The organism is Mycobacterium simulans (assembly GCF_900232995.1).
Taxonomy (GTDB): domain Bacteria; phylum Actinomycetota; class Actinomycetes; order Mycobacteriales; family Mycobacteriaceae; genus Mycobacterium; species Mycobacterium simulans.
Genome location: NZ_OCVX01000003.1, coordinates 593,600 through 637,771, shown reverse-complemented (window position 1 = coordinate 637,771; position 44,172 = coordinate 593,600). Strand labels below are relative to the sequence as shown.

Sequence of the window (44,172 nt, the reverse complement as noted above, 5' to 3'; positions counted from 1 at the left end):
CCCCAGGCCCCGGCGCCGGTGCCCCAGGCTCCCGTCCCGGTGCCCCAGGCTCCTGTCCCGGTGCCGGAGGCTCCCGCACCGATACCTGTTCCGGCGCCTGCTGCACCCGCCCCCGGGCCGGCGCCCATTCCGGTTCCCGTTCCGATACCGGCGCCCCCGATCATCGGTCCTCAGTTGCCGTTTGACCCCCCCGGTAGGGGCGGGGGTCGCGGTGGCGGCAAGCCTCCTGGCATCGGCAAGTTCCCCGGTGGCGGCAAGCCTCCCGACATCGGCAAGTTCCCCGGCGGCGGAAAGTTCCCAGGCGGTAGGGGCGGCGGCGGTCGCGGTGGGTTCAACATCCCCGGGATCCCCGGCCTCTAAATTCGCCGAGTAGCCGTCACCTGCTGTTCAGCGTCGCGATGCAGTTCGCTCATCGCAGCCACCTACACACGGTGGTATGCGATGCACCGTATTTGGCACCGGCTACCTGGGTGCCACCCACGCCGTCGGCATGGCAGAGCTGGGACACGAGGTCGTCGGGGTCGATATCGATCCGGGTAAGGTAGCCAAGCTCGCGGGGGGTGATATCCCCTTCTATGAGCCCGGGTTACGAAAGCTGTTGACTGACAACCTCGCAGCGGGACGATTGCGGTTCACCACCGACTACGACATGGCGGCTGAATTCGCCGATGTGCATTTCCTTGGAGTTGGCACGCCGCAAAAGAAGGGCGAATATGGGGCTGATCTGCGCCACGTGCACGCCGTCATCGATGCGCTGGTGCCGCGTCTGACCAGGGCATCGGTCCTCGTAGGCAAGTCAACGGTCCCGGTAGGGACGGCAGCAGAGTTGGGGCGCCGAGCCAACGCGTTAGCGCCCCGCGGAATCGAGGTCGAAGTTGCCTGGAATCCGGAGTTCCTGCGCGAGGGCTTCGCGGTGCGCGACACCCTGAATCCCGATCGCATTGTGCTTGGGGTGCAAGATGATTCGGTTCGCGCCGAGGCGGCCGTGCGTGAACTGTACGGTCCGCTGCTGGACTCGGGTGTGCCGTTCCTTGTGACTGACCTGCAGACCGCGGAGTTGGTGAAGGTGTCCGCGAATGCCTTTCTGGCGACCAAGATCTCATTCATAAACGCGGTTTCGGAGGTATGCGAGGCGGCGGGTGCCGATGTTAGCCTGCTGGCCGACGCGCTCGGTTACGACACTCGAATCGGACGCCAATGTCTCAACGCGGGTTTGGGTTTCGGTGGCGGCTGCCTACCCAAGGACATCCGCGCGTTCATGGCCCGCGCCGGTGAACTGGGAGCCGATCAGGCGCTGACGTTCCTGCGTGAAGTCGACAGCATCAACATGCGCCGGCGCACCCGGATGGTCGAACTGGCCACAGCCGCATGCGGCGGTTCGCTGCTAGGCGCCAACATCGCAGTGCTGGGTGCGGCCTTTAAACCCGAATCCGATGATGTACGAGACTCTCCTGCGCTCAATGTTGCGGGCCAGCTGCAGCTCAACGGCGCCGCGGTTAACGTGTACGACCCGAAAGCCCTAGAGAACGCCAATCGCCTATTCCCCACGCTGAACTACGCGGTGTCGGTCGCAGAGGCCTGCGAGCGTGCGGATGCGGTGCTCGTGCTTACCGAATGGCGAGAATTCGTCGACCTCGACCCCGACGACTTGGCCGACCGGGTGCGGGCCCGCGTCATCGTCGACGGCCGCAATTGCTTGGATGTTGTTCGCTGGCAGCAGGCCGGGTGGCGGCTATTCCGGCTGGGTTCGCGCCGCCCTTAGCTGCCGCTTTGCCGTAGCGGTCCGCCGCATGTTGCGGGGTCGACCGTCGGCTGTCGGTGGGTGCCGTCGCCCAAGCCATCTCTAGCCTCGTGTTCATGGGTTCACCATCCGCCGCGTATTATGTAGTTCCAACGAACAGTGGAATTACATTCCAATGAATATTGGAGAAGCGAGATGAGCGGGCAACCCGATCGCAAAGCGGCACTATTGGAGCAGATCGCTCGGGTAGGCAAGGCGCTCGGTAACGGGCGGCGGTTGCAGATCCTCGACTTGCTTGCCCAGGGCGAGCGCACGGTCGAGGCTATCGCGACCGCGACGGGGATGAACCTGACTACGGCGTCGGCGAATCTGCAGGCGCTAAAGAGTGGCGGGCTGGTCAAGGCTCGCCGTGACGGGACCCGGCAGTATTACCGCCTTGCAGGGGAAGACGTGGCAAGGCTGTTTGCGCTGGTGCAAACCGTCGCCGACGAACATCTGGCCGACGTGGCGATTGCGGCGGCGGACGTGCTTGGCTCCCCAGAAGATGCGATCACGAGCGAGGAACTGCTGCGCCGGCGCGAGGCGGGCGAAGTCACGCTCGTCGATGTGCGTCCGCACGAGGAATACCAGGCGGGTCATATCCCGGGCGCGATCAACATCCCGTTAGCCGAGCTTGCCGAACGGCTCGCCGAACTCCCGGCCGACCGCGACATCGTCGCCTATTGCCGGGGCGCCGACTGCGTAATGGCGCCCGACGCCGTCCGTATCGCTCGCAAGGCGGGACGGGGAGTGAAACGACTCGACAACGGAATGCTCGAATGGCGTTTGGCCGGACTGCCGGTTGACGAGGGCGCGGCGTAAAGGAATGCGCCGCCAGGAAGACCAAGTCGCAGACCATGCCGTATCCGACTATGAGTGACCGTTTCATGTCGCTCTCCTGGTGCGGATCCCTATGGTCCATTAATCTATAATTCCATAGAATAATTGGAATAAGCCTGGCGGCCGGCCGGCCGGCCGCCGAGCAATCCGCGAGCAATCCGCGGGCGAGAAGGGAAGGCACCTGTTGTCCGACGGACGGTCGGAGCTAGCCGCAGCGCAGCGCGAACACTGGCAGGACACCTACCGGGTGCATCCGAAAATGTACGGGTCTGGCCCGTCAGAGCCGGCGCACTACGCGGCCGACGTGTTTGCGGCGGCGGGCGTCGGGCGGATATTGGAGTTGGCGGCAGGGCATGGCCGCGACACCCTGTTTTTCGCTCATCGGGGCTTCACGGTGGTAGCCACCGATTTCAGCGACGTGGCGGCCGCGCAGATAGGCCGAGTGGCCCAGGCCCAAGGCGTGGCCGCGCGGGTGGAAGCAACCGTGCATGACATGCGCAACCCGCTGCCGCTGGCGCCCGGCTCCATCGACGCCGTTTTTGCGCACATGGCGTTGTGTATGGCCCTGTCCACCAAGGAAATTCATGCGATCGTCGACGAGGTCGGTCGGGTGTTGAAGGCGGGCGGAAAGTTCATCTATACCGTCCGCCACACCGGCGATGCGCACTACGGCATCGGGCATTGCCACGGTGACGACATCTTCGAGTGCGGCGGGTTTGCGGTGCACTTCTTCGACCACGAATTAGTGGAGAGACTGGCTGCTGGCTGGATACTCGACGACGTGCACGCTTTCGAAGAAGGTGATCTCCCGCGGCGGCTATGGCGTGTCACCGCGACCAAACCCAACTAGACCAGGCTGCGCTGCGGGGTAAGCCGCAGGCGTGCACCATGTTTGGGGACGGTGGTGATGTTTCGTACCAAGGGTGTCTCGCCCTTCTGGGGTCCCGCCGCACTGACGGTGAATCGCCGAAAGATCTCTTGCAGGATGACTACGCCCTCGGTGAGCGCGAATCCGAAGCCGAGGCAGCGGCGCACGCCTCCACCAAATGGGAGCCAGGTGTTGGGCGCCACGCTGCCGTCGAGAAACCGGCCGGGACGAAACTCTGTCGGGTCTGGGTGTGATGCCGCGTTGGCATGGGCCAATAGGATCGACGTGTTGACCACCGTCCCAGTTGGCAATCTCCAGCCACCGATCTGTGTTGGCGCGGTGACTTTCCTTGCGGTAGAGGCGATTACCGTATGCCGACGCATGCCCTCTTTGAGGACCGCCTCCAGGAAGGCGTCATCACCGCCGACGGCCGCAGCTGCGACCTGGTCTTGGATGTCGGGCTCTTGAGCAAGTTCCCATAGCGTCCAGGACAGGGCCGCGGCGGTTGTTTCATGGCCGGCCAGTAGCAGGGTGATGAGTTGGTCGCGGAGTTCGGTATCGGTCAACGGCGCTGTGGAGGCGTCCTTGGTCTGCAGAAGTCGGGACAACACGTCTGTGCGGGTGTCGAGGTCGGAAGCATTGCGGCGGAAGGCGATTTCGCGGTAGAGGATGGTGTCGATTTTGCGCTGGCCGTCGAAGAAGCGCTTCCACGGGTTCACGCGTTTAAGCCACGGGTACCGAAGGCCAGCGAAGATCGCGGGATGGATGTTGATGATGTCCTGCAGGCGACTGGTCAACTCGGCCTTGACAATTGGATCGGTGACGCCGAAAACGACCCGCAGAATGACGTCGAGGGTAAGCGCGTTCATGCAGTCAAGGCTGTTGATGCTGGCATCGATCGGCCATTGCGTGATGTGCTCACGGGCAACTGAAGCGATCATGTCGCGGTATCCATGCAGCGCGGCCCGGGTGAATGCAGGCATCAGCAGCGAGCGCATTCGAGCATGCTCGGCTTCGTCGGTCGTCAGCACCGAGTGCTCGCCCATGACGAGACCCAGGATCTGGTTGCCCTCGCCCCCGTGGAGCAACTTCGGATCGGCCGCGAAGATCTCCCTGATGTGTTCGGGGCGGGTATAGACCACCAGGTTGTCGGCATAGGGGGGCACCTGTAACGAGAACACGTCTCCGTACTTGCGGTGCATCGCCGGCAGGAATCGTTCCCGAAACTTCAGATACAGCACGCTTTGCACATAACGGGGTAGCCGGGGCCCGGGTGGCAACGCCGCCGTCACCGTACTGCCTCGCCGAAGCGAACAACCTCGGTTGCCACAATCGCTCTCCCGATAAACAAATGTTTGATGTAAACAATTGTTTATCACGATAGGATTCATTCATGCAACAGCCACGTACCAACCGCGACAAGCTGCTGGATGGCGCCCTCGTTTGCCTACGGGAACGCGGTTATGGCAACACCAGCTCGCGCGACATCGCGCGTGTCGCAGGGGTAAACGTCGCCTCGATCAACTACCACTTCGGCAGCAAGGACGCGCTGCTCGACGATGCACTGGGCCGTTGCTTCGCAACCTGGAACCAGCGGGTTCAGGAGGCTTTCGATCGGTCAGCGGCTACCAGTCCCTTTGGGCAGATTCAGGCAGTGTTGGAAGCCACCGTGGATTCCTTCGAGCAGATTCGGCCCGCGGTCTACGCGTGTGTCGAGGCATACGCGCCAGCGCTGCGCTCAGATGCCCTACGGGAACGCCTCGCCGCCGGATATGCCGACGTACGGCAACATTCGGTCGAGCTCGTCAGCGCTGCCCTCGCGGGCACCGACATTGAGCCGCCCGAGAGTTTGCCGACCATCGTCTCGGTACTGATGGCAGTCATCGACGGCTTGATGATCCAGTGGATCGCCGACCCGTCCGCCACCCCGCGGTCGGCAGAGGTTCTCGACGCGCTCGCCGTCATCGGCGCAGTAGTCACGTCGCCGTCGCGGTGAACCACACGATCGACGGATGGTCCGACCTGCGCTCGATACGGACGTCGCCGAAGCCGGCGGCGGTAAGCCATGCCGCGGTGTCGTCGGTGGTGGGCACGCGGTAGATCGACGGGTCGAAACGCGCGGGGAGCGGCCGGTCATCGGTTATGGATGTAAGGACGAGGCGGCCCCCGGGCCGCAGTGCTCTAGCGATGTCATACAGGGTGACGCTGGGGTTCGGCCAGAAGTAGAAGTTGTACACGCTGAGGGCCTTGTCAATGCTGTCGTCGGCAATCGGCAAGGTTATTCCGTTGCCGTGATAGACCGAGATATCGCCGGATGCAATGGATTTCGCGTTGCGCCGGGCGGCGATTGCGATCATGGTCTCGGAGACTTCTACGCCGATCACTTCGGCACCGGCAGCGGCGAGTAGGCCAAGGGTTCGGCCGGGGCCGAAGCCGATTTCGCAGATTCGCTCGCCGGGCGCTGGCTCCAGAAGTTCGATAGCTATGCGGTTGACGCCGGCGGTTTCCGTTCGCCAAATCAGTCCCAGTAGTCGACCGAACGCGCCGCGCGGCCCGGCGGCCTGCCTCGACAGGTACCTCGGAATCGAGCGGCTAGTCTTCAACGGAAGGTCCGGTAGTGGCTCGAACGACAAACTCGGCGAGGGTCTGGGCCACCACATCGTCATCGGTCAGTCCGGGCCGGGCGATGGACGGCGGCCCTGGCGCCGGGTCGAAGTGACGGGGTATCGCCCACATTGCACAGAGCTCGACGATGGTCCGGGCCACCATCGGCGCTGGCCCGGGCAGGCTCAGCTGGCCGGGACTCTCCCGGCTCAACAGATATAACTGGAACGCATCCACTTGGGCGTCGCGCCCGGTGCCGAACCAAACCTCAGCAAGGTCGGGTAGCTCTGGGGCGCAGCGGTCGACAAGTTTGAGCGCGATCCGGTGCCGGGCAAGGCGACGGTAAAGATCGGTGACGATGCCCGCAGGTTCTGCTCGCCCGTGTGCTGGTGTCGCTGTGGCGGGCGATGCTTGTTGCAACGCCTGCGTCAACCTCATGTCGGCGACCTCGTCGGCAAGTCGCTGCGAGACCAACGCGGCAATCTCGCCGTCGTCAGGCGCGGCCACTGGAAGATCCGACGGTGGCGGCGCCGGTTCATGGGAGTCGCCATACCGCACAGCCGCCGCGAACAGCGCCGCCTTGCCCTGGGCGTAGCCGTACAGCGTGCCCTTGGCCAGGGCGAGTGCGTCGGCTACGTCCTGCATCTGGGTGCGCTGGTAACCGTGAGTGATGAACACCCGCGCCGAGGCAGCGATGACGGCCGGAAACCGATCTGCCGGGATCGTGCGGGCCACGACGGTAAACATATAACTGACCGACTTGGTCAGTCAACTCCATTCGGCTGCCTGTCGAACCTCCGCTCGCTTGCGCGACTTCCTCAACCATTCTACTATTCCATTGATCTATGGAAAATACTCCCTTACATGCCGCGTCTACTGCAGAAGGCAGCAGGCCATGAGCAAAACAATCGTCATCCTCGGCGCCGGTGTCGGCGGTCTCGCCACGGCCGACACTCTGCGCCAGCTATTACCGCCCGGGGATCGGATCGTATTGGTGGACAACAGCTTCGACGGGACGCTGGGCTTGTCGCTGCTGTGGGTGCTGCGCGGCTGGCGTCGGCCTGAGGAAGTCCGTGTCCGGGCCACTGCAGCGTCGCTGCCCGGTGTCGACTTGGTCACCGCGACCGTCGACCGCATCGACATCCCGGGCCAGGGGGTGCACACCGATCACGGCGTCATTGGCTACGACGCGTTGGTGATCGCGTTGGGCGCGACGCTGAACGCCGGGAGTGTTCCAGGCTTGGCGGACGCGCTCGACGCCGGCGTTGCGGGCCAGTTCTACACACTCGACGGTGCTGCCGAGCTGCGTGCAAAGGCCGAGGCGCTGGAACGCGGCCGGATCGCTGTGCTCGTCGCGGGTGTGCCGTTCAAATGCCCCGCTGCACCGTTCGAGGCGGCGTTCCTTATCGCTGCCCAACTCGGCGACCGCTTCGCAGATGGAACCGTACTGATCGACACCTTTACACCCGACCCGTTGCCGATGCCCGTCGCGGGACCCCAGGTCGGCGAGGCATTGGTTGCGATGCTCAAGGATCGGGGTATCGGATTCCATGCCCGCAAGGCCATCACTCGGATCGATTCCGCCGAAACGACGCTGCACTTCGACGACGGCACCTCCGAACCGTTCGACCTGCTCGCGGTGGTTCCGCCGCATGTGCCGTCGGCTGCGGCTCGGTCGACGGGCCTGGGCGAGGTCGGGTGGATTCCGGTGGACCCGCACACCCTGTCCACTACGGTCGACAGCGTGTGGGCTATCGGTGACGCGACCGTGCTGACCCTGGCGAATGGCAAACCACTGCCCAAGGCGGCAGTGTTCGCCGAGGCCCAGGCTGGAGTTGTCGCCCACGGCGTCGCTCGTTATCTCGGGTACGACGTGCCCGAGCGGTTGTTCACCGGAGAGGGTGCCTGCTACGTCGAGACCGGCGACCGCCAGGCCGCGAAGGGCGCCGGTAATTTCCTCAGCAGCCCGGCACCCTCGGTGACGTTGTACCCGCCGTCGCGGGAGTTCCACGAGGAGAAGGTCGCGCAGGAACGAGCTTGGCTGGATCGCTGGAACACTTGACGTATCGGAGCTAATCATCGACGACCAAGGCAGTTATCCACTGATTGCACCAAAAGACTTCGATGCGCCTTCGGTGTTTCGCGCCGAGAATCTGCTGCGCGAGGCACGCCGCCAAAAGTCGCTACCGGAGGAGTCCGTTCCGGCGGTGTGTGTCCTGGATCCCGACGGCGACATCGTCCGCCACCTGGCGCGAACCGGGACGGGACACCGCCACGCGGGCTGGGCTTGCTACCACACCGACATGTGGGTCACCCACGTCAACGACCGCGAACTCGGAGTTGTCGGAATGGCCGTCGGTGCGCCGTTCGCGGTGCTGGTGGCCGAGCAACTCGCCGCCTCGAACGCGGCGTTGGTTATCAGCATCACGTCCGCGGGGCGGATTAGTGGCGGCGAGACACCACCGTATTTCGTGCTCATCGAACGGGCCCTGCGTGACGAAGGAACCAGCGCTCACTATGTTGCGCCCAGTGAATGGAGCTATCTGGCTCCGGGACTCCAGGAGAAACTCCGAAATGCATTCGACGTCAATGGCATCCGGATAGTCGCGGGAAGCTCGTGGACCACCGATGCGCCCTACCGTGAAACCGCGATGGCCATCAAAGAAGCTCAGCGACGCGGGATCGCATGCGTCGAAATGGAAGCTGCGGCACTCTACGCCTATGCCTCCACCGCAGGCCGAGACGTCGTCTGTCTGGCGCATATCACCAACACGATGGCGGTCGATGGCGACGACTTTGAGAAGGGCATCGACAATGGGGTCCACGAATCGCTGGTGGTTGCCGCCGCGGTCGCCGCGGCGGTCATCGGCTCGTCCTAGCGACCTCATGGCTTCCACCAATCCCCTTGTGGAAAACACAATTTCGTTAAGCAATGCGGCGGCCCAGGTCCGCAACGCCACCGCTTTCCGGCAACCTCGCTATCGGTAGCTTCGGGTATCCCGGTGGTTCCCGGTGCAGTGCTACTTGGACCCAAAATACATGTGTTAACGAAAAGGAAAATATTTAATTCGGCATTGTGACGCTCGCGCGGTTGGTCGCCGCCGTGTTCTGGCGATCACTTCCTCTATCAGCGGTTTTTCGGGGCCGACGGCAATAGTGTGACGCGCTCCTCACACAGCAATATGACCGCGGTGTTAAGGCAATCGCACAAGCGCCCGCGCGGCTCCGTGCGAACTTTTGACCAGCCAAAAACGTCCCTTACCCTTCGGATGAATGGCCGCGATAGTCGTTGATCGAGAGGAGGCGCCGTGGTCGATCTGACGCACAATCAGCAGACCGCTGCTGACGCCTTGCTCCGATTCGGCAAGTATTTTCATCGCGGCGAGATCTCCCCGGATTACCGCGCGCTGCACAAGATCGGTGGCCGCTCGGCGGACGACTTTTACCGTGACCGCTGGGCGCACGACAAGGTGGTGCGCTCGACACACGGCGTCAACTGCACCGGATCATGCTCATGGAAGATCTATGTCAAGGACGGCGTCATCACCTGGGAGTCCCAGCAGACCGACTACCCGTCGGTCGGCGCCGACAAGCCCGAGTACGAGCCACGCGGCTGCCCGCGCGGCGCGTCGTTCTCCTGGTATACGTATTCGCCTGCGCGAGTGCGCTATCCGTACGTGCGCGGCGTCCTGCTCGAGTACTACCGCGAGGCCAAACAGCGATTGAACGACCCCGTGCTGGCTTGGGCCGACATCGTCGACGATCCGGTGAAGTCCCGCCGTTACAAGGCGGCGCGCGGCAAGGGCGGGTTCGTTCGTGCCGAGTGGTGGGAGGCCGCCGAAATCGCGGCGGCGGCGCACGTGCACACCATCAAGCGGTACGGCCCCGATCGGGTGGCCGGATTCTCGCCTATCCCGGCAATGTCGATGGTCAGCCATGCCGTTGGGGCCCGGTTCATTTCGCTGCTCGGCGGGTCGATGCTGTCGTTCTACGACTGGTATGCCGACCTTCCGGTGGCCTCGCCGCAGGTGTTCGGCGACCAGACCGACGTGCCCGAGTCCGCCGACTGGTTCGACGCCGGATACCTGATCATGTGGGGCTCCAACGTTCCGGTTACCCGGACGCCCGATGCGCATTACATGACCGAGGCGCGCTATCGCGGCCAGAAGGTGATCGTGGTCTCGCCCGACTACGCCGACAACACGAAGTTCGCCGACGAGTGGCTGCCGGCGCGCCCTGGCACCGACGCCGCACTGGCGATGTCGATGGGGCACGTCATCCTCAAGGAGTTCTTCGTCGACCGGACCACCCCGTACTTCACCGACTATGTGAAGAAGTACACGGATCTGCCGTTCCTGGTAACACTGGACCAGCGCGGCGATGACTGGCTGCCCGGAAAGTTCCTCACCGCAGCCGATCTCGGCGATACCGGCGAAGGTGCCTTGTCCAAGACGGTGCTGCTCGACGGGCAGGGCAATCCGGTGGTGCCGAACGGCTCGCTGGGACACCGGTTCACGGCTTCCGGCGAGGGCCACTGGAACCTCGACCTGAATGGTGTCGACCCGTTACTGACGCTGCACGGCACAGACAGCGACGTGACGGCGGTGAAACTGCCGCGATTCGACGGCGACCGGCCCGGCGTGCTGACGCGCGGAGTACCGACGAGAATTGTTGCCGGACAACGGGTCACAACCGTCTTCGATCTGCTGCTCGCCCAATACGGCGTGCACCGCGACGGCCTGCCCGGAGATTGGCCGACGTGCTATGACGACGCGACACAGCCGTACACCCCAGCGTGGCAGGAGCCGATCACCGGCGTGCCCGCCCAGGCGGTGGAACGGATCGCACGGGAATTCGCCGACAACGCCGAACGTTCGCGCGGCCGGTCAATGATCCTGATGGGCGCGGGAACCAACCACTGGTTTCACTCCGACCAGATCTACCGCTCGTTCCTCACGCTGGTGATGCTGACCGGCTGTCAAGGCGTCAACGGCGGCGGCTGGGCGCATTACGTCGGTCAGGAAAAGTGCCGGCCGGTCACGGGCTGGTCGACGCTGGCCTTCGCGTTGGATTGGCAGCGCCCGCCGCGGCAGATGCAGGGCACGGTGTTCTGGTACCTGTCGACCGACCAGTGGCGCTACGACCGGTTCACGTCGGAGGCTATGGCTTCCCCGCTGGCCGAGGGCCGGTTCGCCGGCCGAACGGCGGCCGACAATATCGCGCTGGCGAGCCGGCTGGGCTGGATGCCGAGTTATCCCACGTTCAACCGCAATCCGTTGGATCTGGCCGATGAGGCGGCGCGCCTGGGCAAGGATGCGTCGGCACACGTCGTGGATGGGTTGAAGTCCGGCCATCTGTCGTTTGCGTGCGAGGATCCTGATGCGCCGGACAACTTCCCGCGCTGCCTGACCGTCTGGCGGTCGAACCTGCTGGGCTCGTCGGCGAAGGGCAACGAATACTTCCTCAAACATCTGCTGGGCACCGATTCGAATGTCGCCGCGCGCGATGAAGACGCGGTGCGTCCCCAGGAGGTCCGCTGGCGCGACGAGGCTCCCGTCGGAAAGTTGGATCTGTTGTTGTCGCTGGACTTCCGAAACACCAGCACCACATTGTTTTCCGACATCGTGCTGCCCGCCGCCACCTGGTACGAAAAGCACGATCTGTCCAGCACCGACATGCACCCGTTCGTGCATGCGTTCTCGCCGGCGATCTCACCACCATGGGAGACCAAGACCGACTTCGAGGCGTTCCACCGGATCGCGCGCGGATTCTCCTGGCTCGCCGAAAAGCACCTGGGGAAGCGCAACGACATCGTCGCGGTGCCGCTGCAGCATGACAGCGCCGACGCCACCGCGCAACCCGGCGGACGGGTGCTGGACTGGAAAGCAGGTGAGTGCGAACCGATTCCCGGCAAGACGATGCCACGTCTGGTCGTCGTTGAGCGGGACTATCCCGCGGTCGGTGAAAAGATGGCGGCACTGGGACCGATGGTGGAAACCGTCGGCCTCACCACCAAGGGCGTGACGACGCATCCCGACGCCGAGGTGGAGTACCTGCGGGGCGTCAACGGTGCGGTGGTCAGCGGCATGGCCGTCGGGCGGCCGTCGCTGGCCAAGGACACCCACGCCGCCGAGGCCATTCTCGCTCTGTCCGGGACGACGAACGGGCGCCTCGCGGTCGAGGGGTTTGAGGCGCTGCAACGCCGCACCGGCACTGAGCTGGCTGATCTCGCGAAGGAGAATGAGGGACGGCGAATCACGTTCGCCGACACACAGTCTCGGCCGGTGCCGGTGAACACGTCGCCGGAGTGGTCCGGTTCGGAGACCGGCGGCCGTCGCTACTCGCCGTTCACGATCAACACCGAGCGGCTCAAGCCCTGGCCCCCCCTGACGGGTCGCCAGCACTTCTATCTCGATCACGACTGGATGAACGAGCTTGGGGAGCAGTTGCCGATCTTCCGTCCGCCACTGGACATGACGGCGCTGTTCGACGAACCCGTTGTGGGTAACAGGGCCGGCGATTCCGTCACGGTGCGGTACCTGACGCCCCACTCCAAGTGGTCCATCCACTCCGCATACCAGGACAACCTGTACATGCTCACGCTTTCCCGTGGTGGGCAGGCGATTTGGATGTCAGACGTCGATGCGGCGAAGATCGGCGTCAAGGACAACGACTGGATCGAATGCACGAACCGCAACGGTGTGGTGAATGCGCGTGCGATCGTCAGCCACCGGATGCCCGAAGGCTTGGTCTTCATGTATCACGCGCAGGACAAAGCGGTGGACGTTCCGCGTACCGAGAAGACCGGCAAGCGCGGCGGCATCCATAACGCGCTGACCCGGATCATGATCAAGCCGTCACACCTGATCGGGGGCTACGCCCAGCAATCCTTCGCCCTGAATTACCACGGGCCCACCGGAAACCAGCGCGACGAAGTCACCACGATCAGGCGGCGTTCGCAAGAAGTGGAGTACTGACATGAAAGTCATGGCTCAGCTCGCGATGGTGATGAACCTCGACAAATGCATTGGCTGCCACACCTGCAGCGTCACCTGCAAGCAGGCCTGGACCAACCGTGGCGGCATGGAATACGCCTGGTTCAACAACGTGGAAACCCGTCCTGGACAAGGATATCCGCGGGGGTACCAAGACCAGGAAAAGTGGAAGGGCGGGTGGACGCTCAACAAGCGCGGGAAGCTGACGCTCAAGTCGGGATCCAAGCTGCGCAGGCTGCTCAATATCTTCGCCAACCCGGATCTACCCACGGTGTCGGACTATTACGACCCGTGGACCTATGACTACGAGAACCTGCTGTCTGCGCCGGCGATGGACACCACCCCGGTGGCGCGCCCCAAGTCGCTGATCACCGGCCAGGACACCAAGGTGACCTGGGGTGCGAACTGGGATGACGACCTCGGCGGCGGCCCCGAGCAAATTGGCCGGGATCCGCTGCTGGCCAAGGTATCAGACGAGGTAAAGCTCGAATTCGAGCAGACCTTCATGTTCTACCTGCCCCGGATTTGCGAACACTGCCTCAACCCCGCGTGCGCTGCATCGTGCCCGTCGGGCGCGATCTACAAGCGCAGCGAGGACGGCATCGTGCTAGTCGACCAGGACCGGTGCCGCGGTTGGCGGCAGTGCGTCACCGGCTGTCCCTACAAGAAGATCTACTTCAACCACAAGACCGGCAAGGCTGAGAAGTGCACGTTCTGTTACCCGCGCGTCGAAGTGGGCATTCCGACAGTGTGCTCGGAGACGTGCGTCGGCCGGCTGCGCTACATCGGAGTACTGCTCTACGACGCCGATGCGGTTGCGGCCGCGGCGTCGGTGCAGGACGAGAAGAACCTGTATCCGGCCCAGCTCGGCGTCTTCCTCAACCCGCACGACCCGCGGGTGGTCGCGGAGGCGGAGCGCGCCGGCATCTCGGGGGAATGGATTGAGGCAGCGCAGAATTCGCCGGTGTACCGGCTCATTGTCGACTACCAACTGGCGCTTCCGCTGCACCCGGAGTACCGCACCATGCCAATGGTCTGGTACATACCGCCACTGTCGCCGGTCGTCGACATCCTCGCCAAGACCGGTCACGACGGCGAGAACAAGAACAACTTGTTCGGCGCCATCGACGCGCTGCGCGTCCCGATCGAGTACCTGGCCGAGCTGTTCACCGCGGGCGATGTCGGCCCGGTTCGCCTTGCGTTGCAACGGCTTGCGGCGATGCGCTCGTACATGCGGGCCGCGAACCTGGGCGAGGAATTCGACGACACGATCCCGGCATCGGTACGGCTGACAGGCGAAGAAATTGAATCGATGTACCGGCTGCTGGCGATCGCCAAATACGCCGACCGTTACGTGATCCCCAGCGGCGCAGGTTCAGACGCGCACCGCCTCGACGCGCTGGCCACCGGGTGCAGCCTCGACGGTGACGGTGGTCCGGGAATGACGGCGTTCGACGCCATGGCCGACAAGTTCCACCTCACGAACGGCAACGGCAATGGCAATGGCACCAGGCCGCGTACGGTCAACCTGCTCAATTGGGATGGCAAGAGTACCGATGGGCTGGTGCCAACAAAATGAAGATGCTCATGCTGCAGCGGCGGCCCGAACGAAGCGTCGCGCTCTCCGAGCGTGACGCACGGCTGGTGTGGCGCGTCGCCGCGCTGCTACTGGATTACCCCAGCCCGCAGACGCTGGCAATGCTGGATCAATTGACTGCTGCTGCAAGCGAATTGCCCGATGCGGTGGGTACGCCAATACTCGACTTCCTCCTGCATGAGTTTGCCCCGGGCGATCCTATGCGGTTGGCCGAGCAGTATGTCGAGACGTTCGATATGCGTCGGCGCGCCAGCTTGCACCTGACCTACTATGCCTATGGCGATACCCGCAAGCGTGGCATGGCGTTGCTCCGCTTCAAGCACGCCTACCGGCAAGCTGGGATGCAGGTGGGTGACGAAGAATTGCCCGATTACCTGCCGCTGGTGCTCGAGTTCGCTGCGACGGTTGACACCCTGCAGGGCGAACGGTTGCTCGCGGAACATGTCCCGGTTCTGGAATTGCTCCGATTGTCGTTGCGGGATAGCGGTTCTAGCTACGCTGGCATTCTGGCCGCCGTCCTGGCGACGCTGCCGCCGATTAGCACGGCCGACCGACGTCGGATCGCCGAGTTGGCGGCACAGGGTCCCCCGGACGAGGACGTCGGACTGGAACCATTTGCAATGGATCCGCTCATGGTAGAAGGCCGCCGATGAACGGGTTGCTCTGGATGATCGCGCCGTATGTCGCGTTCACATCGTTTGTGCTGGGCCATATCTGGCGCTACCGCACCGATCAGTTCGGCTGGACCACGCGCTCTTCGCAAATCTATGAGCGCCGGCTGCTGCGACTAGGCAGTCCGCTGTTCCACTTTGGCCTGCTCGGCGTGTTCGGCGGGCACGTCGTTGGTCTGATGATCCCGGAATCCTGGACATCAGCGGCCGGCATCCCCGAGTGGGTGTACCACCTGATGGCGGTCACAATGGGCTCCCTTGCGGGATTCGCAGTCGTTGCGGGACTGGGAATCCTGCTTTACCGGCGCATTACGGTTCCGGCGGTGCGTAAGGCGACGACCCGAAGCGACAAGTTGATGTACCTGCTGCTGGCGGGTGCGCTGGTGACCGGGATGCTCAACACGCTGACCAACGTGTTCGCCAGCTACAACTATCGCGAGACGGTATCGCCGTGGTTCCGCAGCCTGTTTTCACTGCACCCGTCGGTAGACCTGATGGCCGATGCGCCGTGGACCTTTCAGGTGCACGCGCTGATCGTCCTTGTACTGCTCGGTATTTGGCCATACACACGGTTGGTGCATATGTTCAGCGCGCCGATCGGATACCTGGTACGCCCGGACCTCGTCTACCGCAGCCGCGACCCGCAGAAAGCGTCCAGCAACCGGTATGCAAAGGCATGGGTAGCGCCCGAAGCGCCACCGGCGCGTAGCCGCTGGGTGTAACGCCGTGGTTACCTCACCGTCGGCATCGACCGGTATGTGAGCAACTTGTAGCAAGCAGGTCATCGCGGGCAGCGTTGCCGCAACAACACTTTCGTACGGTGGTCGCATGCCGTTACAGACGCGCCAACACACCATCGATGACTGGGACGCCGAAGACATCGACGCCTGGAACAACGGCGGCGCAAAGATCGCGCGCCGCAACCTGATTTGGTCCATCTTCGCTGAGCACGTCGGGTTCTCGGTCTGGTCAATCTGGTCGGTGATGGTTCTGTTCATGCCGCAGAACGTCTACCACATCGATGTCGCGGGAAAATTCTTCCTCGTCGCGATGCCGACCCTGGTCGGATCGGTGCTGCGGCTGCCCTACACGTTTGCGACCGCGAGATTCGGCGGGCGCAACTGGACAGTGTTCGCCGCGCTGGTGTTGTTGGTTCCAGCGGTGTTAACGCTCTATTTCATGGCCCATCCCGGCACGTCCTACACAACGTTCATGATCGTGGCTGCGATCGCCGGGTTCGGCGGGGGCAACTTTGCGTCGTCGATGACCAACATCAATGCGTTCTATCCGCAGCGGCTCAAGGGTTGGGCGCTGGGTCTCAACGCCGGTGGCGGAAACATCGGCGTCGCAACGATCCAGATCGTCGGGCTACTGGTTATCGCTACGGCGGGTAACCGCTCCCCGCATTGGATCTGCGCGGTGTATCTGGTACTCCTGTCGATCGCCGCGGTTGGCGCAGCGCTGTTCATGGACAATCTGACCAACCAGCGCACCAATGGCCGGTCAATGATCGACGTGATGGGCTACCGCGACTCGTGGCTGATCGCGTTGCTGTACATCGGCACGTTCGGATCGTTCATCGGCTTTTCGTTCGCGTTCGGCCAGGTGCTTCAGATTAGCTTCGTGGCCAACCTCAGTCACGGCGCGCAGGTGACCCCGGCGATGACGGCACAGGCGGCACTGCACGCCGCGCAGATCGCGTTCATCGGACCGCTGCTGGGCTCGATCACGCGGCCGGTCGGCGGCTGGCTATCCGACCGCATCGGCGGCAGCAGGGTCACGCTGTACACGTTCGCAGCGATGATCGCCGCGGCTGGCTGGCTCGTGGTCTGTGGTGGTGTCGGCGACGACCGGCATGGCGGCCCATCGGGCGGCATTCTGGCTGCCTACGTCGCCGGCTTCGTCGTGCTGTTCATCTTGACGGGCATCGGAAATGGGTCCGTTTACAAGATGATCCCGTCGATATTCGACGCGAAGGCGCAGAGCATGGAAGGTCTTAGCCAGGCCGAGAAGGCCGACTGGTCGCGTCGGATGTCCGGTGCGCTGATTGGCATCGCCGGTGCTATCGGCGCGCTCGGTGGCGTCGGCATCAACGTGGTGCTGCGGGCGTCGTACCTGTCGCCAGCGAAGTCGGCCACGATGGCGTTCTGGGTCTTCCTCGGCTTCTACGTGTTGTGCGCGGTGATCACCTGGTTCGCGTACGTGCGCACGCCGAGTAGGGCGCCGGCCCGGACCACCGCAGCGGTCGCGCAAGCCGTCGCACCCGCTTAGACGTGAGGAGCAAGCCATGACCGTACTCGTTGAACGGCCCAGTATCGCAACGGATGCTCGCGTCTGGACAAGGGCATGCCGGCTGGACTCATTGCTCCCGGGACGTGGGGTGTGCGTATTGCTTCCGGGCGACGAACAGGTGGCGCTCTTCTTGCTCACCGACCAGACATTGGCCGCGGTCGGCAACATCGATCCGTTCTGCGGGGCGGCGGTGATGTCGCGCGGAATCACCGGCGACCGCCACGGCGAACCCACCGTCGCCTCGCCGCTGCTGAAACAGGTCTTCTCTGTGCGTGATGGACGGTGCCTGGATGACCAGTCGCGCTCGCTAACGGTCTACGACGTGCGGGTGACCGATGGAATCGTTGAAATCGCCTGCAAGTGAACCCCTAGCAGGATTCACCATTGGTGTGACGGCGGCACGCCGATCCGAAGAACTGATCACCCTGCTGGAGCGCCGCGGCGCTACCGTGATCCACGCCCCGGCCATCCGCATCATGCCGCTCATCGATGACATCGAATTGCGGCGCGTCACAACACTACTCGTCGAGAACGCGCCCGATGTGGTGATCGTGACCACCGGCATCGGTTTTCGCGGCTGGATCGAGGCTGCGCACGGCTGGAATGTGGCCGACGAACTGGTCGCCTCACTCGCGTCGGCGCGCATCCTCGCTCGGGGACCCAAGGCATGTGGCGCCATTCGCCAGGCCGGGCTGTGCGAGGAGTGGAGTCCGGAATCGGAGGCGTCGCAGGAGGTACTGGATCGGCTGCTCGCCGACGGGGCAGCCGGCCTGCGGATCGCGGTGCAGCTGCATGGTGCGGCCTCGGAATGGGAGCCCAACGGCGACATTTGCGATCCGCTGAGTTTGGCGGGCGCACAAGTCATCAAGGTGCCGGTATATCGGTGGGAGGCGCCCGCGGACAGCAAACCGATGGATCAGCTGATCGCGATGACCGTTCAAGGCCGAGTCGACGCAGTGAGCTTCACCAGCGCCCCGGCGGTTGCGTCAATGTTGCAGCGCGCCAAGACGCTTGGATGTGTGACCGAGCTGATTGCCGCGCTGACTAATCATGTTGCGGCGATTTGCGTGGGTCCGGTCACGTCCGCGCCGCTGCGTCGACTGGGAATCCCGGCAGTGCACCCCGACCGCTACCGGCTGGGCGCGCTCGCCCGGCTGATCACCGACGAGGTCCCGCGCCGCGCCCGCCAGTGCACGGCGGGAGGGCATGACATCAGCGTGCGCAGCGCAACGGTGGCGGTCGACGGCGCCATCCGCGCCATGCCACCGGCTGCGATGGCTCTGTTGCGGCGGTTGATGGACAACCCTGGCCGGGTGGTGTCGCGCGACGAACTCCTCGCACTGTTGCCCGGGGGTGGGGGTGACACGCACGCGGTCGATACCGCGATGACCAGACTGCGATCGGCACTCAGGGCGCCGCACGCCGTGCAGACCGTCGTCAAGCGCGGCTACCGGTTGGCCATCGACCCGGCGTAGCGGTGCAGTCGTGCCGCGCATGGCATGAGGCGTTCGCTTCGGCTCTGAGCAAACCGGATCCGCGCGCCGCGATGCCGTACACACCCGTTGCTGAAAGCAGAGCTTAATTGTGGTTCCGCCCGCCCGGCGGCTGCGGTGTTGTTGCCAACCCAGTTGCCAAATCAGATGCACGGCGCGTCCCTGGGATCGTTCGCCTCGGTTGCCTCAGCAGCGTGTGGTTGCCGAGCCGGTAGGGTCTTTGCTCAGTACGCTGCTGGTGAGGAGGCCGCATGAACAGCAAGAACCTGGATGTAGTTCCGGCTGCGTTGCGGGCTGCGTCGGGGGTTGTCGCGGGACATGCACAGCTAGCGTCGTCAGCGGGGAGTGGTGAGACGTCGACGGAGACGGCGGGTGTGGCCGCGGCCGGCTTTGGCAGTGCGTTCGGTGGATACTGTGATCAGTTTTCGTACCGCCTGTCGGTGGCGTCGGCTGCGCTGGTCGGAGCGGCCGGCGCGTTCACCGCGATGGAGGACGCTAACAGGGCGGCGCTGGCATCCATTGCGTCGAAGGCATAGCCCATGGCGGCTGTGGCCGGCGTCGGGGGGCTGACGCGCTCGCGTATCGAGGCGTTCGATCAGACCGCGGCCACGCTGAGTAGTTTGGCTGCTCAATGGCGTGGCCAGGCAGAGCGGCTGCAACAGGCCGCCGATGTCTACGTCGATCAGGTCAACAGCCCCAACGGCGCCGAATGGACGGGGCAGACCGCGGTGTCGTACTTCAACGCCGCGTACGCTGACCGGCTGGCGGTCGTACAGGCCGTCACGCACGCACACACCATCGCCGAGGTCGCCGAACGCGGCGGCGACACTCTGCTAGGGAGCCCGAGAGGCAGCGTTGGCGGCCATCGCTGAGGCTGAGGCCGACGATTTCAGTGTGGGAGAGGATCTGTCGGTCACCGACAACTACGTCCGGGGATCGGCGGACGAACGAGCGGCTCGCCAGGCCGCTGCGATGGGCCACCGCAATTACATTGCCCACCACGCGGCGCTATTGCACGCCGAAAACCAGCGCATCGCCGCACAGCTGAACACCGGCGCTGTGCAGATGGCGGGCATGGCTCCAGCGCATTGGCGCCAACCCGTCTCCGAGTTCGGCCAGCCTGTCCCGCGCAGCAGCGGTGTTGCCACGTCTGGTAGCGCCATCATGGAAAACCGCAAGGGTGCGATCCACGCTGTCGACAACCACACGTGGAGAAGGGAACCAGCGCCGCCCGAACCACCGCTGGAGCCAGCAAATATGTCAGCAGCGCAGGCGCTGAAAGCCTACGAGGACCTTAAGCGCGATATGGCTCGGTATAGCGACCGATGCCTACGCCGCCCTTTCGTGTTGCCGCAAGAGCGGGCAGCCTTTGACGCTTGCGTTGCTGATTCCGGGGTGCTCAATGCGAGAAAGGCTGCGCTCGAAGCCAGACTGCGGTCGTTGGGCGTGCAGGTAGAGCCTGCGCTGTCACCTGCGCATGGACCACCTGAGACAACGGACACACCGCCATTTCCGCCGCCTACGCGAATCTCCGGATTTACCAGTCATGGAGCGGAGCAAGTTAACGGCCGCGACGGTCACGGCGTCAACGACAGAGCATTGCAGGATGCTGTTGCGAATCCGATCGGACCGCCGAAATTTGAGCCGGACCAGTACGGTGGGACTTACAAATACGTTGGCAAAGACGCAACAGTCGCCTTGAATAAGGACGGACAGGTGGTAACCGCCTGGGCGAACAGTCGTAATGGATGGAGAAATCCGTGAGTGATGTTTTTGATGCCATTTCACCAGAGTTTCGTACCGTTATTGTGGAAGAACTGACGCGTCGTAACCCCGCCCTCCTCGCCGAACTTCGCGACACGCAGACGCCGACCAGCGAGCAGAGCGACGCCGTTGTGGATGTGCTCTACCATGCACTGAGTGCCAATTTTGGGCCGGGCCATATTCCGAATGAGTATGGAAAAATAATCGATAACGCAATCGGTGCTTACCTTCTGGCCTGGCCGATATATCGGTAACCTAATGAAGAGTTAAGAGATGCCCGGCGACTGCCGTCACTGCGGCGGTGTATCGGCCCGGGCATCCTTCCTGCGAGGATGGAGATGGCGAACCTACTAACAATGAATTCTATAGTAAATACTGCAAATAATTCATGCTGTTGCCTCGTCGTCTTCATCATCTAGCCGATCATCACTATCAATTATTTGGTACCGTTCAAAGTAGGCATTAACTCGACGACCGAACAGCCATGTGGCAATAGCTGCTGGCCAGATGCTGACGAACGCGCCGAGGCCAAGGAATACCAGAACTATTGCACTATAGGCGCTGATACCAGAGCACGGAGCGGGGACATTTTGGCAAACACGCACCCGTGGTCTTTGAATAAGGACGGCCAAATGGTAACTGCCTGGGCGAACAGTCGGAATGGATGGGGAAAACCATGAGTAATGTTCTCGACGCTATTCCATCCGAACCTCGCGCTATTATCGTGAAAGAATTGACGCATCACAATCCAGCTCTTTTGGTGGAGCTTCGCGGCTCACAGAAGCCGACCAATGACCGGAGCGACGCCGTTGTGGATGTACTTTCCGACGCGTTGGTAAAGACGTTCGGGCCGGACTGGGCTCCCAGTGAGTATGGATTGTCGATTGAACGCGCGATTAACGCATACTTGGAGGCCTGGCCGATATATCGGTAGCGTTGACAACGCCAGTAACTGCGGCTGCTGCACTGTCATACCGCAAATCTGTCGCCCGGGAAGGCGTATTCGTTATGTGCGAAGACGTGGTGTTGTTCGGTCACGGACACAGCCGGGCTGTATGTCTTCGCTCGCACGCTCGATCGCAAATCGACGGGGATCATCACAGCAGGGCTATGGTGGAATGTTCACGATTTCATAAGGCACGTACGGCCGACACTGCAATGAGAAAACCACTGCCGAGGCGAGTAGCGTGACCCGGGTGGACTACGCGTCGGCCTTCCTCGAGCAGAACCGCGCCTTTTCGGATCTGATTGGCAACGCCGACGAGTCCCAGCCGGTGCCCACCTGCCCGGGCTGGAGCCTCAGCCAACTGATCCGCCACGTCGGTCGTGGCGACCGCTGGGCGGCGCAGATCGTTCGCGACAAACTCGACCACTTCCAGGATCCTCGCAGCGTCGAGGATGGCAAACCCCCACCGGGGCGCGACGGCATGATCTCGTGGTTGCTGGGAGGCGCCCAGCTCCTGGTCGACGCCGTCGAGCAGGCAGGCGGGGAAACGCCGGTGTGGACGTTTCTGGGGAATCGCCCAGCGAATTGGTGGATTCGTCGCCGGTTGCACGAGACGGCGGTACACCGGGCTGATGTCGCGATCGCGCTTGGCCGCGAATTCTCTCTCGCTGCCGACGTAGCGGCCGACGGAATCACCGAATGGCTTGAGCGCATTGCGATTCAAGCGGGAAGCGGCGGCGTGGCGCTGCCGCTCGATGGCAACGAAACCATCCATGTACACGCCACGGATCCCGGGTTGGGTGACACTGGCGAATGGACGGCCGTTGCGCACCAGGGCCGGATCGCTTGGTCGCACGAGCACGGCAAGGGCACTGTGGCGCTGCGTGGCGGTGCCACCGAGTTGCTGTTGGCGCTGGTGCGCAGAGTCTCGATCGCCGACACCGGCATTGAGCTGTTCGGCGACGACTCGGTATGGCAAAAATGGCTGGATCGCACGCCTCTTTAAACTTGCACACCATGACCACATCGGAGATCGCCACCGTTCTGGCTTGGCATGACGCTCTCAACGACTCCGACCTCGACACCTTGGTCGCTCTGTCCAGTGACGACATCGATATCGGCGACGCGCACGGAGCCGCCCAGGGCCACCAGGCGCTACGTCGGTGGGCTGCGACCCTCACCGCGACGGGTGAGCTTGGCCGGATGTACGTGCACGACGGGGTAGTGGTCGTCGAACAGGAAATCAGCAACCCGGACCGACCCGGCGACGTCACCGGCGCGACGGCGTTCCGGGTGGTCCGTGATCGCGTCACCTCGGTATTTCGTCATCAAGACTTGGCTTCGGCGTTGGCGGCCACCGATCTCACCGAGGACGACTGTGTCGATTGAGGTCGACTGAGGCGTTAGGAGCCATTTATGCGCGGGATCATCTTGGCCGGGGGCTCGGGCACGCGCCTGCATCCGATCACCATTGGCATCAGCAAGCAGTTGCTGCCGGTGTACGACAAACCGATGGTTTACTACCCGTTGTCCACCCTGATGATGGCGGGCATCCGCGACATTTTGGTAATTACCACGCCCCACGACGCGGCCGGCTTCCAGCGACTTCTGCGCGACGGCGCACAATTCGGCATCGACATCAGTTACGTGACGCAGGATAGACCCGACGGTCTGGCGCAAGCATTCGTTCTCGGCGCCAACCACATTGGCAACGACTCGGTGGCTTTGGTGTTGGGAGACAACATCTTCTACGGCCCCGGATTGGGTACCAGCCTGAGCCGCTTCCAAACCATCAGCGGCGGAGCTATTTTCGCCTATTGGGTGGCGAACCCATCAGCCTACGGCGTCGTTGAATTCGGTTCTGATGGCATGGCGCTGTCGCTGGAGGAGAAGCCCGAGACGCCGAAGTCCAACTACGCGGTACCAGGCTTGTACTTCTACGACAACGACGTGATCGAGATCGCCAAGGGCCTAAGGAAATCGGCGCGCGGCGAGTACGAGATTACCGAGGTCAACCAGATCTATCTCAACCGGGGCCGGTTGGCGGTCGAGGTGATGGCCCGTGGGACGGCTTGGCTGGACACCGGCACCTTCGACTCGCTACTGGACGCCAGCGACTTCGTCCGCACGCTCGAACTGAGGCAGGGCCTGAAAGTGAGCGTTCCCGAAGAAGTCGCCTGGCGGCGTGGCTGGATCGACGACGAGCAGTTGGCGCAGCGCGCTCGCACCCTGGTCAAGTCCGGATACGGTGGCTACTTGCTGGAGTTGTTGGAACGCAGCTGATTTCGCTGCTACCGCGACCCTGTCATCCCGTCCAAACCGAGCAGCAGACCACCGATGCCGCCGCCACCGCCGATTCCGTTGATCAGTACGCCTCTGCCGCCGTTGCCGCCATTACCGCCGTTGCCGATCAGCACGGCGTCGCCACCCCTACCGCCGGGCCCACCGACACCGTTTAGGAAGGCAAAGCCTTCCTAAACGGTGTCGGTGGGCCCGGCGGCAAGGGCGGCCAAGGCGGCGACGCGGTGCGCCGACCAGCGGGCGCCCGGTCAGCGTCAGGAAGGGCGCATTGATCACGTTAAGCAACTCCTGCAGAGGCGTGGCAGCGGCGGCCTCGGCGCTGGCATACGAGCCCGCACCCGCGGCCAATGCCTGCTCAAATGCTGCGTGAAACGCTGCCGCCTGCGTGCTGAGCGCCTGATACCCCTGGCCCTGCGCGGAAAATACCGCCGCGATGGCCGCCGACACTTCATCGGCGCCCGCCGCCAGCAGCGACGTCGTCTGGGCTACCGCGGCCGCGTTGGCCGCGCTGAGTGTCGACTCGATTCTGGCCAGATCCGATGCCGCCGCTGAGAGGGCTTCCGGGGCCACAACTAAATGCGACATCCGACACCTCCAACAATCACCAGAAAAAGCATCGTCAGCTGGGGTTTGCGAGCTTCATATTATCTGGCGACATTCATGTATTTCGTATTTTTCGCTGGCGACGGTAGCGACGGCCGATCAATCCATCTCGCTGGGGTCCGCGGTCCCGCCGATGCCGCCGTCTTCCCCGTTGCCCGACGGGACGCCCGCGGTCTTGCCGGTCCCGCCCAGCGCGCCGCCGGTCCCGCCAGTTCCGACTGGTCAGGATGTCGCTCGGTCGCTCGATCGTGCGTGCAGGGTCATGGCTGATTTCGGTGGGGTGATCTACGGCAACCCTTTTATCCCGTCCTGGCCGAGCAGCAGACCGCCCGTGCCGCCGATGCCGGCCATGCCGGTGTTCGGGCCGGTCCCGCCGTTACCGCCGTTACCGCCGTTACCGATCAGCACCGCGTCGCCGCCTTGGCCGCCCTTGCCGCCGACCGTTCCTCCAGTGGCGGCGCCGCCGCATTGCCGCGATGGCCGCCGCACGTCGTCGGCGCCGGCGGCCAGCACCGCCGTCGTCGGGGCCGCCGCGGCGGCGTTTGCCGCATGAAGCGCCGACCCCATACCGGCCAATCCGAGGCTGCGGTGGAGAGCACCTCCGGCATCGCGATCACAAACGACATTTGCGACCTCCCAGTCAGATCACATCGACCACTCTGCAGGAATGCATCGTCGCATTCCACGGCACGACATCGCGGGTGTTTTGCCGAGAATGTCACCGCTATCGCCGGCCCCGCGGCGCGGATGCTGCCGTTACTGCCGGTAACTCGTCAAGAAGTTGCCGAGCCGTTCGATCGCTGCGACGAGATCACGGGACCACGGCAGCGTCACGATGCGCAGATGATCCGGTGTCGGCCAGTTGAATCCGGTTCCTTGAGTGACCAAAATCTTCTCCGACAGCAGCAGGTCGAGGACCAGTTGCTCGTCGTCGGCGATGTCGTAGACCTCGGGATCCAGCCGGGGAAACACATACAGCGCGCCCTCCGGTTTGACGCACGAAACTCCTGGAATCTCATTGAGTTTGGCCCAGGCGACATCGCGCTGCTCGAGCAGCCGACCGCCCGGAAGCACCAGATCCTCAATGCTCTGATGACCGCCGAGGGCTACCTGAATTGCATGCTGCGCCGGGACATTTGGGCACAACCGCATATTGGCCAGCAGGCTAATGCCCTCGATGAAGCTGCTCGCGTGTTCCTTGGGTCCGGTAATTGCCAGCCAGCCGGCACGGTACCCCGCGACCCGGTAGGCCTTGGACAGGCCGTTGAACGTCAGGCATAGCAGGTCGGGCGCAACCGAGGCCATGCTGATGTGCTTGGCGTCGTCGTAAAGGATTTTGTCGTAGATTTCGTCGGCAAGTAGCAGGAGTTGGTGCTTGCGCGCCAAATGCGCTATCTGGGTGAGGATTTCGCGAGTGTAGACCGCGCCCGTCGGATTATTCGGGTTGATCACGACCAGCGCCTTGGTGCGCTCGGTGATCTTCGATTCCAAGTCGGCGATGTCGGGCTGCCAACCCTCGGTCTCGTCACACAGGTAGTGCACCGGTGTGCCACCTGCCAGGGAGGTGGACGCGGTCCACAGCGGGTAGTCCGGCGAGGGGATCAACACCTGATCGCCGTTGTCCAACAACGCCTGCAGCGTCATCGTGATGAGCTCGGAGACCCCGTTGCCCAGATAGACGTCGTCGACATCGAAGCGTGGGAAGCCGTCGACGAGTTCGTAGCGGGTGACCACAGCACGCCGAGCCGGGAGGATGCCCTTCGAATCGGAGTACCCCTGCGCGTACGGCAGCGCCTGGATGATGTCGCGCATGATCACGTCGGGTGCCTCGAAGCCGAACGGCGCGGGGTTTCCGATATTGAGCTTGAGGATGCGGTGCCCTTCGGCTTCTAGCCGCGCGGCATGTTGGTGCACCGGGCCGCGGATTTCGTACAGGACGTCCTGCAGTTTGGACGACTGCGCGAAGGCTCGCTGCCGGTGCTGGGCGGAGGCGTGCACGGGCAGCTGGTGAGTAGTCACGCCAACAATGGTGCCATCGCTGTCCACTGAAATTTGCTGACTCGTGTCAAACCGTGATCAGCGCTTGCCTGGCGGACGGGCCCCGCGTGCGATGCCGAGCCCCTTAACGGGCGGTGCGGGCGGGGCCGGGGCAGCCGGTTCCCCGTCCGTTTGCGACGGCTGCTCCGGTTCCGGCTCGGGTTCGGGCTTTGCGGGTGCTGCGGGTGCCGCCTCTGTCGGAGCTTGGGTTTGCGCGGGGCTCTTCTTTGCTCCCGGACGCTTGGCGCCGGCAGCGATACCCAGACCCTTAGCGGGAGCGGCCGGCGCTTCAGCGGCTTCAGCGGCAGGCGCTTCAGCCGCAGCGGCTTGGGGCGCTGCCGCCTTCTTGGCGCCGGGTCGCTTGGCGCCGGCGGCCAGGCCTAGACCCTTTGCCGGCGCAGCGGGAGCCTTGGCCTCCGGGGCTGCTTCCGGGGCCTTCGGGGGCTGCGCGCCCGCTTTCTTGGCACCCGGGCGCTTGGCACCGCCGGCGATACCCAGACCGGTAACGGCCTTAGTAGCCTTCTCGGGTTGTGCGGCCGCCGGCTCTTCGGCCGCTTTTTCGATTTCCTCGGCGGGGGCACTCGGTGCGGCGGCCTTCGGCTTGGCTTGTTCCGCCTTGGCCGCCCGTTTTTCGGCTTCTTTTGCCGCGGTGCCCTTCGGCGGCAGCAGCGACTTGTCATGGTCCAAAGACCCGAGCAGCACCTGGGCCACATCGAGCACCTCAGGAACAGGCCGGTCGCTGCCGGCCTCCTCCTGCCGGTCATTGACACCGTCGGTAACCATCACTCGGCAGAACGGGCACGCGACGGCAACAGTCTCGGCCCCCGTGGCCAGCGCCTCGTCGACCCGTTCGTGGTTGATGCGTTTGCCGATGTGCTCTTCCATCCACATCCGGGCACCGCCGGCGCCGCAGCAGAAACTGCGCTCGGCGTGGCGAGGCATTTCGGTGAGGTTGGCTCCCGCGGCGCCAATCAGCTCACGCGGCGCCTCGTACACCTTGTTGTGCCGGCCCAGATAGCACGGATCGTGATACGTGATGTCCTGCGAGACCGAGGTAACCGGGACCAGCTTCCTGTCCCTCACCAACCGGTTGAGCAGCTGAGTGTGGTGCAACACGGTGTAGTTGGCACCCAGCTGCCGGTATTCCTTGCCGATGGTGTTGAAGCAGTGCGGGCAGGTGACGACGATCTTGCGATCGACGGTCTCCACACCCTCGAACAGGCCGTCCAGGGTCTCAACGGCCTGCTGGGCCAATTGCTGGAACAGGAACTCGTTGCCGGACCGGCGCGCGGAGTCGCCGTTGCACGTTTCTCCGGTACCCAGCACCAGGTACTTCACCCCGGCGACGGCAAGCAATTCGGCGACCGCCTTGGTGGTCTTCTTCGCCTTGTCGTCGTAGGCGCCGGCGCATCCCACCCAGAACAAGTATTCGTAACCGTCGAAGCTGTCGACATCCTCGCCATAGACCGGGACGTCGAAGTCGACCTCGTCGATCCAGTTGGTCCGGTCGGAGGCATTCTGCCCCCACGGGTTGCCCTTGTTCTCGAGGTTCTTGAACAGCACGGACAGCTCGGAGGGAAACTCAGACTCCATCATCACTTGGTAGCGGCGCATATCGACGATGTGGTCGACGTGTTCGATGTCCACTGGGCACTGCTCGACGCAGGCACCGCAGGTGACGCAGGACCACAGCACATCGGGATCGATGACGCCACCCTGTTCGGCGGTGCCGACCAGAGGCCGGGTCGCCTGCTCAGGCCCGTGTCCCGGTACCCGGCCGAAGCCGGATTCCGGCACATGGTGTCCCTCATCCTTGACGGTCTCGAGGTCGAGACCCTCGAGCGCCTCGGCGCTCTTGTCGCCCAGGATGTAGGGTGCTTTGGCCATCCAATGGTCGCGCAGGTCCATGATGACGAGCTTGGGAGACAGGGGTTTTCCGGTGTTCCAGGCGGGACATTGGGACTGGCAACGCCCACACTCGGTGCACGTGGCGAAGTCGAGCATGGCCTTCCAGGTGAAATCTTCGACCTTGCCGCGGCCGAATTCGGCGTCGTCGGGCGGGTTTTCGAAGTCGATCGGCTTGCCGTGGGATTCGACCGGCAGCAGCGGGCCGAGCCCGTCCGGCAAGCGTTTGAACACGACATTGATCGGCGCCAGGAAGATATGAAGGTGCTTGGAATGCAGCACGATCAGCAGGAAGGCCAGCATGACGCCGATGTGCAGCAGCAGCGCGACGGTCTCGACTACTTCGTTGGTGTTCTGGCCCAACGGATGCAGCAGTGAACCCATGGCGTGGGAGAAGAATGCGCCCTTGCCGTAAGGAAATTCGTCGCCTAGGGCGTTGACCGACGCCCCGCGGAAGATGGCATACGTCCAGATGACGTTGAAGATCATGAACAGGATCAGCCAAGCACCGCCGGTGTGTGAGCCGTAGAAGCGGGACTGGCGACCATATTCTTTCGGCTCGCTGCGCATTCGGATGATGGCGAACGTGACGATGCCCGTCAGCACGGCCAGAGCGAAGAAGTCTTGTAGTGCGCCAAGGGCGTCCCAGCGCCCGATGATCGGCAGGTGGAAGTTGGGCTGGAATAGCACCCCGTAGGCCTCGATGTACACCGTGAGCAGGATGAAGAAGCCCCACATGGTGAAGAAGTGCGCCAGCCCCGGCAGCGACCACTGCAGCAGCTTGCGCTGCCCGAGCACCTCGGCGATCTGGGCCCAGATGCGAGCACCCAAGTTGTCGGTGCGGCCACTTGCCTGCTGGCCTGACATGACCAGCTTGTACAGCCACCACACGCGCTTCAGTGCCAACGCGGCCACGACCGTGGTCATGCCCATGCCCAGCACCAATCTGATGAGCGTCTGCGTGGTCACGGAAGTTCACCCCAATGCTTAGTTACTCCGGCGTCAGTACGCCGTACCCTGCTTAACCTGCCCATACTGACATCCGTGCGGTTTTCACCGGGAGAAAGGCTGCCCTAAGTGCCTTGCTGGCTATACATGCAGTGTGGCTCAGCGAAACAAATCTCAGCGAACATGGGGCGGCGGTTTCGATGACCGCACCAACATGACTCCTGACTGCCACCACGTGGATAGCGCACGTGGAGGATGCTCGACCTTTGCAGTGATTGAGTCGCACGCGAGCCGTTGGCTCCGAGTTCGGTCGCTGTCTGCATGACCACGGCGTCCTGAACATTACCAAGTACAACCCGTCTGCGACGCGTCCATGAGTCCTACGGCTAGGCATGCGTTCCGCCATGGATGGCGTGGGTTCGATGCGCCGGCCAAGCCGCCATTTGGAGTGCTTCCTGGTCGGAGGAGACATCGTGCCGCAACGGCTTGCGGTTCTACGCGGGCGCCACAGGTGTTTAGTCCCACCTGTTAGTCCCACCGGTGCCTGGCTGCGAGTATGACCGTTGCGGCGTCGTAGTCGTGATTGTAGGCAATGCGACCGTCCAGGAGCGGACCTGTAGCGGCAAACTCGGCGAACACGTGCTCACACAAAGGGGTTGAGCAGATTTTGGTTGAGGCCAACCCACCGAGACACTGCGTTTACGGTGTCCGTCCGTAGTGGTGCCTTTCTCGGCAGATCCATTCGTAGGAACTGGCACCAGCCGGCATCGGCGATCACCCGTACGAGCCGATGGTTGAGCGCCGGACAGCTAAGGCTGATTCAGCGGCCAGCGAGCACACGACCCAGATAGCGGGTCACGTCCCCCGGTGGGCCATATATTCGGCTACTCTCCAACCGTCAGGTAAGTTCACCAACCGATCAGCTTTCAGCAAAGCCGCAGGTAGCCGTGCGCAATCAGGCTAGTGTGGATAGGTAGGCTGAGGCTTCTTTGTTGTACAGATTCTATGATTTTGAGGGGTGACGGACTCTGCCAAACCTTCGGATTCCTGATCGAGATCGCGATCTTCTTGTCAGCCTGCTGAAACTTGAGAGTGACGAAGCTCAGAAACTGCCGAAGGAGATCGACGAGTCTGATGGCAAGTTCGCCACAATAGCGGATCTCCTCAGTAAGCGAGGAGTCGACGGTCGAGCCGCCTTTGCCGCCGTTATGTCCTTAATGGCGGCCGGTCGCCGATACAGAATCTCGCCACAGGTGTTGGTCGCCAGCTTGAAGGAATCTTTTGACGTTGAGGGGGCGGGAACAGGTCTTTTCGCTCTGCTTCAGAGCGCGACAGTACGACGGTTTGCGAAGGCACTAACTTTGCATAACGAGTACGAACGCATCGTCACTGATACCCGCATACTTTCAGATATTAGGCCTGTTTTCGACGACGACGAAGGTGATCCCGCTATCGAGGCAGTAATTGTCAATCACACGTTGCGCTTTTCTTATACCGCTGGCGACGGGGATCATGAACTCCACTTTGCGCTTGATGCCTCTGACTTGAAAAAGCTCAAAGCCCAAATTGAGAGAGCTTTGGAGAAAGATAAGGCCTCGCAGGCCCTAGCTGAGACCGCTAATGTAGTCGTCCTACAACCGATGGAGGACTCCGAGTGAGCACTAGGTGCTGGCCAGCGGATGACTGGACAACCACGGATGTAAACATCTCGCCAGGCAGCGTGATCTTCGACGAGGTTGCCGCTTCGGATGATCAGCTGGTTGTCTTCGATGACGCCGATCAGCCCGGCGGCGTGTACTTCATCAGTTCGGGCGTCGGCGCGGCGGAGCTCGACCGGTTTGCGTCGGTGGCCGCTGGCCATAGCTGGAGCAGGAACCGGGCAACCAACCGAAGGATCCGCTCCGCAGTAATCAAATTTGTCGCACCAACTGCGGCGAACGTTATCCAATCGGTGGGTGTCGTTTCAGGGGCTATAACACAGCATCAAATTGAGCCTCAGCGGTTGATCTCGTACGTATTGGGGCGCCACCTGCCTCGGAATGAGCCCTTGGATGTTGCAGATCCGGATCTCTCAAATCGCCTGATAAATGCGTTGGACGCGGCGACTTCCGATTTTCGTACCGTCGCATCTCTTGCTGACGAACTAGGTGCACCCGAGAATGTTATCAGGCACGAACTTGAGCGCCTTGGAGATCGAGTTCGACGTCCTCTCGGGCAGGAGAATCGCTATCCCGATTGGTATCGGCTTACGCAAAGGGGGCCGACGCGTCAGGAGCGGCTAGGGCGCCTGAAAGCTATTCTGGGATTCGCCGCAATGGACGACGACTTCTGACAGTGTTTGGTATTACCGGCACGGCCTCCGTCTTTCTATGGGGCGCGCTTGGAGGGTTGGCTACACAACTCATCGCCAATGTGGCTCTGATACTGCAACGCCAATTTGCAGGACACCACTCGACACCAAAGCGGTTCAAGTCATCCATGTTCTGGGTGGGCGTGGTAGGAAGCGCCATGCTCGGTGGGCTCATCGCGTGGTCGCAAGGCGATGTGCTCGTCAACACGCACCAGATCGCTGTGCAGATTGGCCTGGCATGGCCTGCGCTACTGGGTGTCGTTATCAACAAGCAGGATAACCCAACCCCGGGCTCGGCCGACTAGTCGTTTGGCCTTCAATTGAGGCGGCCGCCTAGCCGCCGGCCAGGCGCACGAGCCGAGTTCATCGCGAGAGCGCTCAACATGCCGTGTCATCGCCCTTGAGGCATTCGCAGCGTTGATCCATCTGGCCAGCAGGCTGATTGATTGACGCCAGCCTCTCAGCTGCTTTCTGGCGGAGGATCGGTTGTGTCGTGAATCGCCGGGTTGCGGAGCGCCGTCTGCCGCGTCCCGTTTGTGTCGTTCGATCCCTTAGTGTCGTTGGGACAGCGAGTTCAGTGCCGCAACTTGCCGAGCTTGCGGCTCAGAACTTTTGGGTATGCGATGTCAGCTCGCAGTCCATCTTCGGCCCCTATCGATCATCAAGCAGTCGATCAACGGCCAGGCGCGCCAACTTTACAAACGCTGGACTACGCCGACGAGGCGGTCCGACGTTTGCCAGCTAGAAAATACCGGTCAGTGGCGGCTCAGGTCTGCGGAGCCAACATCGCGCGCAGCATGGACAACATCTCCGTGCGGGAGTTGGCGCCCAGACGGCGCCGGATCCGGGCGACGTGGTGCTCGACCGTTTTCGCAGAGATGAACAATTGGGCGCCGATGTCGCGGTAGGGCATGCCGAGCAGCAGCAACTCGGCGACTTCGCGTTCGCGGTCGGACAGCGGAGAACCGGTCGGGGGGTGGCGCACACGAGCTGGAGCGCCCGCAGACTGCTCCGCAACGCTTTCGCTGGGCACCTCGCCGGGGGTCTCACTGACCGCGGAGCCCAGCTTGAGGTCGCGGGCCAACTGCAGCATGGCCCCCGACACCCGGGCGTCGGGAGTTTGCAACGCTGCCTGACCGGCCAGCCGCGTCGCCTCAGATGTCAAACCGACATGGGATAGCGACCGGGCCGCCGCGGTGACCTCGTCTGCATCGACCTGATCGGCCAAGACCCGCAGCCAGCTTCGTCCGGCAATCGATAGCGCCCGGGCAAGGGCGCTATCGGCGCCGCTGAGCGCCTGTCCGTGCGGGGCCACCGACTCCGGTGAGTTGGCGAGGATGCCGGCGTGTACTCCGGCCCAATGCAGCGGGACCGACCACAACGCCGGATTGCCCAGCGAATCCAGCACAGTAAACGCTTCGGCCAACGGGTGTTGCAGCCGATCCACGTGGCGCATTCGGGCGGCCGTGACCCACAGTTCCCCCAACGGCAGCAGCGAGAACAGGTCGATCGAGTACTCCGCAAGTACCTCCATGGCTGCGTACCAATGCTTTTGCAGCGCACCGGTATCGCCGCTGCGACGGGCTATCGCCGTCTGCAGAGCCGCCGCCCACAAGGCGTCGCGTCGGTGCAGGTTCGTCGCGGAGCCGGCCTGGGAGCCGGCCTCAGCGGCGTCCGCGCTGGCCGACGGCAGTTGTCCCTCTTGCATTTTGATCCAGCCGGACAACAGGAGATGCCGAGGTCCGAACGCCGTTTCGCTGCCAGCCCGCACAGCTCGCCCAATCACACTGCGGGCCCGGACCGGATCTCCTGCGTGTATCGCCACCAGGGTCACCAGCGCCGCTGGGCTGTCCGGAAGGATTTCGGCGAGCGGTGATTCGGGCGCCAGGGCCTGGCCCAGACGGGCCATGGCGATCGGATATGGCTGATCCATGGTCAGCAACAGGCCTTCGGCGAGGCTGCGTGAGGCACGCGCCGCCATCGTGGGCGGACCGGCGTCGTTGAGACGCAAGGCCTCGCGCGCCGTCGCCAACTCACCGGTCGCCGTGAGCACGAGTGCGGCGGCCGCGCCGACTACCGCATCCGGATACGGGCCTAACCAGCCGAACAGGTCCGCCGCTTGACCCGCGCTTCCGTCATGTGCGGCGACGCTGGCCGAAATCCGCACCGCCGCCGCGCGTTCGGCGGAGTCCGTCGAGCCGAGCAGATCGTCGGCCAGTAACGCCGCGGCCGCGCAGTCACCCGAGAGGGCCAGCGCGTCAGCCAGGCGCGAGGTCAGTCCGGTGGCGCCGGCGTCGATCGCCGCCCGGTACAACCGGGCTGCCCGCAGCGGGTCGCCGCGGACCTCCGCGGCCTGGCGCGTAAGAATGCCCGCGAGCCGATCGTCGTGCAGTCCGTGTCCGGATAGTCTCAGCGCGAGATTCGGTGACACCGTCGAAATGTCGAGTTGTGAACGCAAAAGCGAAGTTTCGACCTCGTGGTGGCGCGTGTTGCCGACGATCTGGGCGATTGCGTCGTGCACCGACTGCAGGAATGCCGGGGTGTGCGACGGGTCAATCAGTCCGCTGGCGCGCGCACGATCCACCAACCTGCCGGCATCCGTTGTCGAAACCTTAAGCGCGGCGGCAACATCCACGCTCCCCAACTCATCGGTCAGCGACATGATGAGCAGGGTGTCCAGGGTGGGATCATCGAGGCGGCGCAACCGCTCGATGAGCGCGATCCGTGCCGCCTGCGTCGGTGGCGGCGGGCCGTCGGATACCGCATGAACCAGGAATGGCAGCCCCGCCGTGCAGTCCAGTAGCTGCTCGGCGACCGGCAGCGGGCCGAGTGATATTCGCGGTCGGTCCCGTTCGATCGCCATCGTTAGGGCCCGCAGTGCGGGGTGCCGTTCTTGGGGCTCGGTGGCTGCCACGATCGTGGTGCGGGGGTCGACGGCGTAGTCGGCGAGGCGTCGCAGTTCGGTGTCGGTGAGCAAGTGGGCATCGTCGACCACCAGGGCCGCATCGAGGGGGCCGTCGTCGCCAGGCGAAAGCGCTAGCACCTTAAGCCCGGCGCCACGCAGCGCGGTGCGGGCGGCGGCCAGAACCGAGGTCTTGCCGGTTCCGATGCCGCCAGTGATCAGAACCTTCACCGGAACCGTCTCCGCGTTGGCGAGGTCACGGAGGGTGCTGTGCACAGCCGGAGGAGTCTGGTTAGACGAAACGGTCACCGCTTATGCTCCCTACCCCGTAACCCCAATTTCCCCTAATGAGGCAATCCCCTAATGGTGCCGTACGCCAAGTGGGTTTCGCACCGATCACGGCGGCGCGTTAACCAATTAGCATCGTGGTGAACGCTTGCAAGGTGGGTGAGGAGGTGCAGGATGGCAAACTCGTTGCTCGACTTCGTGATCTCACTCGTGCGCGACCCCGACGCCGCCGCGCGCTATGCCGCGAATCCCGCGCAGGCGATCGCCGAAGCCCACCTTACTAACGTGACCAGTGCTGACGTGAACAATCTGATCCCCGTGGTGGCGGATTCGCTATCCATGGTGGCACCCGCCGGGGCCGCCACCGCTGGGGCACAGGCGGCCGATCATGGCAACGTATGGGCAAGCGGTGCGGCAACTGCCGCGCTCGACGCGTTCACGCCACACACCCCGGCCGTTGTTCACCAGCACGGTCCGGCAAGCGGCGTGATCAGTCATCCGGCCGATTCTGGACCCGGCGAAGCGGCCCGTGATCCGCAACCGACGGGGATTGATTCACATGAACCGTCGGTACTGCTCGCTGGGGCGGAAGTGCCGCAAGACCCGGTTGACCACGGAGTTTTCGGCGAAGACGCGGTAGCTGCCTGGGACGACTCGGTCGTTCACCCGCACTCGGTCGACCCTGATCACCACGGCTTCGGTCTTCCCTTTGAGCATTGACCCCGCATCGGGCTCGAGTGTGAACTCACGGCTTTCAGCGGGTATCCAGGGCGCGATCCGGCCGGTTTTCGCGCCCAGAATTCCCTCTCAAAGGCCAGGATTCACACTCGAACCGCCACGGCTTTTGCCTCCACAGTGGGTCCCCCGATTTCCCCTAATCCCCTAACGAGATGGGCCCGTCGACCCCTGTCGGTACTCGACGGGCTGGGGGATCAGACCCCGATTCCGGACGGGGTCGGAATCCATAGCGTTTATGGCACAGCGCCGGTCCAATCCGGCTAAGCGCTTCACACATCCGATTGAAGGGGAACGAAGATGACCTCGCTTGTCGACTACATCCTGAGCCTGTTTCGCAGCGAAGAGGCGGCGCGGTCTTTCGTCGCGTCTCCAGGGCAAGCCATGACGAGTGCCGGGCTGATCAACATCTCGCCGGCGCAACTCTCGTCGGTGGCGGCCAGCACGGTGCCCGGGCTGACTCTCCCGGCCGACGACCCGGTCGCTGGTCTGCAGCAAGCGGTTTCCGACCAGTTCGGCTTCGCTTCCGCATCGGATACGGTTCTCGTTTCCGACCCGGTCGACGCCGACCCGAGCTACATGGCCGCCGGTGGCGCCGGTCTTGTTGCGAGCGACGCCGGACTCGTGGCGGCCGACATGGGCGCTGGCATAGGGGGTGGCCTGAGCGCCGGTGTGGGCGGGTTCATGCCTGGCTTTGCTTTCGTTGCGCCAACCGGTGGCTTCGGTACTCAGGTGGGTCTGGGTGCTCAGGCGGGCCTAGGCTTCAGTGTCGGCTTTGAGGCTGAAATTGGTGCTCAGATCGGTGCTGGCCTGGGTGTTGGCGTTGGTGGTCAGACGGGTCTGGGCGCTGGTTTGGGCTTTGGTCTTGGCGGGCAGGCCGGCATCGGCGCCGCGGTCGGCGGCCAAGCTGGTATTGGCCTAGGCGGTTTCGCGGGAATCGGTGGTGGCATCGATGGTCAAGTCGGTCTCGGTGTCGGTGGCCAGGTCGGCGCCGCAATCGATGGTAGTGCGGGCGCTCAGGCAGGCATCGTTGGTCGTGCGGTTGGCAACGGCCAAATCGGTGTCGGTGCTCAAGCCGGCATTGGCGCGGCTGGTCAGGCCGGCGGCGCTATTGGTGGTCAGGCCGGGATCGCAGGCCAAGCGGGTCTCGCAGGCCAAGCGGGTCTCGCAGGCCAAGCGGGCCTGGCAGGCCAAGCCGGTCTCGCCGGCCAGGCCGGCGTTGCCGCCGGTGGGTCGGCCGGTATCGCTAGCCAGGCGAGCCTTGGTGTTAGCGGGCAGGCGGCCTTAGGTGGTCAGGCCGGTGTTGCGGCCGGCGGTGGACTGGCCGGTGTCGGCAATGTCAGCGGCCTGACGGGTGTCGGCGCCAACGCGGCAGTGAGCGCCGGCGCAAGCGGCCAAGCCGGTTTGATCGCCAGCGAGGGCGCTGCCTTGAACGGCGCTGCTGCTCCGCACGTGGGCGGACCGCTAGGCGGCGTCGGCGTGGGGGGTCAGGCCGGTGCAGCCGGCGGCGCGGGGCTGGGCATCGGAGGCAACGCGCTAGGTAGCCACCCGACCCCGACACCTCAACCGGCAACCATTGCCACTGCAGGCGGAGCTGGCGTGGGAGCCCAGACGGGTGCCGGTGGCGTTGCGGCCGCGGGCCCCGGAACCCAGGCGGGCATTGGCGCCACTGGCGCCGGTGGAGCCGGCGCCGGGACGCACGGCGACATCCTCGGCCACGAGGGCGCCTCGCTAGGCGGTGGCGGTGGCGTCGCAGTCGGCGGTGGTGTCCCAGCCGGTGGTATCCCCGCGACGGGCGCTCCTCCGGTTGAGCATGGCCCGACCGTCCCAGTCGGCCAGGGTCCGGTCATCCAAACCGGAGCTGGTGCCGGCGGCCAGGTGACTCCTCCGTCGGGCGGTCCCGTCATCCAGACGCCTGACGGCGCTGCGGGTCATGGTGGCGCCAACCCGCCGGTGATCAATGCTCCGGCGCCACACGTCCCGGCACCGGCTCACCCGGCTCCTGCCCCGGCCGAGCATGCACCCGTGTTTACGCCACAGCCGCACGTGCCGGTCGAGCAGCCAACCCATCACGAGCCGCCGAGCCCCTCGGTGTTTGGACATGAGCCGCCGGTGACATACACACCGCCAGCGCACACCGAACCGCCGTCGCACGGCCCGGCCGACCACCACGGGTTCTGATTCGACCGACCCAATGTCACACCCGGCGGGGGCCTCGATGGTCCCCGCCGGTTCGTCCGCATACCGTGATCCGAAGTGCAAGCGATCGAGAAAGTGGGGTAAGACGGTGACTCGACCGGATGACCCGCGACGGGTCGGCGTGATCGTGGAATTGATCGATCACACCAGCGCGATCGCCGAACTCAACGATCGCGATGATCTGGTGAAGCGGTTGGCCAGGGCCCGCGAGCGAATCACCGACCCGCACATCCGGGTCGTGATCGCCGGGCAGCTCAAACAGGGCAAGAGCCAATTGATCAACTCGTTGCTGAATCTGCCGGTGGCCCGAGTGGGCGACGACGAGGCCACCGTGGTGATCACCCTCGTTAGCTATGGCACTCAGCCGTCGGCCCGGATCGTGTTGGCTGCCGGGCCCAACGGCGAAACGGCAACGGTTGACATTCCGGTCGATGACCTCAGCACCGACCTGCGCCGCGCACCGCAGGCTCGCGGCCACGAAGTGCTGCGTCTCGAGGTCAGCGCACCAAGCCCACTGCTGCAGGGCGGATTAACGTTCATCGATACCCCCGGTGTGGGTGGCCACGGGCAACCTCACCTGTCGGCGACGCTGGGACTGTTGCCCGATGCCGACGCCGTATTGATGGTCAGCGACACCAGCCAGGAATTCACCGAACCGGAGATGTGGTTCCTCCGCAAAGCACACCAGATCTGTCCGGTCGGCGTGGTCGTCGCCACCAAAACCGACCTCTATCCGCACTGGCGCGAAATCGTCAACGCAAATGCCGCACACCTGCAGCGCGCCCGGGTATCGATGCCGATCATCGGAGTGTCATCGCTGTTGCGCAGTCACGCCGTCACACTCAACGACACAGAGCTCAACGAGGAGTCCAACTTCCCGGCGATCGTCAAGTTTCTCAGCGAGAAGGTACTGTCACGCGAAACGGACCGAGTACGTGACGACGTGCTCAACGAAATCCGCTCGGCGACAGAGCAATTAGCGTTATCGGTAGGTTCGGAGCTTTCGGTCGTCAACGATCCGGGGCTGCGTGAGCGGCTCACCGACGATTTGGAGCGGCGTAAGCAGGAGGCCCAGGATGCGCTGCAGCAGACCGCGCTCTGGCAGCAGGTGCTCAACGACGGTTTCACCGACGTGAGTACCGATGTGGATCACGACCTGCGCGCGCGCTTTCGCGCCGTAACCGAAGACGCTGAGCGCCAAATTGATTCGTGCGATCCGACGCAGCATTGGGCTGAGATCGGCGCCGACGTGGAAGATGCCATCGCCACCGCCGTCGGGGACAACTTCGTGTGGGCCTACCAACGCGCCGAGGCATTGGCTGACGACGTTGCCCGCAGCTTCGCCGACGTGGGCCTGGACTCGGTGATGTCTCCCAAGCTGAGCGCACGCGACATGGGAGGCGATTTCGGCCGTCTCAAGGCGCTGGCCCGGCTGGAGTCCAAGCCGCAGGGTAAGGGCCAGAAGGTGGTCACCGGCATGCGGGGTTCGTACGGCGGCGTCGTGATGATCGGCATGTTGTCGTCAGTGGCCGGGCTGGGCCTGTTCAACCCACTGTCGGTGGGGGCCGGGCTGATACTCGGTCGCATGGCGTACAAGGAGGAAAAGCAGCATCGGCTGCTGCGGGTGCGCGCCGAGGCCAAGACGAACGTGCGCCGCTTCGTCGACGACATCTTGTTCGTGGTCGGCAAGGAATCTCGCGACCGGCTCAAGACGCTACAGCGCACGATACGCGACCACTACCGCGATCTCGCCAACGAGATCACTCGGTCGCTCAACGAGTCATTGCAGTCCATGCTCACCGCCGCGCATTTGGAAGAAGCGGAGCGCGACAACAGGATTCGTGAACTGGAGCGACAGTTGAACATTCTGAACCAGGTCACGGACAACCTGAACAAGTTGGGGCCGTGAGTACCAGCGACCGGGTCCGCGCGATTCTGGGTGGGACCATCGAGGCTTACCGGGGCGAGCCGGCTTACCGGCAGCGCCGGGACGTCTTCTACGAACTGGACCGTATCGGTGCGCGCCTGACCGAACCGATCCGCATCGCACTGGCCGGCACGCTCAAGGCCGGAAAGTCCACGTTGCTCAATGCGCTGGTCGGCGACGACATCGCCCCCACCGACGCCACCGAGGCCACCCGGATCGTGACCTGGTACCGCCTCGGCCCCACCCCAAAGGTGACCGCCAACCACCGCGGCGGCCGGCGATCCAACGTGCCGATCACCCATGACCGTGGGCTGTCGTTCGACTTGCGCGCGATCCACCCAGCCGACGTGGTGGACCTCGACGTCGAGTGGCCCGCCGAAGAGTTGGCCAATGCCACCATCATCGACACCCCGGGGACCTCGTCGTTGACGCGCGATGCCTCCGAGCGCACGTTGCGACTGTTAGTGCCCGACGACGGGGTGCCGCGGGTGGATGCGGTGGTGTTCCTGTTGCGCACCCTCAACGCCGCCGACATCGCGCTGCTCAAACAGGTCGGCGAGCTGGTGGGCGGTTCAGCGGGAGCGCTGGGCATCATCGGGGTGGCGTCGCGCGCCGACGAGATTGGCGCTGGCCGCATCGACGCGATGCTGTCGGCCAAGGACGTGGCCACGCGTTTCACCAGCGAGATGAACCAGATCGGCATCTGTCAGGCGGTGCTGCCGGTGTCCTGCTTGCTCGCATTGACCGCACGCACGCTGCGTCAGAGCGAGTTCGTCGCATTGCGCAAACTCGCCGGGGTCGACAATGCCGAACTCAACAAGGCGTTGCTGAGCGTGGACCGTTTCGTCCGGCCGGACAGCCCGTTGCCAGTGGACGCCGGCACCCGCGCGCAACTGCTGGAGCGGTTCGGCATGTTCGGCATCCGAATCTCGATCGCAGTGCTGGCCGCGGGTGTCAGCGACTCGGCGGGGCTGTCCGCCGAACTGCTGGAGCGCAGCGGGCTGACGGCGCTGCGCGACGTGATCGACCAACAGTTTGCGCAGCGCGCCGACATGCTCAAGGCGCACACCGCACTGGTGTCGCTGCGACGGTTTGTGGAGGCGCACCCGGTCATGGCCACGCCCTACGTCATCGCCGATATCGATCCCCTCCTGGCCGACACCCACGCCTTCGTAGAACTTCGGCTGCTGAGTCAGTTGCATTCGAGGACAACGACTTTCAACGAGGACGAAATCGCGTCGCTGCGCCGTATCCTCGGCGGATCGGGGACGAATCCGGCTGCCCGGCTCGGCCTGACGACCCAGGATCCCCGAGAGGGTCCGCGAGCAGCTTTCGCGGCGGCGCAACGCTGGCGCCGTCGCGCCGAGCATCCGATCAACGACCCGTTCACCACCAGGGCCTGCCATGCGGCGGTGCGCAGCGCCGAAGCGATGGTGGCGGAGTTCGCCGCGCGGCGTTAGCGCGGTTGAGCCTCCAGCGGCCTGTCTAGCGAGGTTCCCCTGGTCTCCGGTAGGCGGTACGTACAGACAAAGCTGGCCACGACCAGCACGGCCATCACGAGTTGAATGGTCCAGCTGCCATAGTGAGTTCGCAACGGGCCGGCAATTACCGGCGGTAGAGCACCCCCAATAATGCCGGCGAGGTTGAGTGCTAGTGCAGAGCCGGTGTAGCGATGCCGCGTAGCGAACAGCTCGGGCACAAATGATGTCATGGGCGCGTAGGCGAGCGCTGCGATCGCATAGATGCCGACAATGGCCAGCGCAAACAGGACAGGATCGCCGGTGTTGATCATTGGAATGACCGCAACGGACCAGGGCAAGCCTAATGCCCAGGCGCACAGTATGATTGGGCGGCGTCCGAGTTGGTCGCACATGCTGGCCGAAAGCGCCACCACTGCCGTCCACACCACGCCGCCAAGCACCCCTGCAAACAAGATCATGTCCTGCGAGAACCTGAGGTGGTCGTGGGCATAGCTTGTCAGATAGGTGCTACCCATGAAGACGAAAGCGTAGACGGCCACGAAGCTGCCTGAAGCGAGAGCTACGGTGCCCGGCTGCCTGCGGATCACTTCGGCGATCGGCGCCCGAGGTGGCTTGCTATGTGCGAGTTGCGCAGTGAACACCGGGGTTTCGTTGATGTTGATTCGTACGTATAAGGCAAAGGCAATCAGCAGTGCACTCAGTAGGAATGGCACGCGCCATCCCCACTGGGTGAACGCCGCACTTGTGCCACCGATGGTGAGATTCACGCCCAGAAAGGTCAGGCTGGTCAGGACCAGGGCGATGCCGACGCCAATCGGTGTGAACATCCCATACCGGCCGCGTTTGATCGCTGGAGCGAATTCGGCGCCCAGCAGTGCTGATCCTGCCCATTCGCCGCCGACGGCGAACCCTTGCAACAGCCGCAAGGTGAGTACGATCAATGGCGCGGCTACGCCGATCGTTGCTGCACCGGGCGTCAGCCCCACCGCCAATGTGGACAGTCCCATAATCAGCATCGTGGCCACCAAGGTTGCCTTGCGGCCCAGGCGATCACCGAAATGGCCAAAAACGGCCCCTCCCAGAGGCCGCGATACAAAGGCCGCGGCAAACGTTCCCATCGACGCGATCGCTGCCATCGGCGGGCTCAAGTTCGGGAAAAACACGGCGGGAAACGTCAAAGCCGCCGCCGTGCCATAGATATAGAAATCGTAGAACTCGACGGTGCTGCCCATCATGCACGCGACTGCGACTCGCTTGCCGGGGTTGCAGCTTGGTGAAGCTACTACAACGTCGTGAGCGGGCTGGCTAAGCATCGGCCGATGCTACAAACCGGCGTGTCGACGCTCAAATCGACTCGCGGGCATAAGATCTGGGTCACAGCTTGCAATCGGCGGGTGCAGCGGAATCGTATCCGGGATGAGAGCAGGTTGTAGCCCTAGCTGAGTCGATCTCAGGTCCCGGAACGGCACCGGACCCTATTTAACAGCAACACGATTCGAAGCCAGGCAGCGTTAGGCCCCCGGTGCCGGAGCGACGGTGGTGGGCGTGATCGGCGCCGCCGTCGTTGTGGGCGGCTGTTGTGTGGTCGTCGGTGGCGCGGTCGTTGTCACCTGGGAAGTCGTGGGCGGCGGCGTGGTGGTCGGCTGGGTGGTCGTGGTGGTCGGGGGAGGGGTTGTGGTTGTGGTGGTCGAGGGCGTCGTCGATGTCGTCGAGGTGGTGGTGGGGGGCTGCGTCGTTGTGGTGGTGACCGGCGGCGGCGTGGTGGTCACGGTGACGGGAGGAGGAGTGATTACGGTCTCGATGGGGCTGTTGTTCGGCCCAATCACCGTGGTAGTGATGGGCGGCGGCTGCGAGGTGGTGGTGACCGGTTTGGTATTGGTGGGGCCGAGCGTCAACGCGAGGACCACGGCCAGGAGTATGGCCGCAGCCGCGCCAGCCAGGCTCAAGAGGATGGCCGGGCGCCGGTACCACGGGGGGAGCTCGGGTTCGTATCCCGGCACTGGCGGCGGCTCGACAGGGCCGGTGTACTCGGCGGGACCCGCGTACGGAACCGGTTCGAGGCCGGTGCCGGCGTCCTCGGACCAGGCCAGGGCGGCCCGATCGGTCGTTGAGTCGGCACTGCCGGGAAGCGCTTCGGTTGCACCGGCTTCCTGGGCCGACGCTGCGGGTGCCGCCTGGGTGGGGAGGCCCGCGGCACCGACGATGCTCGTCGGGGCCTCGACAGCGGGGCCCGCACCGGTAGGAAAGCCCGCTGCTGATCGCTCCTCGCCGAGCACAGTCGCGCCGATGGCGGCGCTCAACATCGGTTGCGCGCTGGCAAAAACAGGCACCTGCAAGCGCTCTGAAAGTCGCGCGCTGATCATCGGGATGCTGGCTCCGCCGCCGACGCTCGCGACCGCGGTGAGGCTGGTTCGCGGAATCCCATTGCGCTGCAGTATGTCTTCGACGGCGGTGATGAATCGGTCCAGCGGCCCCGAGATGAGTTGGTCAAACTCACTGCGCGTGACCCGAAGATCCGCAGCCGAATCCGGCAGCCCGATCGTGCCCGTCGGGATGGTGGCCACCGTCGTGGCCGAAAGTTGTTCCTTGGCGCGTCGGCATCCGCCCAGCAGCCGGGTCACCGACCCCATCCGCGTCGCGGTGCCG

At 63.9% G+C, this 44,172-nt stretch carries 39 protein-coding genes and 1 pseudogene (1 of these 40 running past the window's edge); 29 read left to right on the top strand and 11 right to left on the bottom strand.

The genetic code is table 11. The features are described from left to right. The 4 genes from MSIMFI_RS03715 to MSIMFI_RS03700 all read left to right on the top strand — a co-directional run. A partial coding sequence (locus MSIMFI_RS03715) for a hypothetical protein (protein WP_224770062.1) occupies window positions 1-360 on the top strand: 360 nt, incomplete at its 5' end. Window positions 361-436: 76 nt separating this feature from the next. Beyond that, on the top strand, window positions 437-1,762 hold the full coding sequence (locus tag MSIMFI_RS03710; protein ID WP_186241331.1) for a UDP-glucose dehydrogenase family protein: 1,326 nt from the start codon (window positions 437-439) through the stop codon (window positions 1,760-1,762). A gap of 174 nt (window positions 1,763-1,936) precedes the next feature. Then, entirely contained in the window at window positions 1,937-2,602 is a 666-nt protein-coding gene (locus MSIMFI_RS03705; RefSeq protein WP_191496179.1) for an Rv0324 family HTH-type transcriptional regulator, read from the top strand. A gap of 202 nt (window positions 2,603-2,804) precedes the next feature. Further along, complete coding sequence (locus tag MSIMFI_RS03700) at window positions 2,805-3,470, top strand: class I SAM-dependent methyltransferase (protein WP_224770061.1); 666 nt, start codon at window positions 2,805-2,807, stop codon at window positions 3,468-3,470. Here the strand turns inward: MSIMFI_RS03700 and MSIMFI_RS03695 are convergent. Next, window positions 3,467-4,780, bottom strand: coding sequence for a cytochrome P450 (locus MSIMFI_RS03695; RefSeq protein ID WP_224770060.1), 1,314 nt, complete (start codon window positions 4,778-4,780; stop codon window positions 3,467-3,469). The two genes, MSIMFI_RS03700 and MSIMFI_RS03695, sit on opposite strands and share 4 nt — an antisense overlap. 101 nt (window positions 4,781-4,881) lie before the next feature. Between MSIMFI_RS03695 and MSIMFI_RS03690 the strand changes: the two genes are divergently transcribed. Next, the gene (locus MSIMFI_RS03690) at window positions 4,882-5,484 is read left to right on the top strand and encodes a TetR/AcrR family transcriptional regulator (RefSeq protein ID WP_191496177.1); all 603 of its coding nucleotides are present in this window, start codon (window positions 4,882-4,884) and stop codon (window positions 5,482-5,484) included. On the opposite strand, the gene MSIMFI_RS03685 is transcribed toward MSIMFI_RS03690, so the two are convergent. Together MSIMFI_RS03685 and MSIMFI_RS03680 are read right to left on the bottom strand one after the other, a co-directional pair. Continuing rightward, entirely contained in the window at window positions 5,465-6,091 is a 627-nt protein-coding gene (locus MSIMFI_RS03685; RefSeq protein WP_224770059.1) for a class I SAM-dependent methyltransferase, read from the bottom strand. The genes MSIMFI_RS03690 and MSIMFI_RS03685 overlap by 20 nt on opposite strands. Beyond that, window positions 6,081-6,827, bottom strand: coding sequence for a helix-turn-helix domain-containing protein (locus MSIMFI_RS03680; RefSeq protein ID WP_191496176.1), 747 nt, complete (start codon window positions 6,825-6,827; stop codon window positions 6,081-6,083). The genes MSIMFI_RS03685 and MSIMFI_RS03680 overlap by 11 nt, the downstream gene beginning before the upstream one ends. A gap of 160 nt (window positions 6,828-6,987) precedes the next feature. Between MSIMFI_RS03680 and MSIMFI_RS03675 the strand changes: the two genes are divergently transcribed. The 17 genes from MSIMFI_RS03675 (at window position 6,988) to rfbA (ending at window position 24,133) form a co-directional block, all read left to right on the top strand. After that, window positions 6,988-8,154, top strand: coding sequence for an NAD(P)/FAD-dependent oxidoreductase (locus MSIMFI_RS03675; RefSeq protein ID WP_191496175.1), 1,167 nt, complete (start codon window positions 6,988-6,990; stop codon window positions 8,152-8,154). A gap of 73 nt (window positions 8,155-8,227) precedes the next feature. After that, window positions 8,228-8,971 carry a nucleoside phosphorylase gene (locus tag MSIMFI_RS03670; RefSeq protein ID WP_224770058.1) on the top strand — a complete coding sequence of 248 codons (744 nt, stop codon included), beginning with the start codon at window positions 8,228-8,230 and terminating at the stop codon, window positions 8,969-8,971. A 429-nt stretch (window positions 8,972-9,400) separates the two neighbouring features. After that, window positions 9,401-13,069, top strand: coding sequence for a nitrate reductase subunit alpha (locus tag MSIMFI_RS03665; protein ID WP_191496174.1), 3,669 nt, complete (start codon window positions 9,401-9,403; stop codon window positions 13,067-13,069). Window position 13,070: 1 nt separating this feature from the next. Next, a complete protein-coding gene (gene narH / locus MSIMFI_RS03660; RefSeq protein ID WP_224770057.1) occupies window positions 13,071-14,666 on the top strand; it encodes a nitrate reductase subunit beta in 1,596 nt (531 codons plus the stop codon). Next, window positions 14,663-15,337, top strand: a complete 675-nt coding sequence (gene narJ / locus MSIMFI_RS03655; RefSeq protein ID WP_191496173.1) for a nitrate reductase molybdenum cofactor assembly chaperone — start codon at window positions 14,663-14,665, stop codon at window positions 15,335-15,337. Before narH ends, narJ begins: the two co-directional genes overlap by 4 nt. Beyond that, window positions 15,334-16,077, top strand: coding sequence for a respiratory nitrate reductase subunit gamma (narI, locus tag MSIMFI_RS03650; protein ID WP_191496172.1), 744 nt, complete (start codon window positions 15,334-15,336; stop codon window positions 16,075-16,077). The genes narJ and narI overlap by 4 nt, the downstream gene beginning before the upstream one ends. A gap of 106 nt (window positions 16,078-16,183) precedes the next feature. Then, a complete protein-coding gene (locus tag MSIMFI_RS03645; protein WP_191496171.1) occupies window positions 16,184-17,626 on the top strand; it encodes a nitrate/nitrite transporter in 1,443 nt (480 codons plus the stop codon). Window positions 17,627-17,642: 16 nt separating this feature from the next. Further along, complete coding sequence (gene nirD / locus MSIMFI_RS03640; protein ID WP_191496170.1) at window positions 17,643-18,011, top strand: nitrite reductase small subunit NirD; 369 nt, start codon at window positions 17,643-17,645, stop codon at window positions 18,009-18,011. Further along, complete coding sequence (locus tag MSIMFI_RS03635; RefSeq protein ID WP_191496169.1) at window positions 17,983-19,122, top strand: uroporphyrinogen-III synthase; 1,140 nt, start codon at window positions 17,983-17,985, stop codon at window positions 19,120-19,122. The genes nirD and MSIMFI_RS03635 overlap by 29 nt, the downstream gene beginning before the upstream one ends. Window positions 19,123-19,391: 269 nt before the next feature. Beyond that, window positions 19,392-19,676 (top strand): hypothetical protein, encoded by a 285-nt coding sequence (locus tag MSIMFI_RS03630; RefSeq protein ID WP_191496168.1) that lies wholly within the window; start codon window positions 19,392-19,394, stop codon window positions 19,674-19,676. A gap of 3 nt (window positions 19,677-19,679) precedes the next feature. Then, the gene (locus tag MSIMFI_RS03625; RefSeq protein ID WP_191496167.1) at window positions 19,680-20,012 is read left to right on the top strand and encodes a hypothetical protein; all 333 of its coding nucleotides are present in this window, start codon (window positions 19,680-19,682) and stop codon (window positions 20,010-20,012) included. 22 nt (window positions 20,013-20,034) lie between these two features. After that, window positions 20,035-20,904 carry a hypothetical protein gene (locus tag MSIMFI_RS03620; protein WP_191496166.1) on the top strand — a complete coding sequence of 290 codons (870 nt, stop codon included), beginning with the start codon at window positions 20,035-20,037 and terminating at the stop codon, window positions 20,902-20,904. Continuing rightward, the gene (locus tag MSIMFI_RS03615) at window positions 20,889-21,158 is read left to right on the top strand and encodes a hypothetical protein (protein ID WP_191496165.1); all 270 of its coding nucleotides are present in this window, start codon (window positions 20,889-20,891) and stop codon (window positions 21,156-21,158) included. The genes MSIMFI_RS03620 and MSIMFI_RS03615 overlap by 16 nt, the downstream gene beginning before the upstream one ends. Window positions 21,159-21,568: 410 nt before the next feature. Further along, window positions 21,569-21,838, top strand: a complete 270-nt coding sequence (locus tag MSIMFI_RS03610) for a hypothetical protein (protein WP_224770055.1) — start codon at window positions 21,569-21,571, stop codon at window positions 21,836-21,838. 262 nt (window positions 21,839-22,100) lie between these two features. Beyond that, window positions 22,101-22,856 carry a maleylpyruvate isomerase family mycothiol-dependent enzyme gene (locus MSIMFI_RS03605; protein WP_191496164.1) on the top strand — a complete coding sequence of 252 codons (756 nt, stop codon included), beginning with the start codon at window positions 22,101-22,103 and terminating at the stop codon, window positions 22,854-22,856. Between the two features lie 11 nt (window positions 22,857-22,867). Continuing rightward, window positions 22,868-23,239: a nuclear transport factor 2 family protein gene (locus MSIMFI_RS03600; RefSeq protein WP_186241348.1), complete on the top strand. Its 372-nt coding sequence runs from the start codon at window positions 22,868-22,870 to the stop codon at window positions 23,237-23,239. 27 nt (window positions 23,240-23,266) lie between these two features. Next, window positions 23,267-24,133, top strand: a complete 867-nt coding sequence (rfbA, locus tag MSIMFI_RS03595) for a glucose-1-phosphate thymidylyltransferase RfbA (RefSeq protein WP_186241349.1) — start codon at window positions 23,267-23,269, stop codon at window positions 24,131-24,133. An 8-nt stretch (window positions 24,134-24,141) separates the two neighbouring features. Here the strand turns inward: rfbA and MSIMFI_RS28865 are convergent, their stop codons facing one another. The 5 genes and pseudogenes from MSIMFI_RS28865 to MSIMFI_RS03575 all read right to left on the bottom strand — a co-directional run bounded on the left by MSIMFI_RS28865 (window position 24,142) and on the right by MSIMFI_RS03575 (window position 29,665). Beyond that, on the bottom strand, window positions 24,142-24,267 hold the full coding sequence (locus MSIMFI_RS28865) for a hypothetical protein (RefSeq protein ID WP_263597327.1): 126 nt from the start codon (window positions 24,265-24,267) through the stop codon (window positions 24,142-24,144). A 112-nt stretch (window positions 24,268-24,379) separates the two neighbouring features. Next, window positions 24,380-24,736 (bottom strand): annotated as a pseudogene (locus tag MSIMFI_RS29190) (PE family protein); the annotation flags it as partial. A 303-nt stretch (window positions 24,737-25,039) separates the two neighbouring features. Next, window positions 25,040-25,321 carry a PE domain-containing protein gene (locus MSIMFI_RS29185; protein WP_191496162.1) on the bottom strand — a complete coding sequence of 94 codons (282 nt, stop codon included), beginning with the start codon at window positions 25,319-25,321 and terminating at the stop codon, window positions 25,040-25,042. 189 nt (window positions 25,322-25,510) lie between these two features. Continuing rightward, window positions 25,511-26,800 (bottom strand): pyridoxal phosphate-dependent aminotransferase, encoded by a 1,290-nt coding sequence (locus tag MSIMFI_RS03580; protein ID WP_191496161.1) that lies wholly within the window; start codon window positions 26,798-26,800, stop codon window positions 25,511-25,513. A 30-nt stretch (window positions 26,801-26,830) separates the two neighbouring features. Beyond that, the gene (locus MSIMFI_RS03575; RefSeq protein ID WP_191496160.1) at window positions 26,831-29,665 is read right to left on the bottom strand and encodes a (Fe-S)-binding protein; all 2,835 of its coding nucleotides are present in this window, start codon (window positions 29,663-29,665) and stop codon (window positions 26,831-26,833) included. 1,232 nt (window positions 29,666-30,897) lie between these two features. On the opposite strand from MSIMFI_RS03575, the gene MSIMFI_RS03570 reads away from it, so the two are divergent. The 3 genes from MSIMFI_RS03570 to MSIMFI_RS03560 all read left to right on the top strand — a co-directional run bounded on the left by MSIMFI_RS03570 (window position 30,898) and on the right by MSIMFI_RS03560 (window position 32,299). Further along, a complete protein-coding gene (locus tag MSIMFI_RS03570) occupies window positions 30,898-31,302 on the top strand; it encodes a hypothetical protein (RefSeq protein ID WP_191496159.1) in 405 nt (134 codons plus the stop codon). Between the two features lie 62 nt (window positions 31,303-31,364). Continuing rightward, window positions 31,365-31,976: a hypothetical protein gene (locus MSIMFI_RS03565; protein ID WP_191496158.1), complete on the top strand. Its 612-nt coding sequence runs from the start codon at window positions 31,365-31,367 to the stop codon at window positions 31,974-31,976. A gap of 56 nt (window positions 31,977-32,032) precedes the next feature. Continuing rightward, window positions 32,033-32,299 (top strand): phage holin family protein, encoded by a 267-nt coding sequence (locus tag MSIMFI_RS03560; RefSeq protein WP_191496157.1) that lies wholly within the window; start codon window positions 32,033-32,035, stop codon window positions 32,297-32,299. A gap of 461 nt (window positions 32,300-32,760) precedes the next feature. On the opposite strand, the gene iniR is transcribed toward MSIMFI_RS03560, so the two are convergent. Beyond that, window positions 32,761-35,205: an isoniazid response ATPase/transcriptional regulator IniR gene (iniR, locus tag MSIMFI_RS03555; protein ID WP_191496156.1), complete on the bottom strand. Its 2,445-nt coding sequence runs from the start codon at window positions 35,203-35,205 to the stop codon at window positions 32,761-32,763. Window positions 35,206-35,358: 153 nt separating this feature from the next. On the opposite strand from iniR, the gene MSIMFI_RS03550 reads away from it, so the two are divergent. The 4 genes from MSIMFI_RS03550 to iniC all read left to right on the top strand — a co-directional run bounded on the left by MSIMFI_RS03550 (window position 35,359) and on the right by iniC (window position 41,505). Continuing rightward, the gene (locus tag MSIMFI_RS03550; RefSeq protein WP_191496155.1) at window positions 35,359-35,904 is read left to right on the top strand and encodes an Rv0340 family IniB-related protein; all 546 of its coding nucleotides are present in this window, start codon (window positions 35,359-35,361) and stop codon (window positions 35,902-35,904) included. Window positions 35,905-36,219: 315 nt separating this feature from the next. Beyond that, entirely contained in the window at window positions 36,220-38,100 is a 1,881-nt protein-coding gene (locus MSIMFI_RS03545) for an IniB N-terminal domain-containing protein (protein WP_191496154.1), read from the top strand. A 106-nt stretch (window positions 38,101-38,206) separates the two neighbouring features. Next, entirely contained in the window at window positions 38,207-40,027 is a 1,821-nt protein-coding gene (gene iniA, locus MSIMFI_RS03540) for an isoniazid-induced dynamin-like GTPase IniA (RefSeq protein ID WP_191496153.1), read from the top strand. Then, entirely contained in the window at window positions 40,024-41,505 is a 1,482-nt protein-coding gene (gene iniC, locus MSIMFI_RS03535) for an isoniazid-induced dynamin-like GTPase IniC (RefSeq protein WP_191496152.1), read from the top strand. The genes iniA and iniC overlap by 4 nt, the downstream gene beginning before the upstream one ends. Here the strand turns inward: iniC and MSIMFI_RS03530 are convergent. Together MSIMFI_RS03530 and MSIMFI_RS03525 are read right to left on the bottom strand one after the other, a co-directional pair. After that, on the bottom strand, window positions 41,502-42,839 hold the full coding sequence (locus MSIMFI_RS03530) for an MFS transporter (protein ID WP_191496151.1): 1,338 nt from the start codon (window positions 42,837-42,839) through the stop codon (window positions 41,502-41,504). The two genes, iniC and MSIMFI_RS03530, sit on opposite strands and share 4 nt — an antisense overlap. A gap of 198 nt (window positions 42,840-43,037) precedes the next feature. Beyond that, window positions 43,038-44,172: the 3' portion of an Hsp70 family protein gene (locus MSIMFI_RS03525; RefSeq protein ID WP_191496150.1), read on the bottom strand. The gene runs 647 nt beyond the window's last position; the window shows 1,135 of its 1,782 coding nt (coding positions 648-1,782); its start codon lies beyond the right edge, outside the window; the stop codon is at window positions 43,038-43,040.

Bases quoted from the DNA above. Each gene is read 5' to 3' on its own strand.
- MSIMFI_RS03710 (WP_186241331.1), top strand. From the start codon at position 437: ATGCGATGCACCGTATTTGGCACCGGCTACCTGGGTGCCACCCACGCC.
- MSIMFI_RS03705 (WP_191496179.1), top strand. From the start codon at position 1,937: ATGAGCGGGCAACCCGATCGCAAAGCGGCACTATTGGAGCAGATCGCT.
- MSIMFI_RS03690 (WP_191496177.1), top strand. From the start codon at position 4,882: ATGCAACAGCCACGTACCAACCGCGACAAGCTGCTGGATGGCGCCCTC.
- MSIMFI_RS03675 (WP_191496175.1), top strand. From the start codon at position 6,988: ATGAGCAAAACAATCGTCATCCTCGGCGCCGGTGTCGGCGGTCTCGCC.
- narH (WP_224770057.1), top strand. From the start codon at position 13,071: ATGAAAGTCATGGCTCAGCTCGCGATGGTGATGAACCTCGACAAATGC.
- narJ (WP_191496173.1), top strand. From the start codon at position 14,663: ATGAAGATGCTCATGCTGCAGCGGCGGCCCGAACGAAGCGTCGCGCTC.
- narI (WP_191496172.1), top strand. From the start codon at position 15,334: ATGAACGGGTTGCTCTGGATGATCGCGCCGTATGTCGCGTTCACATCG.
- MSIMFI_RS03645 (WP_191496171.1), top strand. From the start codon at position 16,184: ATGCCGTTACAGACGCGCCAACACACCATCGATGACTGGGACGCCGAA.
- nirD (WP_191496170.1), top strand. From the start codon at position 17,643: ATGACCGTACTCGTTGAACGGCCCAGTATCGCAACGGATGCTCGCGTC.
- MSIMFI_RS03635 (WP_191496169.1), top strand. From the start codon at position 17,983: ATGGAATCGTTGAAATCGCCTGCAAGTGAACCCCTAGCAGGATTCACC.
- MSIMFI_RS03630 (WP_191496168.1), top strand. From the start codon at position 19,392: ATGAACAGCAAGAACCTGGATGTAGTTCCGGCTGCGTTGCGGGCTGCG.
- MSIMFI_RS03625 (WP_191496167.1), top strand. From the start codon at position 19,680: ATGGCGGCTGTGGCCGGCGTCGGGGGGCTGACGCGCTCGCGTATCGAG.
- MSIMFI_RS03615 (WP_191496165.1), top strand. From the start codon at position 20,889: ATGGAGAAATCCGTGAGTGATGTTTTTGATGCCATTTCACCAGAGTTT.
- MSIMFI_RS03610 (WP_224770055.1), top strand. From the start codon at position 21,569: ATGGGGAAAACCATGAGTAATGTTCTCGACGCTATTCCATCCGAACCT.
- MSIMFI_RS03600 (WP_186241348.1), top strand. From the start codon at position 22,868: ATGACCACATCGGAGATCGCCACCGTTCTGGCTTGGCATGACGCTCTC.
- rfbA (WP_186241349.1), top strand. From the start codon at position 23,267: ATGCGCGGGATCATCTTGGCCGGGGGCTCGGGCACGCGCCTGCATCCG.
- MSIMFI_RS29185 (WP_191496162.1), bottom strand. From the start codon at position 25,321: ATGGGGTCGGCGCTTCATGCGGCAAACGCCGCCGCGGCGGCCCCGACG.
- MSIMFI_RS03550 (WP_191496155.1), top strand. From the start codon at position 35,359: ATGGCAAACTCGTTGCTCGACTTCGTGATCTCACTCGTGCGCGACCCC.
- MSIMFI_RS03545 (WP_191496154.1), top strand. From the start codon at position 36,220: ATGACCTCGCTTGTCGACTACATCCTGAGCCTGTTTCGCAGCGAAGAG.
- MSIMFI_RS03530 (WP_191496151.1), bottom strand. From the start codon at position 42,839: ATGCTTAGCCAGCCCGCTCACGACGTTGTAGTAGCTTCACCAAGCTGC.